The organism is Scytonema hofmannii PCC 7110, from assembly GCF_000346485.2.
Lineage (GTDB): Bacteria > Cyanobacteriota > Cyanobacteriia > Cyanobacteriales > Nostocaceae > Scytonema > Scytonema hofmannii.
In genome coordinates, this window is the sequence record NZ_KQ976354.1 from 9,419,517 (window position 1) to 9,477,187 (window position 57,671).

The 57,671-nt window shown below is 41.5% G+C and carries 36 protein-coding genes and 1 pseudogene (2 of these 37 cut by a window edge); 18 read left to right on the forward strand and 19 right to left on the reverse strand.

The annotated features are described in order from the left end of the window. On the reverse strand, window positions 1–9,163 hold the 5' portion of the coding sequence (locus WA1_RS39805; RefSeq protein WP_066613179.1) for a putative Ig domain-containing protein. The gene continues 392 nt to the left of window position 1, outside the view; 9,163 of the gene's 9,555 nt are visible here — the first part of the coding sequence; it begins with the start codon at window positions 9,161–9,163; its stop codon lies beyond the left edge, outside the window. 368 nt (window positions 9,164–9,531) lie between these two features. Between WA1_RS39805 and WA1_RS39810 the strand changes: the two genes are divergently transcribed. Beyond that, window positions 9,532–11,154, forward strand: a complete 1,623-nt coding sequence (locus WA1_RS39810) for an IS1634 family transposase (RefSeq protein ID WP_017750193.1) — start codon at window positions 9,532–9,534, stop codon at window positions 11,152–11,154. Between the two features lie 128 nt (window positions 11,155–11,282). Here the strand turns inward: WA1_RS39810 and WA1_RS39815 are convergent, their stop codons facing one another. The 8 genes from WA1_RS39815 to WA1_RS39850 all read right to left on the reverse strand — a co-directional run bounded on the left by WA1_RS39815 (window position 11,283) and on the right by WA1_RS39850 (window position 27,875). Continuing rightward, window positions 11,283–20,498 (reverse strand): Ig-like domain-containing protein, encoded by a 9,216-nt coding sequence (locus tag WA1_RS39815; protein WP_066613182.1) that lies wholly within the window; start codon window positions 20,496–20,498, stop codon window positions 11,283–11,285. A gap of 211 nt (window positions 20,499–20,709) precedes the next feature. After that, window positions 20,710–21,483 (reverse strand): hypothetical protein, encoded by a 774-nt coding sequence (locus WA1_RS39820; RefSeq protein WP_017748563.1) that lies wholly within the window; start codon window positions 21,481–21,483, stop codon window positions 20,710–20,712. Window positions 21,484–22,161: 678 nt separating this feature from the next. Then, entirely contained in the window at window positions 22,162–23,121 is a 960-nt protein-coding gene (locus WA1_RS39825) for a PhoH family protein (RefSeq protein ID WP_017748564.1), read from the reverse strand. 173 nt (window positions 23,122–23,294) lie between these two features. Beyond that, window positions 23,295–23,471, reverse strand: a complete 177-nt coding sequence (gene rpsU / locus WA1_RS39830; RefSeq protein WP_017748565.1) for a 30S ribosomal protein S21 — start codon at window positions 23,469–23,471, stop codon at window positions 23,295–23,297. A gap of 285 nt (window positions 23,472–23,756) precedes the next feature. Beyond that, the gene (locus WA1_RS39835) at window positions 23,757–24,197 is read right to left on the reverse strand and encodes a KH domain-containing protein (RefSeq protein ID WP_051077134.1); all 441 of its coding nucleotides are present in this window, start codon (window positions 24,195–24,197) and stop codon (window positions 23,757–23,759) included. Continuing rightward, on the reverse strand, window positions 24,160–24,420 hold the full coding sequence (gene rpsP, locus WA1_RS39840; protein WP_017748567.1) for a 30S ribosomal protein S16: 261 nt from the start codon (window positions 24,418–24,420) through the stop codon (window positions 24,160–24,162). The genes WA1_RS39835 and rpsP overlap by 38 nt, the downstream gene beginning before the upstream one ends. A 230-nt stretch (window positions 24,421–24,650) precedes the next feature. Next, a complete protein-coding gene (gene ffh, locus WA1_RS39845; RefSeq protein WP_017748568.1) occupies window positions 24,651–26,123 on the reverse strand; it encodes a signal recognition particle protein in 1,473 nt (490 codons plus the stop codon). Window positions 26,124–26,732: 609 nt separating this feature from the next. Next, window positions 26,733–27,875: an IS4 family transposase gene (locus WA1_RS39850; RefSeq protein WP_026135404.1), complete on the reverse strand. Its 1,143-nt coding sequence runs from the start codon at window positions 27,873–27,875 to the stop codon at window positions 26,733–26,735. Window positions 27,876–28,098: 223 nt separating this feature from the next. On the opposite strand from WA1_RS39850, the gene WA1_RS39855 reads away from it, so the two are divergent. The 3 genes from WA1_RS39855 (at window position 28,099) to WA1_RS39865 (ending at window position 30,159) form a co-directional block, all read left to right on the forward strand. Continuing rightward, complete coding sequence (locus tag WA1_RS39855) at window positions 28,099–29,259, forward strand: pentapeptide repeat-containing protein (RefSeq protein ID WP_017748569.1); 1,161 nt, start codon at window positions 28,099–28,101, stop codon at window positions 29,257–29,259. Window positions 29,260–29,418: 159 nt separating this feature from the next. Beyond that, entirely contained in the window at window positions 29,419–29,628 is a 210-nt protein-coding gene (locus tag WA1_RS39860; protein WP_419183631.1) for a DUF6887 family protein, read from the forward strand. Window positions 29,629–29,715: 87 nt separating this feature from the next. Next, window positions 29,716–30,159: a DUF4332 domain-containing protein gene (locus WA1_RS39865; protein WP_026135222.1), complete on the forward strand. Its 444-nt coding sequence runs from the start codon at window positions 29,716–29,718 to the stop codon at window positions 30,157–30,159. Window positions 30,160–30,191: 32 nt separating this feature from the next. Here WA1_RS39865 and WA1_RS39870 read toward each other — a convergent pair whose 3' ends face one another. After that, a complete protein-coding gene (locus WA1_RS39870; RefSeq protein WP_017748572.1) occupies window positions 30,192–30,809 on the reverse strand; it encodes a TetR/AcrR family transcriptional regulator in 618 nt (205 codons plus the stop codon). 209 nt (window positions 30,810–31,018) lie between these two features. Here WA1_RS39870 and WA1_RS39875 point away from each other — a divergent pair, with 209 nt between their 5' ends. From WA1_RS39875 to WA1_RS39920, 10 genes are all read left to right on the forward strand, one after another. Further along, window positions 31,019–32,533 (forward strand): M16 family metallopeptidase, encoded by a 1,515-nt coding sequence (locus WA1_RS39875; RefSeq protein ID WP_017748573.1) that lies wholly within the window; start codon window positions 31,019–31,021, stop codon window positions 32,531–32,533. 53 nt (window positions 32,534–32,586) lie between these two features. Next, window positions 32,587–34,098: a M16 family metallopeptidase gene (locus tag WA1_RS39880; protein ID WP_026135224.1), complete on the forward strand. Its 1,512-nt coding sequence runs from the start codon at window positions 32,587–32,589 to the stop codon at window positions 34,096–34,098. Between the two features lie 431 nt (window positions 34,099–34,529). Further along, window positions 34,530–34,760 (forward strand): hypothetical protein, encoded by a 231-nt coding sequence (locus WA1_RS39885; protein WP_017748575.1) that lies wholly within the window; start codon window positions 34,530–34,532, stop codon window positions 34,758–34,760. A 77-nt stretch (window positions 34,761–34,837) separates the two neighbouring features. Continuing rightward, the gene (locus tag WA1_RS39890; RefSeq protein ID WP_017748576.1) at window positions 34,838–35,059 is read left to right on the forward strand and encodes a hypothetical protein; all 222 of its coding nucleotides are present in this window, start codon (window positions 34,838–34,840) and stop codon (window positions 35,057–35,059) included. Between the two features lie 301 nt (window positions 35,060–35,360). Beyond that, window positions 35,361–35,603, forward strand: coding sequence for a hypothetical protein (locus tag WA1_RS39895; RefSeq protein WP_017748577.1), 243 nt, complete (start codon window positions 35,361–35,363; stop codon window positions 35,601–35,603). A 320-nt stretch (window positions 35,604–35,923) separates the two neighbouring features. Further along, window positions 35,924–37,102, forward strand: coding sequence for a phosphotransferase family protein (locus WA1_RS39900; protein ID WP_017748578.1), 1,179 nt, complete (start codon window positions 35,924–35,926; stop codon window positions 37,100–37,102). A gap of 67 nt (window positions 37,103–37,169) precedes the next feature. Continuing rightward, window positions 37,170–38,270, forward strand: a complete 1,101-nt coding sequence (locus WA1_RS39905; protein WP_017748579.1) for a T3SS effector HopA1 family protein — start codon at window positions 37,170–37,172, stop codon at window positions 38,268–38,270. Then, the gene (locus WA1_RS39910) at window positions 38,267–39,301 is read left to right on the forward strand and encodes an aldo/keto reductase (protein WP_017748580.1); all 1,035 of its coding nucleotides are present in this window, start codon (window positions 38,267–38,269) and stop codon (window positions 39,299–39,301) included. The genes WA1_RS39905 and WA1_RS39910 overlap by 4 nt, the downstream gene beginning before the upstream one ends. Window positions 39,302–39,351: 50 nt before the next feature. Beyond that, on the forward strand, window positions 39,352–40,152 hold the full coding sequence (locus tag WA1_RS39915; RefSeq protein WP_017748581.1) for a peptidylprolyl isomerase: 801 nt from the start codon (window positions 39,352–39,354) through the stop codon (window positions 40,150–40,152). A 43-nt stretch (window positions 40,153–40,195) separates the two neighbouring features. Beyond that, entirely contained in the window at window positions 40,196–40,861 is a 666-nt protein-coding gene (locus WA1_RS39920; protein WP_017748582.1) for a M10 family metallopeptidase C-terminal domain-containing protein, read from the forward strand. A 111-nt stretch (window positions 40,862–40,972) separates the two neighbouring features. Here WA1_RS39920 and WA1_RS39925 read toward each other — a convergent pair whose 3' ends face one another. The 4 genes from WA1_RS39925 to WA1_RS39940 form a co-directional block, all read right to left on the reverse strand. Beyond that, the gene (locus WA1_RS39925; RefSeq protein ID WP_017748583.1) at window positions 40,973–41,761 is read right to left on the reverse strand and encodes a peptidylprolyl isomerase; all 789 of its coding nucleotides are present in this window, start codon (window positions 41,759–41,761) and stop codon (window positions 40,973–40,975) included. Between the two features lie 137 nt (window positions 41,762–41,898). Beyond that, entirely contained in the window at window positions 41,899–43,422 is a 1,524-nt protein-coding gene (locus WA1_RS39930) for a beta-barrel domain-containing protein (RefSeq protein ID WP_017748585.1), read from the reverse strand. Window positions 43,423–43,438: 16 nt separating this feature from the next. Beyond that, window positions 43,439–46,531 carry a peptidase domain-containing ABC transporter gene (locus tag WA1_RS39935; RefSeq protein ID WP_017748586.1) on the reverse strand — a complete coding sequence of 1,031 codons (3,093 nt, stop codon included), beginning with the start codon at window positions 46,529–46,531 and terminating at the stop codon, window positions 43,439–43,441. Between the two features lie 13 nt (window positions 46,532–46,544). Continuing rightward, a complete protein-coding gene (locus WA1_RS39940) occupies window positions 46,545–47,165 on the reverse strand; it encodes a helix-turn-helix domain-containing protein (protein ID WP_017748587.1) in 621 nt (206 codons plus the stop codon). A 1,818-nt stretch (window positions 47,166–48,983) separates the two neighbouring features. Between WA1_RS39940 and WA1_RS39945 the strand changes: the two genes are divergently transcribed. Both WA1_RS39945 and WA1_RS39950 read left to right on the forward strand, forming a co-directional pair. Further along, entirely contained in the window at window positions 48,984–49,196 is a 213-nt protein-coding gene (locus WA1_RS39945) for a hypothetical protein (protein WP_017748588.1), read from the forward strand. A 403-nt stretch (window positions 49,197–49,599) separates the two neighbouring features. Beyond that, on the forward strand, window positions 49,600–49,803 hold the full coding sequence (locus WA1_RS39950) for a hypothetical protein (RefSeq protein ID WP_017748589.1): 204 nt from the start codon (window positions 49,600–49,602) through the stop codon (window positions 49,801–49,803). A 124-nt stretch (window positions 49,804–49,927) separates the two neighbouring features. On the opposite strand, the gene WA1_RS39955 is transcribed toward WA1_RS39950, so the two are convergent. From WA1_RS39955 to WA1_RS39970, 4 genes are all read right to left on the reverse strand, one after another. Next, complete coding sequence (locus WA1_RS39955) at window positions 49,928–50,710, reverse strand: peptidylprolyl isomerase (RefSeq protein ID WP_017748590.1); 783 nt, start codon at window positions 50,708–50,710, stop codon at window positions 49,928–49,930. Between the two features lie 133 nt (window positions 50,711–50,843). Continuing rightward, window positions 50,844–52,385 carry a beta-barrel domain-containing protein gene (locus WA1_RS39960; protein ID WP_017748591.1) on the reverse strand — a complete coding sequence of 514 codons (1,542 nt, stop codon included), beginning with the start codon at window positions 52,383–52,385 and terminating at the stop codon, window positions 50,844–50,846. A gap of 118 nt (window positions 52,386–52,503) precedes the next feature. Further along, window positions 52,504–55,302 (reverse strand): peptidase domain-containing ABC transporter, encoded by a 2,799-nt coding sequence (locus tag WA1_RS39965; RefSeq protein WP_017748592.1) that lies wholly within the window; start codon window positions 55,300–55,302, stop codon window positions 52,504–52,506. A 12-nt stretch (window positions 55,303–55,314) separates the two neighbouring features. Continuing rightward, window positions 55,315–55,905, reverse strand: coding sequence for a helix-turn-helix domain-containing protein (locus WA1_RS39970; protein WP_017748593.1), 591 nt, complete (start codon window positions 55,903–55,905; stop codon window positions 55,315–55,317). Window positions 55,906–56,809: 904 nt separating this feature from the next. Between WA1_RS39970 and WA1_RS56025 the strand changes: the two genes are divergently transcribed. Further along, window positions 56,810–57,022, forward strand: a complete 213-nt coding sequence (locus tag WA1_RS56025) for a hypothetical protein (RefSeq protein WP_148662868.1) — start codon at window positions 56,810–56,812, stop codon at window positions 57,020–57,022. On the opposite strand, the pseudogene WA1_RS61965 reads toward WA1_RS56025, so the two are convergent. Next, window positions 57,006–57,143: pseudogene (locus WA1_RS61965) on the reverse strand (cysteine peptidase family C39 domain-containing protein); the annotation flags it as partial. The gene WA1_RS56025 and the pseudogene WA1_RS61965 sit on opposite strands and share 17 nt — an antisense overlap. A gap of 462 nt (window positions 57,144–57,605) precedes the next feature. Between WA1_RS61965 and WA1_RS39975 the strand changes: the two are divergent. Beyond that, window positions 57,606–57,671, forward strand: partial view of a calcium-binding protein gene (locus WA1_RS39975; RefSeq protein ID WP_017748595.1) — the 5' end (the start) only. The gene runs 1,164 nt beyond the window's last position; only the first 66 of its 1,230 coding nucleotides appear in the window; the start codon lies at window positions 57,606–57,608; its stop codon lies off the right edge, out of view.

Consider the following 57,671-nt stretch of genomic DNA (forward strand, 5'->3'; position numbering starts at 1 on the left):
GGTCGATCCCTGGATCACTATATATGGAATAAACATAATTTTCCAGATACTCACTGAGACTCAAAGGTATACTTGGGAAAGTTTCAGTATTACTTACCTCTAGTTGAGGATCTCCAGCAAAGCCTCCAAGACGTCCTGTAAGTTTTTGTAATAACTCACTATCCGGTTTACGAGCAGTATTATCAGAAACTTCTAGCCGAGGATCGTCACCAATGCCTTTGAGAGTTTCTGGAATATAAGAGCCAAGCTCAATACCAATTTCTATCATGCGAACTGCTGTGAGGACAGCGATGATTGTTGTTACAATCGCGATGCCCCAACTGGCGTCGGGAGACATTGCTAATATGGCATTGAGACCGGACGGGTCGATTAAATTGGCTGGATTGCCGTTAGCATAAAGATACTTATGCAATGTTAATGGTTCTTCAAGACGACCCTCATAAACATCTCGTCTTGTAAACCGACCAGTATTGGGGTCGTAGTAACGTTGCCTTAGATAGTATTGCTCTAAATCCTCATCGTATTGTTCTCCAGCGAACAGGTAGTTATTGTCTGTACTGCCACTGCTACCAATTAACTTACCAAATGCGTCATAAGTATAGGTATCGGTAATTGAAGCTTGCCCATCAGTCAAAACCCGTGTACTACCTAACCCATCTACTAGATAGAAGGACTGTTGTCCATCTTTAGTTTGGGAAATTAAATCGTGACCGTAGAGGTAAGAAGTTTTTAGATTACCACTTGAGTCGTATTCTGCTACAGCCTGGGCATGGGGTAAATTGGTATCGACGAGATAGTTTGTAGTTATACCATCAGATGTAGAGCTAACTCGAATACCTTTAGCATCGTAAACATAATCAACTGGCTTGCCATCAAGAAGATTGTTAACACCTATTAAACGGTTTTCAAAGTCCCAGGTGTAAATTATTTCGCTATTGCCATCCTTAACACGGGAAATCATATTACCATTATTGTCATAGGTGTAATTGTAGGTATAGACTGTCTCACCATTTTTAAGCTGCGTTTCGTCGAGCAGCAAATCATTATTGTTGTAATAGTAAGTTGTCAGTCCTTCAACTGAGTCATTACTCCTTAGACGGTTACCAACATTGTCATATGTATAGCTAATAATACGACTGTTATTTACAGAGTCAGAAGGGTCAGTTATTTTTTCGCTCAAAAGACGATACAATTCGTCATATTCATACTTAACTTTTCGTCCATTGTGTTCCTCAACTTCGAGACGATACCCTACGGGATTGAGAGTGTAATCATAGCTAGAAATAATCGTTTCTTCACCAGATCCGGGGTTAGTTAGAGCATTTTTCAGGGAAACTAAGCGATTAAGTTGGTCGTATTGGCGAGTTTCAACAATATTATTGGATAGTTTTGTACGCCAAAGATTACCAACTGCATCATAAAAGTAAGTAGTCGTATCTGTATCTTTAGTTACGGTTCTCAGACGATTTAACTCATCGTAAGTGTGTTTTATAGTACCAGCTTTAGTTTTAACTGAGGTGCGATTTCCAGCGATGTCATACTCATACTCAATTGTTGCTCCAGTGTCTAGAGACGGGCTATTTGGATCGGTACGGGAAATTAATCGGTTAAGCAGATCGTACTTGTAGCTCGTGGTTCCTCGACTATCCGTAACCGTTTCTACTTGTCCAGTCTTGGTGTAAGTGTAGTTGACCGATGTGCCATCGAAAAATTCTTTGGCAATGACGCGGTTATTGTCGTCGTATGTGTAATTGATTGTATTTTGATTGAAGTCTTTTTCTTTGACAACATTTCCGACTGCATCGTAAGTAGTCTCCGAACGTTGTAATAAAGGTAGTACTGTAGCGACTCGGCGATTGCGCTCGTCGTATTCGTAAGTTGTAATATGACCATTAGCATCTTTTGTACTGACTAAATTGCCAGTTAAATCATAGCCATATTCCGTTCTTTGTTGTCTGGCATCGATGACAGCAGTTAATCTTCCTCGTGAATCATACTCATACTGCGTTGTTTGATTATCTTGGTCAGTTTTGGCAATAACTTGGTTACTATTGTCGTAAACGGTAGTCGTAGAGGTTCGGTCAGCAAAATGAGTTTTTACAAGCCGTTCTTGCTCGTCATACACGTAGCTTGTTGTGTGGTTGAGAGCATCGGTTTTTGTTAATTGATTTCCTACCTCATCATAGGTGTATTTGGTTTCATTATGAAGAGCATCGCGAATGAGAGTTTGACGACCTGCTTGATCGTATTCGTATTTGGTGCGATTTCCTCGCTCGTCAATAAAGGCTATTTTTCGCCCTATTTCGTCATACTCATTGTGAGTTTTAGGATTATCCTCATCGCTACCAATTGTATCGTCTGGATAAATTGTTTCTATTAACTTGCCAACACTATTGTATTTGTATTTGGTGGTTTGTCCAGCTTTATCAGTACGAGCTATTACACGACCATTAGCATCAAAAGTTGTAGTTGTAGAAGTACCATTGCTGTAATTTGTCTGTTTTAGGCGTCCTAATTGGTCGTAGACAAAAGTAGTGGTGCGTCCCAAAGCATCAGTTGTACTGATTAGCCTTCTTGAAGAGTCATACTCATGACGAGTTCTGGGATTATCAGATAAGTTTTGTGGTGTTTTGTCAGGGGAAATAGTTTCTATTAATTGACCGAGAGCATTGTAACGATATTCTGTACGATTACCCCGCTCGTCAATTTCTGCCTTGACTAAACCATCTTGATAATATTCAGTGCTTGAATAGGGGTTATTTACTAGATAAGCTGGCGAATCTTTAGGATATACAACTAAAGTCCAATCTATCGAATCTAATGTTTCACCTGGTGCAATTGCTGCAATTAATTGTGCCAGAGTATTTTCTGTTGCCGATGGATAAATAATCTTAGTTACCCTTCCTAATGCATCGTATTCATAATGGGTAACTTCTCCATTTTGGTCAATGGTTGCTCGACTGCGACCCCCTTCATCATAAATAGTAATTGTTCGCGGATTATCAAGAGAGTTGTTCTCTGTATTGTCAGGGGAAATTGTTTCTACTATCTGACCTTTGGAGTTATAACGATATTCGGTTTGATTGTGTCGAGCATTAATAACAGCAGTTTGATTACCATTGTTATCGAATTCATATTTGGTGACATTTTGAAGAGGGTCTTTAACCGATGTCACCCGACCTTCTCGGTCGTAAGTTAGCTCAGACACCAGCTTTTGTAAACCTTGGGATGTCGTAACAGTCTGAGTTTCGCTCAAACGCTTGCCATTGGCATTATAAGTGTAGATAATTTCGTTGCCTTGAGCATCTATTGCACTTTCTATATTGCCAACGGTATCGTACCTGAACTGAGTTGTATTACCATTAACATCGACTATCTCAGTTAGATTTCCTTTCAGGTCATAACCGTACTTAGTAATATTTCCAGCCGCATCGGTCATAGACCGCAGTCTGCCTTTGGAGGAGTAAGTATATGTAGTAGCATTTCCCAAGGGGTCAACCTCGGTTAAAAGCCGACTGTACTGACCGTAAGTATAATAAGTAACGTTACCTATCGGGTCTGACTCCGTTAGCATATTACCAAAGTTGTCGTAGGTATATTTTTTTGTGAAACCATCAGATCCAGAGCGGTCTGATATAACAGTTCGTTCTAGAACATCATTATCATCGTTATACTTGCGCTTAGTGATTTTACCAAGGGCATCAATTTCAGTGACAACGTTACCGCGAGTATCGTAAACATAGGTTGTGACATTACCTAACTGGTCGGTAACTTTTTGTTCCGAAGCGTCAAGGTCATAAGTCATCTCCACAGGCAAGCCGTTCACATCTACTATCTTCTTCAATCGCCCATCTTCACCGTACTCATTCCTTACCCCAGTTCTACCTAACGGGTCAATAATTTTATCGAGATAATGCTGACGCTGTTGATTGTACTCTAGACGTGTTGTATTATCTTCCCGGTCAGTCACACTCATTAAATCACCCTGAGCATCGTACTCATAGCGAATCAGTTCACCCATCGGGTCTTTCACCGCAGCAATCCGACCAAGTGCATCCCGCTCAAAGGTAATCTGCTGACCGGTTGAACTGACAATTCCCGCATCGCTATAAGTCAGCTTATTCGAGTTAGTGTCAGTTATGTTGAGCAAATCGCCAGTTTGTGCATCGATTTCATAAACAATCCCTTCCTTAGTTGTCAGGACGTAAATGCTACCAAAATTAACATCAGCAGGATTGTACGGCACACCACCATTTAAGCCAACATACTCTTTGCTACCAGCCTTATGAAGAATCCGGGCATCTTTGACTGTCAGAGTGCTAGTAACACCCATTACGCCAACGAATGCTGGTTTATACACGTAGGGGTCACTATCAATATCGGCAGATGCAGTTGCCAGGTACTTAAATACTGGGTCGATTGTTGGTTTGAATGTAAACGCTTCCCGCTTACCTCCAGGTAAGGTAATGTATACACGAGTTCCATCTTTGAAGGCGCTTTGATACCCAATCAGTTGGTCTTCCTCACTTGGAGGTCGCAACGAAGTCCTCAGGTCGGTATCCCTGAACTCCATCCTCCAGCCATAGCCAAAGTCATCAGTCATACCACTCGTGAGGGTGTCATAAGTCCGGGTGAGCGTGATGGGGATGCCAGTGACTGGAATTGATAAATCAGTAAACGACAACCGGAAGTTACCCAACTTCAAATCGCCTGCAACATCAACCACTTCCTCAGAGTAAGAAATATTGCCGCCATTGTCTGCCACTTCTAAGCGCAAGATGTAAGAGTCGTTTTGCAGCAAAGAGGGATCAAATTTACCCAGAACACTATCAGCGATCGCATTTGGATTATCAACAAACAGGATTTCCTTGAACTCCCCACCAACAACAGGCGCAACCAGTAGTTTGTAGTAATCCAGCTGACCGTCATCGGAGAGACTGCCTTTGATATCTATCGGTGCAGTCACCAAACTACCTGCATAAGTTCCCAAGTTGAGGCTGACAACAGGAGCATTGACATCACTCGTATCGATCGCCGCAACATCAAAAGTTGCCTGTCCAAAATTGCCTGCTGTATCAGTCGCAACAGCCACTGCTCTAATTGTCAGAGCAGTAGTAGGTGTAAACCGTGCCATGCCGTTGCCGTCGAGCACCACAGATGTATCATTAATCAGCAGTTTTAGCCCGGCCACTTTCATATTGTCTGTTGCTCGTGCTTGAAAAATGACAGTTTCCCCAAGGTTTACCAAGTCGTAATTAGCAATCAGCCTCACAACTGGTGCTATGGTATCAGCTGTTACTGACAGGTCATACTCCTGCTGTTGAACACCGCCATTACCATCGCCTACTGTCAGAACAACGTGGTGAGAACCAACATTACTGGTGTTGGGCGTCCACCGCAAGCGTCCCAAATTATCCAGGGTGATGCCTTTATCGAGAGATGCAGTGTCGAGGGCATAACTCAACTTATCGCCATCAGCGTCAGTTGCTTTCACATCGTAAGCATAAGTGCTAAGAGGAGTTGCACTCAGGACTGGGTGAGACTGGATAAGTGGAATATTATTTGCCCGTGCCGTCAGCGTAAATCCTTGTGCAGCACCCTCTCCATGAGTATCCGCTGCTCCAACTACAATCTGATAGCTGCCAGCAATGGGGTTGTTCCAAGTTAGCAATCCTGTAGTGGGATTGATTTCGATATTGATACCGTCGGGTTTAGACAGCAGTTGGTAGACTAGAGTATCGCCTGCATCGAAGTCCTGTGCTACAACTTGGTAGTTATAAGCACTACCAACCGAAGCCTTGAAGACAGGAGTTGAAGTGATAACGGGAGCATTGTTGATGGCAGTTTCACTCACAACTATTGTGTAGGTTTGGGTAGAGGTTGCCCCAAGAGCATCGGTCACGAACACTTCTACTGAGTGAGAACCGACTTGCGTACCTTGGGGTGTCCATTGAATCACGCCATGATCGTCAATGGTCATGCCAGATGGCGTTTTGCCCAAATTGAAACTGAGTACATCGTTCTCTGGATCGCTAGCAACGACAGTGTAGCTGTAGGGTTGATTGAATGCTGCTCTTGTGACGGGATTTGAGACAATTGTGGGTGGAGCGTTAATGCCAGTCACTTCTAGGGTAAATTCCTGAGTCGTATACCCACCCAACGCATCTGTCAGTTGCACGGCGACAGTGTGTTCGCCAATTTGAGTGCTGGTTGGGTTCCAACGCAACGCACCAGTCTGAGAATCAACCACCATACCATCAGGTGCTGCCGTCAAACTCCACAACAGCAAATCGCCATCCGGGTCAGTACCTCTAAGATTGTACTGGTATTCTTTTTCTAGATTGGTGAGTGTATTGGGAGTAGAGATGATGCTGGGAGCGCGGTTAATTGCCAGATTGCTGACATTGATGGTAAATGATTGCTCAACAATTGCTTGAGAATCTGAAACGCGCAACAGTACCGAATTGTTACCAAACTGGTTGGGAGTCGGAGTCCAAACAATCGCACCATCAGAAATCGTCATCCCTTCTGGCTTTGAGAGCAAGCTGTAGCTGATGGCATCACCATCCGGGTCAGTTGCTTCAATTTTGTAGAGGTATGAATTGCCCAACCGAGTACTTGTTCGCGGTGTGGAAGTCATCACAGGAGCGCGATTAATGGTAGTCGTTGGGTCTGTTGGGTCTGTCATCAGGGGATCGACAATCACATTGAGTGACTGGAATGCTTCTCCACCTTGACCATCAGTTGCCCGAATCAGGATTTGCCAGGGTTCAACACCTTCTGTGTAGCCCGGATTTAAAGAACCACCCATTTGTGCTGCATTTGGCGTCCATTCTACTTGACCTGTAGTTGGGTTAATGGAAAGTCCAACAGGAGTATTGGGTGCATCAACCACAAGAGAGTAAGTTATGCTGTCGCCATCCAAATCCAATGCTTTGGCTTGATAAGAAAACAGTTTGGTTTCGCGAACATGGGCAATGTCGGGCGCAATAGAAGTAAACACTGGAGTGCGATTCCCCTGTAAAACTTCTACTTCAAACGCTTGTAAGTTAATACCACCCTTACCATCATTCACCCGTACTATGACTTGGTGTTTGCCAACTTGGTCATGACTGGGTCGCCAAGAAATTGTCCCGTTGGGGGCGACTGCCATGCCCTCTGGTTTGAGCACCAATTCAAAAGTCAGCTCGTCTGCATTCAAGTCAACAGCAGTTGCTCGGTAAAGTAATTTCTCGCCAACTCTCACAGATGTGACAGGCGTACTCGTAAACTCTGGAGCGACGTTTTCACCACTCAACACAGAGTTGGTGTTGCCAAAATCAACGCTAAATTTCTGCTCGGATGCGGCAATGGTGACAGACCAATAGTTGGGCTGAATTGGAGCCGTTTGCGTCCAACCGGGCTGCACCTCTTGGGCAATGCGATAAGTTCCTGGTGCAAGAGTCAACGAGTAATTACCTTGTGCGTCGGTGTAAGTAAAGAGTTCATCTGTATCCCGCATGCCGTCAGCATCAGCATCAACGTAAACCAACCAGTTTGCTAAACCAGATTCATTCGCACCCGGTTTCCCCAAGCTCCGAACCACCATGACATTGTTCTCACCACCCATGGCGTTAAAGAGCAAATCTCCGGTTACGGGGTCAACGACTGCTCCAGAAGCGCCATCGTAGTTGCCGATGAACAATTGCTTCGTGCTGGCAATGGGGTTACCCTCACTATCAACTTCATAGGCGTTTATTGAGTCATTGTTCCATTCTGCCAGCAGTAAAGAAGCACCATTTTCAAACTTGGGTGCGGTCACGGGCATATACACAAAACCACCAGGTCTGTCCCCTATTGTTGTCTCAATCTCAATTGAGGTAATACTGCCATCAGGAGAATAGTTGACAGTGGAGAAAGTGTTGTTTGCACCAGTGGATTTGAGTTGTAGAGCACCAGGTAGACCAAAAGGAACTTCTTGCAAACCGCGCAAGCTACCTTTCACACTGCTAACTAGCAATTTATGACTAGAAGTATAGTAAACCAGACCTGCATCAATGTATGGGGCGTAAGCGTAGTAGTTAGCAACATAGGGAGTTGTTGGGTCGTCATCATCGTCAAAGCCAATGATGTGACCGCCATCTCCACGCTGGACTTTCAGTTCCATGATGACGCCACCACAGCTATCTGCTGCACCGCCAATTAATATCGTGTTGAAGTCAACCGTACCATCGGCGTTGCGTTTGAAGGTCATTCCTCCCAACATATGAGGTACGCCATTTGGCGTTCCCAAGTTATAAGCGGTGTATATATCCTTGAAGGTTTCACCGATAACAACCTGGTTATCTGGTGTCATATTGTTCGGATTAGTCAAATCCCGCTTGCCGTCACTATCAATATCTGCGTATACAGTCCCTTTGACAGTACCGGGAACAGTATCGCCGATCGCTAAGTCGATTGTTTGCGTATCAACACCACCGCGACCATCTTCCACGCGCACTGTCACTTGATGAGTGCCAACTTCTGGGCTTGACCAAATAATTTTGCCTGTGACATCATCAATGAACATTGCTCTGGGCGCATCCATTAACCAGTCGCCAGTCACAACTTGCCCGCCAGGTCCGTAGAGAGTCCAGTAGTCGTCATAGCTACCACCAATATTGTCGATGTAAATGGACTGACCCTGAGTGCCACTGAAGCGGTAAATGTCTGTCTCCTTCCTGTCGCTACCAAAGCTACCAGTCGTGAGTTGGGTGGCATTATTCTCAAAAGTCAGTTCAAAAGCATCTGAATAGTTTAACACGCGGAAGTTGTAGTCTCCGGTCGCTTCCCGATTGCCATCGACTACCAACCGATAAGTTCCTGTCTCTGTCAGAGTGAATCCGGGGAAAATACCGAAGTAATTGATTACAGTATCAGGACCCCGGTCATTTTGAATAGAACCGTTGTATAACTCCAAGCCACTTGGAGTGTACAACCGGACAGTAAAGTTGGGGTCATTGGTGTTGAGAGCATCAAAGTATAGCTGTTGACTCACTGTACCACTGAAGGTGTAGGTGTCGTTTTCCCCTAGTTTGCTAATATTGCCATTAACTTTTTGGTTCAAAGTCAGGGGGGTGGTGACAAACTCTGGCGTGACTATGCGTAATTTGTAATCTGTACCGACAGCACCATTGCCCTGCATGACCAACAAATACTCACCCGTTGCGGACAGTGCAAATTCGTCGTTGTCATAGATGTATTTAGAAGTGACATAATCCCCCCCAGGGCCATAAAGAATCCAGGCATTTGGGTATTCGCCTGCTTGGGCGTCGAAGTATAACCCACATTCCGCACTTCAAAATGTAGTACAGAGAGTCACATAATTCTTCTCAGATGCAGGTAAATAAAAATACACGAATTTTTTCAGTAGTTCGGCATTGAGTTGGCATGAAGAAATAAAGCAAAAGCAAAGTAGAAAATTGATTTCCAGCTTTTGATAAAACTAAATATACATTGATTAATTTCAAATGGGACAATCAGAAAAACTCAAAAATCTTTGATAGGTAAAAAATGTTCCCAATCTCAGATGCGAAAATTAAGAATATCGACCACTTAGGAATAGTAGCTGGGCTGATTGACGAAATAGGAATAGTTGAAATAATAAATTCTAAATTAGGAATAGACACCCGAGAGAAGATTTCAGCGGGAATATTGGTGAAAGCAATTTTAATCAATGGATTAGGATTTGTATCAAGACCTTTATATTTATTTAGCCAGTTTTTTGAAGATAAAGGAATCGAAATATTATTGGGTTCAGAGGTAAAAAAAGATTATATGAATGACGATAAACTGGGAAGAGTCATGGATAAATTATATAAATATGGATTGAATAATCTGTTTATAGAAATTGGATTATCAGTGATTAAAAAATTTCAGATAAATACAAAATATTCACATCTGGATGCGACATCATTTCATCTACATGGAGAATATAAAAGTGGAGAAAATCAGGAAAAAGAAGAAGTAAGCAGAGAAAGACCAATAATTGTAACCAAAGGATATTCTCGTGACCATAGACCAGATTTGAAACAATGTATTTTAGATTTAATTACGAGTAGTGATGGAGATATACCATTATTAATGAGAGCGGGAGATGGTAATGAAGCGGATAAAGCCGTATTTGGAAAAATTTTAGTAGAGTTTAAAAAGCAAATAGATTTTGAAAGTATTATGGTCTGCGATAGCGCATTATATAGTCAAGAAAATCTCCAATTAATTGAACATCTAAAATGGATAAGTAGAGTACCGATGACAATTAAAAAAGCACAGGGATTAGTGAAGTTTGTAGAAATAGAAGAGATAAGTCCAGAAGAAAGAGATAAAAGAGCAGCCCTAAACTTAGAAGGATATAAATGGAAAGAAGAAATAGTAAATTATGGTGGAATTAAACAAATATGGCTAATAGTAGAAAGTCAAAACAGAAAAATTAGTGATTTAGAAAAGCTAGAGAAAAAGCTAAAAAAAGAAAAAGAAAAAGTTGAAAAGCAGTTGAAAGCATTCAAAAAAGAAGATTTTGAAACACCGGAGCAAGCCAGATACAGACTAAAAGCCATTAATAAGAAATTGAAACTATTTGAAATTAAAGATGTTCAAATTTTTGAAAGTCAATCAAAAGAGAATCAGACTATTTATAAAATATCAGGAGTCATTCATGAAAAAATAGAAGAGATAGAAATCCAAAGAAAAGAAGCAGGAAGGTTTATTTTAGCAACTAATTTAGTAGACGAGAATAAGTTAGAGCCAGAAGAAATTCTGAGAAATTATAAAAATCAACAATCATGTGAACGAGGATTTAGATTTCTGAAAGACCCATTATTTTTTGTTGATAGTTTTTTTGTAGAAAATCCTGAAAGAATAGAGACGATGTTATTTTTAATGTCTCTGTGTTTATTAGTTTATAATCTCGGTCAAAGGCAACTAAGAAACAGCTTAAAAAGAGTCAAGATGGGAATCAAAAATCAATTAGGAAAATTAACTTTTAGTCCTACATTAAGGTGGGTATTTCAATGTTTTCAAGGAATTCATATTTTAATTTTAAACGGTGTTAGTCAAATAGTTAATTTAACAGAAGAGCGTCATTTTATTTTGAATAATCTGCCATCATCTTGTCAAAAATATTATTTGCTTTCTTAATTTAAGCAGTATATGGAGAGTGAATAAAAATTTCTCAGTTTCCGAGGAAATCATAATTATTCCTCCAATTTTTAGTGCTTAAATAACCTGTTTTATCAGTTAAATATTTGATAATTGATAATTTTTCTTTATGCCACGGATTGGTTCAATATTCTTTTCTTAATTATCCTAATTGTTTGACTTTTACGTTGATTGTAGTTTTTTTGTACTTCAATTTGAAGTGCGGAATGTGGGTTATAATCAACAGGGAGATCGTTAAAGCCATAAATTGCCAGAGTATAAGTACCCGTGCTATGGAGCGTAGCTTCAAAGTCACTGCCTATATAAGTGTTCCAAACAATTCGATTGTCGGGTCCTACCAAATCCCAATACGTGTTTGGTGCATCCATTAGCGAGTCTAGATACAAACGTTCACCAGCCGTCCCTGCGAACTGATAAAAGTGAGTTCTTTGACCGGGGTCAAGCTGACCGCTGATGTCAGTATCAAGTGCTATTTGGTTATCCAAACCCACATCCAGCATACTGAAGCTGTATGCGTCCGTTTGTTCTCCATTGCCATCAACGATCAAGCGATAAGTACCGTTTTCTGTGAGGGTAAATGGACTAACATTATGTTCGCTCAGGTCGCGGTTAAAAATCGTAATGCCACTGGGACTGTAGAGGTATGCCCTAGTTGTGTAGTAACCGTTGGTGATGGTATCAAAAGACAAACGTTGCCCAATACTTCCAGTGAAAGTGTAAACATCTTGCTCTCCCTTCTCAGAGATAGCATCGCTGATAATGTGAGGAGTATCATTACTGCCCAAGGTCAACGATGCGGTGTTGGTATCTGGGGTAATAATTTGGAACTGATAGTCAACAAGGTTGCCGTCAAAGCCATAAATCGCCAGAGTGTAAGTGCCTGTGCTTGCAAGCGCTACCTCAAAGTCATAACTCATTTGGGTGCTGTGAAGCACTTGATTGCCCGATCCGACCAATTCCCAGTTTGTATTTGGCACACCCTTAAGCGAATCAAAAAACAGTTGCTGACCTGTAGTTCCCTCAAACTGATAAAAGTGAGTTCTCTGACCGGGATCGAGCTGACCGCTGATGTCAGTATCAAGTGGTATTTGGTTATCCAAACCCACATCCAGCATACTGAAACTGTAAGCATCTGTGCTTTCTCCATAGCCATCTATCACCAAGCGATAAGTGCCGTTTTCTGTGAGGGTAAATGGACTAACATTATGTTCGCTCAGGTCGCGGTTAAAAATCGTAATGCCACTGGGACTGTAGAGGTATGCCCTAGTTGTGTAGTAACCGTTGGTGATGGTATCAAAAGACAAACGTTGCCCAATACTTCCAGTGAAGGTATAAACATCTTGCTCTCCCTTCTCAGAGATAGCATTGCTAATAATATGAGAATTCTCGTTGCTACCCAAGGTCAATGATGCAGTATTAGTATCTGGGGTAATAATACGGAAGGTGTAAGGGACATTGCGATTAATGTTGTCCCTACCTCTTAAAGCCAGAATGTATTCACCATTAACAGGCAGATCTATCTCCATGTCATTCCAATTGTTGAAGAGAATCACTTTATTGCCTGCATCGTAAAGCACCCAGTCTAGATTAGTATTATTACTTGATCTGTCAAAATACAACCGTTGACCCGCAATGCCTGTGAAGCGGTACACGTCATCCTCTGACCCTGGATTGAGTACGCCAGTCTCGTTGCTATCCATTGGCGCAATGGGTACAACATCCAAGTCAAGCAAGCTAAAGCCGTAGTCACCAGTCGTACTACCATTTCCATCAATCACCAGGCGGTAGTTACCAGTTTCTGTCAGGTTAAGAGGTCCTTCATATCTAGCATCAGAATTAACTACTAACTGACCACTAGGGCTGTAAATCTGCACTGCCCACTCCCAATAGTTACCACTAAACTTGAGTGAATCAAAGTAGATACGCTGTCCCGAAACCATACTGAAAGTGAACGCATCTTGTTCACCAGGATTGTTAATCTGACCTAGTACGGTATCGCCAAATACCATTACAGATGGTGGCGTCCATTTGACTTCACCTGTGGTGGGATCGACTGTCATGCCCTCTGGTCCCAGCGCTAACTTATAGGTCAGGTTGTCAGCGTCTAAGTCGATGGCATCCGCATCATACTGATAGGCAGTATTAATTGCTGCATCTACGACTGGTGTAGAAGTGAAGATGGGCGGTCGATTTGGCGGTGCATCAATGACTGATAAAGTCCACTGCTGAGCTGTAACGCCACCGCGACTGTCGCTGACTTCCACGAAAACCGCATGATTTCCTTTGTTGGTAGCTACCGTATCCCAGGTAATGACACCAGTCTTGGCGTCAATGGTCATCCCCTCTGGATATACCAGCAATTTATATGTCAGCACATCAGAGTTGGGGTCAGTCGCGTTGACATCGTAGCGGTAGGACTGACCACCAATGATTTCGGTGTTTGGCTTAGTTTCAATAACAGGTGCTGAGTTTAACTGTGCTAGCACCACCAGGTCGTAGGTAAACTGCACCCCAAGAGGATTGTAGAATACCAAGGAACGTTGAGCGCTCAGTTCGTTCGGGTCAAGCTTGCTGTCAGCTACCAAACTGCTGAAATCGTAGTAAGGAATACCCTCAGGTGTCAACCCATCCCAGTTTCGTACTATGACACTGGGGTCGCTAATATTTGTAATGCCTACAAGCACCGGAGCATCAATGCTATAGGAGCCTGCATTGCGGACGGCGATATCTGCATACAGGAGCTTGGTGTCGGCGTTAAAGGTGGTGCGGTGGTACTCGGCACCAACACTTTGAGAGACATCGCTTAATAAGTTAAAGTTAGGCGTTGACCCTTGTATTGGTTGCTTTTCAAAGTCTTTTTGAACGGGGAGTTGCGTACCTTCTGGTGCGGGAGTTATAACAAAATCTGAAATCCTAACGCTGGTTGTTGTGTCGCCATCATTATTTACCAGACGGAACACCAGTTTGGCATCAGTATTTGGAGTGATACCAGTCAAGTTCAAACTGACAATGCGGTCTGTGGAATTATAACTCGTGCCTGCTCCCAGAGCAATTTCTTCGCCTTCCGTCCAGTTGAAGAAGGTGTCTCGACCGCTAGCAACAGTATGAACCAAGGAGTTCCCATTCACATCAACCAATGCTACTTCAAAGGCATCGTTGATTGAATTGAGATCTTGATTGTCAAACTTGGGGTCAATCTTAAAGCTTATAAGAGAAGGAGTTGCTCCCGTTGTGAAGTGAACTTCTCGAGTGGCTGTAAAGTTGGTTTCTTCAACTAAGGGTGAGTCTGAATTAACGGGGTTAACTGAGATGATAAAGGATTGAGTTCCTTTGAGTCCTGCTGCATCAGTTGCTGCTAAATCAATGTTGAAGATCCCCTGAGTGGGAGTTCCACTTAAAGTTGCAGTTCCATCACCGTTATCTACTAAATTGAGCCAAGTAGGGAGGTTAGAGGCTGTAATGTTGCGAGTATCTCCCGCATCTGGGTCAATGGTGACAATATTGTAGGTGTAAGTGCTACTTTCATTAGCCGTGTAAAAAGGAGTGCTAGTAAAGATAGGAGATTCGTTAACGTTGGTGACACCAATAGTAAAAATCTCCGTCTTACTTAAGCCGCTAGCATCAGTACTACGGACTGTAATGGAATGCTCGGAGTTACTTTCAAAATTTAAGAGTTGACCATTGGCGACAAGCAACTCATTTCCCACTATGCGGAAACGCCCGCCCCCATCATCCACCAAAGTATAAGTATAGCTGTCTCCCGAATCCGGATCGGTGCTGCTCAACTGACCAATGACTATTCCAGGAGCGCTGTTTTCTGCTACAGTGTTACCGACTAGAGTTATGGCAGTAGGCGGACTAAAACGGTAGATGGTTGTGGAGAAAGTCTTTTCATTGCCAGCAATATCAGTCGCCTTGACAGTAAAGGGATTGTCTCCTATTGCCAGAGAGACATTGGCAAACGCAAATTTACCAGTGCTATCAGATGTTGTGACGGCATGAGTTTGTTCTAACACCACTGTCACATTTGCCTCAGTTTGACCCACTAACGTTACAGTTTCAAACTTAGTTTTCTTGTCGCCAAGTGTACCGGAGTCAGATGTGGTTTCTAGGTTAAAGATTGGCGTTTGGGGTGGAGTGGTGTCAAAGTTGAAAGCAAAGTCAAAAATACTAGAATTATTCCCATATCCGTCCCGAGCAAACAGATGCAATGTATGAATGCCATCTGGCAATGTGCCGCCATTAATTTGTTCTAAACGAGTGCGGTTAAAGGTGAAGCTCCCATCTGGTTTCAAGTCAGTCAAGACACTGATAAAGCTGTCTGATGAGGTGCTGTCAAAACCCGCACGAAACTCAATTACACTATTAGCATCAGTGACAGTGCCACTGATAGTTGGGTCATAAGTAATCCAATCTTTGTTAGTGGTATTACCGGGAGCGGTATCGTTAACTAGGGTAGCTGAGATCGCAGGTCCAATAGTATCGGTAATTACCGTGACATTATATTGAGTTGCAGTCACGTTGCCCGCGCGATCGGTAGCAGCGATTGTCAGAATGTGCGATCCATTGTTAAGACCAGCCAAATCTAATTCTTGGTCAAAGTGACCTGTATCATCAAATGTAATAGCGACTTCACTATTGTTGTTGAAGCGATAAATCAGTGAAGTGACCCCACTCAGAGTTCCATTGACGCTACCTGAGACTTTAGCTCCCTGTTGCAGTGAAGCTTGATGGACTGGCGTGGTTAAATTTAATTGTGGGATAGCAGTATCAATAGTTACTTGTAAAGTGTCAGATCCGGTACTGGTATTTCCAGCAATATCTGTGACGGTAGCGCTTAATTGATGTACACCATGAGTTAATTCTGATGTGGTCAGAAGCCATGTACCATCAGCCGCAACGGTTGTTTGTCCTAAGAACTGACTATCGCTATATAGTTTAACTGTTGCACCAGCCTCAGCAGTACCGATAATTGTGGGGGTAAGTACTTTAGTTATGCGATCGCTGTTGCTAATACCACTATCACTTGTAGCAGACAGGTTGAGAGTAGGTGCATCTGTAGTCGTGTCGAGGGTAAAGGCAACATCAAAAATGCTGTTTGTATTACCGTACTGGTCTTGTGCCTGCAAACGCAAGGTATGAAAACCATCAGGCAAAAGCCCGCCATAAATTTGTTCTAACTGGTTGCGATTAAAAGTAAAGCTACCATCCGCTTGAAGTTGGGGCAGGACATTGACAAAATTGGCAACAGGAGCATTATCAAAACCCGCACGGAACTGGACAATTTGATTGGTATCTGTGACAGTACCGCTAATGGAGGGGTCAAAAGTAATGTTATCCGCATTTGTGGTATCACCAGGTGCGGTATCGCGTACCAAGGAAGCAGCAATCGCGGGTGCATCTTTATCGATGGCAACTGTTACGTTGTATTGAGTTATCTTAATATTACCAGCAACATCGGTAGTAGCGATTGTCAGAATGTGCTCCCCATTGCTGAGTCCAGTCAAGTCCAATTCTTTATCAAAGGTTCCTGTTGTGCTTAAGGGGACTGCAACGGGAGGTAAATTATTGAAGCGGTACTCAACTGATGCGATCGCTGACCCCGTACCATCGACACTACCAACGAGCCGCACTCCTGGTGTTAACGGTGTAGTTTCCACCGGAGTCTGGAGGGTGAGTTGTGGTAAAGCACTATCAATGGTAAGTTGCAATGATGCACTTGAATTGCTAACATTTCCGGCAATGTCAGTGGCTGTGGCAGTGAGATTGTGAGTTCCATCAGCGAGGTTAGAAGTTGCTAGGAGCCAATTGCCAGTACTATCTGCTGTTGTTTGACCGATAGATTGTCCATTCTTAAACAACTCTACAACTGCAAAAGCTTCGGCATTACCAGTAATAACGGGTGCAGTGTTCTTTGTGATGTTGTCGGCGTTGTTAATTCCGGTGTCATCACTTGCTGGCAAGTCTGGCACTGAGACAAATGGTGGAGTCGTATCCAGGGTAAAAGTCAGGTCAAAGATGCCCGAAACATTATTGTATTCATCGACTGCTTGTAAGTGCAGAATATGCTCGCCATCCAGCAGCGTACTTCCATAAATAGTATTGAGTTGGGCGCGAGTGAAGATAAAGCTACCATCTGCTTGACGCAGTGCCGTAACATTGACAAAGTTAGCAACTGGGGTGTTATCAAATCTCGCCCGGAATTCAATAACCTGATTTGCATCTATGACAGTACCCCTCACAGTTGGATCGAAAGTAATACCATCGGCGTTAGTAGTTCCACCAATAGCCGTATCGCGTACTAAAGAGGCAGCGATCGCAGGTGCATCTTTATCCAGGGCGACTGTCACGTTATACTGAGTGCTTTTAACGTTGCCAGCAGTATCTGTGGTAGTGATGGTTAAGGTATGTTGTCCATTTTGTACCCCAGTAAAGTCTAGCTGCTGGTCGAAGGCTCCTTGAGTGTTAAAAGATACTGGAATTTCTGTGAAGTTATCGAAGCGGTAGGAAAAGGAAGTCACTGCACTCCCAGTTCCATCCACGCTACCAACAAGTCGGGATTTTTGTGTGAGCGGTGCAGTATCAACCCCAGTTGTTAGAGTCAAGACTGGTAAAACGGTGTCGATAGTGACTTGCAGTGGCACAGAGCCAGCGCTGACATTGCCTGCAATGTCACTAGCAATAGCACTTAAAGTATGCACTCCTTGAGTTTGGGGGAAGGGAGTGATTGACCACGTTCCGTTGGCAGTAGCAGTCGTCTGTCCGACAACTTGTCCGTCACTCAATAGCTGAACTGTTGTCCCTGCATCGGCAATACCTGTAATGGTTGGTGTACTGTTGTTGGTAATGTTGTCAGTATTGTTAAAACCGCTGTCGCTATTAGCTACCAAATCCAAATCCTTGGGTGCAGCTATAGTTGTATCAATAGTGACTGATAGTTGGTCAGAGGGCAAACTGACATTACCAGCTTTGTCAACAGCAGTAGCCGTAAAATTATAGACACCATCAGCCAAAGGTCCAACTTGTAGCTGCCACTCACCCATGTTTGATGCGATCTCAGTTCCTAATATCTGTCCGTCTTTGAACAACTGTACTGTTGACCCCGCCTCAGCATTTCCAGTGATGGTTGGCGTCGGATTGAGTGTAATATTATCGCTGTTGCTAGCTCCAGTGTCGGTCTTTGGAGTCAGTCGCAAGCGATTGGGGGCATCGGGAGCCACTGTGTCAATGGCTACTAATAGCGGTTGAGAGAGTTGGCTAACATTTCCAGCAATATCAGTGGCGCGTGCTGTCAGGTTGCGATCGCCATCACTTAAGCTGCTTGTAGTCACTCGCCAAGCCCCTGTATTCGTGGCTGTGGTTTGACCCACCAATCGCTCGCCATCAAACAGTTGCACTGCAGCCAAAGCTTCAGCATTCCCTGTAATAGTAGGTGTATTTTTATTCGTGATGTTGTCCGTATTACTAGAACCACTGTCGTCAATCGCAGGCAGATCGAGCTGGTTGGGCGTTAGTACACTCGTGTCAAGGGTAAACGTCAGGTCAAAAACGTTCGAGGAGTTGTCGTATAAATCTGACGCCACAAGATGCAACGTATGGACGCCATCCGGCAGTGTACCACCATACATAGCTTCTAGCTGAGCGCGATTAAATGCAAAACTGCCATCAACCTTAAGCTGGGCAGTCACGTTTGTATAGTTAGCAATAGGGGTGTTATTTAAGCCTGCACTCAATTCTACTATAGAGCTTGAGTCAGTGACAGTTCCAATGATGGTGGGGTCATAAGTCATTCTGTCCGTGTTGGTTGTTCCGCCCGGTGCTGTGTCATTAGCCAGAGTCGCGGTAATAGTAGGTGGAATCGAGTCAGGATTAATGACTGTAGTTTTGCCGTTGAAGATAATATCACCCTTAGCACCAATCTTACCGTGTAAAGTCGAAGTGCCGTTGAAGGTGAAATCTCCAACACTCATGAAGTACCCGCGAGTGTCAGATGAACCATTGTAAATAATGCTTCCACTGGAGATAACTCGAACATTGTTAGTGGCATCTGTGTTTTTGGTTGCAGCATTAAACGTAATGCTGCCCGAAGTGCTACCCGTAGCTAATAACGTTGCCCCGGCAAAGCGAGCGTTGCCGTTCATGTTGATAGAACCATTCGCGAAGGCAGACAATTCTCGTGCTTGTAAACTGGATAGATTAATATTGCCCGATTGAGCAACTAAGACAACATTATTAAAATTATGACCGCTGCCGTTAAAGTTAATATCTCCCTGTTCAACCGTAATGACGTAGTAGTTTAAATTGACGTTGGCAGGAATATTCAATCCTCCACCTGTCACTCGGACAACAGTAGGATTGTTCGCCGTGCCGGGAGGTGGAAATTTCTTCGACCAATCTGAAGAACTGTTAATGGGGTTTTGGCGAATGTCAAAGGTAACTGTTGGTGTTCCTGATGGAATTTTGCGGCTAAGTTCTTGCTGCTTGAGGTCACTATACGCAGGTACAGCGATCGAAACTGGCTCGACAACTTCAGGGGGAATCAAAGGAGCATACTGTTTGGCAGAACCGTTAGCAATACTAGTTGTGTAACCTGGTGCTACGGCAACAGCATTATCTACTAACAGTAGTTTGCCCGAACTATCGGTTTTTGGATTAAGGGCGTTGTCCCTTTGTACGGGCAAGACAAGGTTACCGTTAAATATGAAACCTTTGCCTGCATAAAGGAGTGCATCATCGCTCAGATCCAAAGGATCTCCGTCTAAATCTCCTCCACCATTGATTTTGATAGTTTTTTCCGTCCGTATCGTAAAGTTCGGTTTCGGACTCTGGGGTGTTAAAGTTTTTTGACCTTGGCTACTTTGGGTTGAACCCGTCAATGCCTGTGTCTGAGTTTGGGATGTTTCTTTACTTTCACCCGTGAGAAAGTCGCCAGAAAGACTGCTCACGAGTGAGCTATTATTGTCACCACCTGTAAGGAGATCTTTGTCCTTTTGATTCAAAGGAGTGAGTGGTTGAAATTTAACGGGAGTATACGACTGTTGCTTGAATAATAGCGATTGGTCAAAGGGATTGATGGCGAGTGTGTTGGAGTTAGCGGCATTGTCTGTATTGTCAAGAGTGGTCAGGGCTGGGTTTTGGCGCGACAATTCATTTGAAACCAGGTCTCCTCCGCTTGGCGTCTGAAGCGTTTTTTGTAAACCCAATAAAGATGAATCATCACCCAACGGTGCAACTAAAGATGCACTTTCTAATAGAGAAGGTGGCAACAAACCATCATTATTATCAGATGCACCGTTATTTCCAAAGCTGACAGTCCGAACCATGACTAACCCGCCTGCTAGTATGCTAGTAGTAAATGATTAATTATTTAAATATTCTCACCCTACTTATGGGCTTGAGTCAGTGGTAAGATAACCAATAACTTCAGCCCATGAGTAACAATAATGCTGGCTAATTATTTAATTAGAAAAATATCCAGCACTGCTTATTTACAGTTTCCATATTCTTGCAGTTGCTGGGATAATATTTATATTCTTAGGCTATTGTGGCAGCACTCATAGTAAATAAATCCGGAACTGTAGCCGGAACGGAAACTGTAGATTCATCAGAAGCTGCAAGTAAGCTAGAAGGGATTTTCTGCAAAAATTTCTGATTAATGAGATCGGAGTAAGTATTTAAATCAGTCTGCCAATTCTCAAGGCAGTTATGCAAATGGCTGATTTTTTCGGCTCCATTCTCACCACTCAATTCGTAGCTAAAACTGCCAGAAAACATCACAATTGGGGTGCTTGTTTCGTCTTCATTACGCAACGCGGCTTCAGTGATGCTGAGATAGAAAGGAGCGCGTTGGAACTTGTAAACCAAGTTGAGTGAAGCTCGCATGGGGGAATCTCCAGCAGATTGCCAAGCACCGGGAGACAGTAGATTTTCTGCCATGTATTTGCGAGCCGCATCTGGAGAACCGGCAAAAGAAACGTAGCCTCTGGGATTGATACCTACAGCTTCGTATTCTATATTGGGTAGGGTTTGTACGTATTTGCGAGCAATTTCCGCAATGTTCAATTCCGACATTGTTTTGTCGTCAATGGGTTCCATGAAAATCACTCGATTTGGTTCTGCAATAATACTAATTCCATTGGTGAATACCACCTGAACTGCACTGTTGGTATAAATTGGCTGTCTTGCCAAATTCCAATCTTGGGGAACAATACCACTGTACTTGAGGAAGTCTGGGTTCAGAATCGAAAGGGAATGGTTTTTGACAGCAAAGACGAGCCCCAAATTTTTACCGACTAGTTGTTGACTCATGAAATTCCTTTAATTAATTTTAGGATTGATAGAATTCAGATTTCGAGCGGCACACAAATCTACACCGGATAGTTTTAGGTTTCATCCGGTTTCTCAGTTCCACACTGTCTAGCAGTTGAATCCAGATTATGAGTATTTCTGCGTGGGAACGGTGAATCGGTAAAAGCAATTTCTTTAAGCCGATTCAGTTCTTATTCTTAATTATTAAATTACCCACTGATAAAAAACACGAGCAATTTTACTGAAAATCGTCCGGATGAGGAAAATTTAGTAGAAAAACTGAAATTGTTAAGAGCTTTTTAAATTCTTCTTACAAATCGTAGGGAATTTTGTGAAAAACGTGTAAAGATAGAGATAACTTTTAACTACTCCTGTAAAGAACAATTTAACACTTGCAATTCCTGACGTGTTAATACAGGGGCTAAAATTTGAATGAGAAGCGATGAGTTATATTAGGACTGACGCAACCTCAATTTTCAGATTAAGGGACTTCCAAATAAAAAAATCATCAACTTTCTCTTGTGGTACGGGCTTCTAGCCCGTCATTAATAAAGTACGGGCGAGGACGCCCATACCACAAGATTGGGTAATTTATTTCTTGGACATCCCTAATAGACCACAAGAATATGTAGGACAGGCGTTCTCGCCCGTCCTACACTACTAACCACTAACCACTATCTAATGATTGTTTTCATGACGCTCGTAGGCGGCGACAATTTCCTGAACAAGAGGATGACGCACCACATCTTTTTGAGAGAATTCGCAAAAAGCAATGCCTTTTACGTGTTTTAGAATATGCGTTGCCAGTGTTAAGCCAGATTGTTGGTTGTTCGGGAGATCCGTTTGTGTCATATCGCCTGTCACGACCATACGAGAATTAAAACCCAAACGAGTCAAAACCATTTTCATTTGAGATGGTGTTGTGTTTTGGGCTTCATCCACTATGACAAAAGCGTTGTTGAGTGTACGTCCCCGCATATAAGCTAGGGGAGCAACTTCAATCACCCCTTTTTCCATTAAGGATGGGACTTTCTCAGGGTCAATAAATTCATTGATGGCATCGTAAAGCGGGCGCAAATAGGGATTGACTTTTTGCTGCAAATCCCCTGGTAAAAAACCAAGTCTTTCACCTGCTTCTACAGCAGGACGCGTTAAGATTAGTTTTTCAAATTGATTGGCAAGGAGTGCTTGTACGGCAATAACAACTGCCAGGAATGTTTTACCAGTCCCGGCGGGACCCGTGCAAAAGATCAGATCGCGCTTACTGAGTGCTTCAACATACTGCCTCTGCCGCAAGGTTTTGGCTCGTACTTCTTCGCCTTTGCGCGTCTTAGCAATAACATTTCGCTGCAAGTCTAGCAATTCATGCTCTCGATGGGTATCGAGAGCATGACGGGCTGTTGATATATCTGTACTAGTAATGTTATTGCCTTGACTCCAAAGGTCTTCAAGCGATCGCACTAATCGACTCGCCAAGTCAATTTGCTTTTCTGTTCCAGAAATATAAAGTTCTTGCCCCCGCAGTACCAGAGTTGCGCCTGTTTGTCGGGAAAGTATTTTGAGATTGTTTTCTCCTTCTCCTGCAAGTGCGATCGCACTTGGTATATTCGGTAGTTGAATTGTTACGTTATTAGTCATTAGTCATCACTAGAGAGAAAGTAGAGACGCGAACAACCGCTTCTCTACTTCGTTTAGGTTTGAATAACAACAGCTTTCAAACCTTAGCTGTGACATTCATCAGTTATCGATCACTCATGTAATAGCCAATAACTAGTTTTTGGGTCACTGGTCACTGGTCACTGGTCACTGACTTAGTAGCGACCACCTTTACGTGCAACTTCTGCTTTGCGCTTCCGGCGCAAGCTGGGTTTTTCGTATCTTTCACGACGCTTGACTTCGGATAAGATCCCGGCTTTTTGAATTTTCTTTTTAAAACGCCTTAATGCTGAGTCAATGGACTCATTTTCACCCAAACGGACTTCAGCCACTCCCTAGTTTCACCTCCTTAGAGAGATTGTCAGACCCTTGTAGAAACCCCACCTACTGCAAGCAGTATAGCGCTTGCTTCCGTGATGGAAGATAATTGCTTTCTCTGTACAAGAGAAGAGTTTTTACAGCAATACGTGTTTTGCATTTACAGCGCAAACACGGAAAAGACATCATGCCATGAAGGATAAAAGTTGAAGGATAAAGGATGAATTTTGTAACTTTTACTTCATACTTCATACTTCATACTTTACACTTCATACTTTTCTTGACTTTCTCGCTTTACCTCAATAAGAACGGAAGCGGGTTTTTACAATAGGTCTGGGTCCGTTTCCGCGTCTCTCTCTGGGTTTTGGCGGTGGCAATCGCTCTTCACCTTCATCTTCAAAAGATAAACCCTCTCGTCCACCAGCAGTACTGCCGTAGATATCAAGGTAGACTGATTGTCCAACTGCTTGAGCAGCTGCGGCAATCACCGTGCGAATTGCTTGAATATTTCGTCCACCCCGACCAAACACTTTTCCTTTATCTGTGCCATCAAAGGCAATGCGAATCCAAGCACGTTTGTGCGTTTGAGTCAGTTCACAATCGACGCTTAAAGATTCGGGAGAATCCAAAAATGGTTGCATGAGAAACCGTACCAGTCCAACATAGTCTGGACCGATCGCTAGGGATTTCTGTGCAATCTCGTTATGATGTAGCTTTTGCACTGACCTGTTCAAAGACATTGGCTTTTTGCAGGATGCGACGCACCGTATCTGTTGGTTGAGCGCCTTGTTGTAGCCGCTTGACGATGCCGGGAACGTCCAATCTTACTTCATCTGTTCTAGGGTTATAGAATCCCAGTTCTTCTAAAGGACGACCATCGCGGCGAGCGAGGCTTTGAATTGCGATTATGCGGTAACTCGCTTCCCGCTTTTTACCGTATCGCTTCAAGCGCAGTTTAATCATGTTTAGAAATCGTTCTCCTGTTTCTAGCAATCATTTTGTAGTTTATTCGTAGGCAAGCGGTGTTGTACAGACCTCACTATAGGCGCAAGCGTCTCCCAAAGATAGGGTGCTGAACGTTTCTTGCTAAAAAGCTAATCTTAGCACAAAATGGGTATCTTTGGTTAGTAGTTAGTGGTTAGTGGTTAGTGGGAAAACAACCAACAACCAACAACTAACAACTAACAACTAAACTATAGTGTTCCAAACCCTTTCTTCTTTTTGTCTTTTTTGGGTTTCTTTTTGGGGCTTGCACCACCACTAGCACCGCCAGTGTAACCGCGCCAACCAGGTGCCGATGGGCGGTTACCTGCTGCATAGGGATCGCCCATACCACCACCAAGCATTCCTGGCATTCCACCAGGAAATCGTCCTTGTCCCATCTGCTGCATGAGATTACGCATTTTTTGAAAGTCACCAACTAACTTACTCACGTCGGTCTCTTTATAACCGGAACCTCTGGCAATACGCTTGCGACGGCTGGGGGAACTGGCTAACAAATCGGGATCGCGACGTTCGTCGGTTGTCATGGAATTGATCATCGCTTCGCAACGCTTGAGTTGGGTTTCTCCCTGGCGAAGTTGGTCGTCGGAAACCTTGTTCATTCCTGGGATCAGCTTGAGAAGACCTCCCAGAGAACCCATGTTCTTAAGCAGGCGCATTTGCTTGAGAAAGTCGGTAAAGTCAAACTTTGCTGACAGGATTTTCTCCTGCATCTTCTCAGCATCGGCAAGGTCAATTTCTTCTTGCGCTTTTTCTACTAAGGTGAGGACATCACCCATGCCTAAGATGCGCGAAGCCATGCGTTCGGGATAGAACGGTTGCAGGGCTTCCACTTTTTCCCCAACACCCACAAACTTAATTGGGGAACCGGAAATTTGCCGCACCGAGAGTGCAGCCCCACCACGGCTATCACCATCCATCTTAGTTAGAATGGCACCAGTAATACCTATTTTTTGGTGGAATGTACGTGTAAGATTTGCTGCTTCTTGACCGGTCATGGCATCCACAACCAACAGCGTTTCATGGGGCTGCACAACCTCTTTAATTCGGGCTAACTCAGCCATCATTTCTTCATCAATTTGCAAACGCCCCGCAGTATCAATAATTACTGTATCCACGCCTTCAGCCCTGCCGCGTTCCACGCCCTGTCGCGCAATTTCTACCGGATCGGCATCGGTTCCAAGCTCAAAGACCGGTACTTCAATTTGTTTGCCCAACGTTATCAACTGGTCGATAGCCGCCGGACGGTAGATATCTGTTGCTACCATCAAGCAACTGCGCTCTAACTTACGTAAGTGTAACGCTAGCTTAGCAGTCGCGGTTGTTTTACCAGTACCCTGCAAACCTGCCATCAGAACAATTGTCGGAGCGCGATCGCATTGTGCGAGAGGTACGTTTTCTTCTCCCATCACTTGTACCAGTTCATCATGAACAATTTTGATGAACTGTTGGTCGGGTCGAACCCCAGCAATTACCTCAGCCCCCTGCGCCTTGGTTTCAACTTCAGTAATAAAATCTTTAACTACCTGGAGATTGACATCTGCTTCTAACAGGGCGCGACGTACTTCCTTCAAAGCCTCTTGGATGTTAGATTGGGAAATTTTGTCCTGACCCCGGAGTTTCTTCCAGGCAACTTCTAAACGGTCAGCTAGTGCTTCAAACATAATCAGTGAGTTTCCAGGTAGTTATCCAGCAAAGTTTTAACGCAATATATATTTAGCTTAGTTGTTTTTTACTTGGGCTGTAGCAATTAAAAAAGGGAGTAGGGAGTGGAGAGTAGGGAGTGGAAAAGAAGGATTTTCATGGTTGGTGATGAAATTTTTTCATTGGGACTGCCTTTTTCAAACTAGATCCCCACGAGCAATAGAATAGCTCACAACGAGGAAATAAAAATTTCTTGCCCTACTCTCTACTCCCTACTCCCCACTCCCTATTTTTTGTCACATAAAAGTAATATTTTATACATTAGCTTTAAAGTTATGATAACCTTTGACAATCAGAATGAATTTTTGGCAAATAAATAAAAACATATGACAAAATCCCATGAATCAAGTTGCACCCTACTCATTTTAAGTCTTAAAATAATTGAAGTTAGGTAAGGTTAATGACCAGTGACCAGTGACCAGTGACCAGTGACCAGTGACCAGTAAACCACCATACTTACAAACGTTGGAATCTGAATAATGAATTAATTTCTTTTTTCTATAAATCAATTTAGGGGCTTCTACAGTATACGTAATTGGTCACTTAACTCTGACGGGGCGACAAAAGAGCTAGGATGCAGATAGGATAAGCTCCATAGCTCTTAGACCTCGTTGATAATACTTCAATTTATTGCGATTTAATCTCATTAATTCCGTGACTAAATCTTCACATGATTCCATGAAATTAACCCATGTTTGACCATATAATCCAATATAAAAACTGCTGTGTCGCCTTTCAATCCGCCCGTATTCTTTCACGCGACCCACATATTTTTGAACACCTTTTTGTTTAATTTGTTGTCCATGTATTGTGGCAGATGTGTATGCGATGGCTATTAATAAAATTAGAGAAATTAAGCGTTTATTTGAGACCTTAGTATCTTCTAAATTATAACCCCCGCTCTTAAAGTCTCGAAACATTTCTTCTATATCAAATCTTCTTTTATAGGCAGCGATCGCCAATTCTAGCGTGACTAAATTTGTGGCAATAAACCATCCTTCTTTTGGAGCTATTCCTTGAATTTTCCGTCTCCATTTACAAGCTACATTAAAATTGGTAAATCCTTTTTGTTTAGTGACCTTAACTCCTTGTAAAAAGAAAGATATTCCTGGTGATAAGCCTAAATCATTTAACTCTTGCCAAATCTCATGTTCCATTTCAATGAATTCGTTTTTTTTCAAACGAAGACAAAAAGATATGCCTTGCTCTCTGAGCCAACTTGCTAGTTTGACAGAACAAAATTCCCTGTCTCCCAAGAGACAAATTTTGTAATCCTTAAAAATTGGTAAAACTTGAGAGATTAACAATTTTTGTTCGTTAAGATTACTGCTTCCCAACTTAGATAGGAGTTCAAAATATACAGGAAAGGCTCTTTTATCCCAAACTACACTAATTACAAATAAATTAATGCAACCCCATGCAGTGCGATCGATGACTACATAAATCATTTTGTCAGATTGAAAATATGTTGACAACCATGTGGTAACAATCGGAAACCAAATTTTTTCAATTGTTAAGAATGGTAATGATAAAAATCTTTGTAATTTTTTTCGTCTGCTTTCAAATAAAATAGGGATTGGGAGATTTGTTGCTAACGCTTCTAAACTAACTTTTTTAATTGACTGTATAACATTAATTAAAATTGTTAGCAGTAAGTATTCGGTTGGGCTAAATTGACTTTTTAAGTGTATTTGGTAAAATGAAGGTATCATTGTCATTAGATAGGTCTTGTTGACAAAGGTAGACCTATCTTTTTTTACCACAAATTGCTGCACACTTGAACTCATAAGCTTTTCAGGCTATTTTGTCGCCCCTTCAGCACTTAACTTAAGAAAATAGTATTAAAGACTGTAAAGAGAAACCCAGATTTATTATTTTAGGAGATTTAGCTAATTTTTTCTATAATTTTTAAAAAAGTAGAGGAAGGAACTGAGAATGGCTAATACCAATCGAGAACAGGCTAGTTTGGATAAAGAAGCTAAGGCTGGATCGAGCGTGTTAATCAAGCAATTGATTTTATTTGGTTTTGGCTCTACACTCATGCTGATACTTACACAAGGAAATATATCAATATTTGTTGCTAGTTTGTATTTATGCTTGTGTGCTTTATTTTTTATTAAGAGCAAAAAAAAGAAAGTCGCCCAAGCTTTTCAAGAAGTATTGACATTATCCCCAGAGCGAGATTCGTGTAATGAAGAGAGTACAGAACAAGAACTTGGCAGTCAATTTAATTCTCTTCAAGAAATTATAGATTTAACATCTCAAAGTCAAGATGCTACTCCTGTTAATTTAATTCTTGCTAACTTAAGTAACACTCAGCTACCAGGTATCGATCTTGGTAGTGCTTACCTAAGTGGCTCTAGCCTAAATTATGCCAATCTCAGTCAAGCCAACTTGTGTAATAGCAATCTCAGTGATGCTCAATTAATCGGTGCAAATCTCAGTGGTGCTAACCTTCAGAAAGCTAACCTCAGCAGTGTTCGGCTAGTAGATGCTAACCTCAGTCATGCCAATTTGAAGGAAGCCAATCTCAGTAACGCCAACCTCAGCAATGCTAACTTGAAGGAAGCTAATCTCAGCAATGCCAACCTTAGCAATGCTGACTTGAAGGAAGCCAATCTTAACAATGCTAACCTTACTGGTGTCTACTTTTGGAGTGTAAATCTTAGCAATGCCCAACTGTTGGGTGCGAACCTTAGTCAGGCTTATATGAGCAGTACCAAGCTTAGGAATGCAAACCTTAAAAGCGCAATTCTTCGGGAGACCAATCTTAGTGAAGCTAAACTTAAGGAAGCTATCCTTATTGGTTCGGATTTAAGGAATGCTAACCTCAGTAGTGCGAATTTGAAGAATGCCGACTTGAGGGATGCGAATTTAGAAGGGGCGAATTTAGAAGGGGCGAATTTAGAAGGGGCTAACCTTAGAGGAGCAAATTTACATGGTGCTAAACTAACTTGTGTCAAAATTAATCGAGCAACACAGTTGGAAACAGAATGGCGTCTTCTCTGGGGACTTGAGGTGCAAGAAAGCGATCGCGAGATGGACTTAAACAGGAACGGTTCTCAAGGGACTAACCTGCCAATCTTTAATCAGTGACCAGTGACCAGTGACCAGCGATCAACGATCGTTAACTTCTGTTACGCTACATTTGGCGAAAATTGAGGAGTGATCAGTTGCCAGATTCAGGCTGGAACGACTGATGAGCTTGCAATCATAATAAAAGAAGATGGTAATTGGGATTTCGTGTTATGACACATAAACTTACAACAAATGACAAATACTGAACTTAAACAGTATATTTCACAACATAGGAATAATGATGAAGCTTTTCGGGCAGTATTGGAAGTGCTGATGAGCCGCCACGATCCCAATGCACCTTATCAAGCCTACCCCTTTGAACTTACCGATCCCAAGAGTAAGGTAGAAGCACTCTTGATTGAGAAGATAAAACAAGCAGAGCAGTAAGAACAAGTGGTCACTGGTCACTGGTCACTGGTCACTGGCACTGTATTATTTGCCAGAATATTTAAAGAACAGAGTTTTGAATTTAAAATGTCTCTAAAGCAAAAAACAAGAGTAGGTAGTATCTTAGCCTGCGATTGGCCGATCGCACAACTACCCGGATTGAGCCAAGAAGAACAATCTCAACTAGAGAATTGCGGTATTACGACTACAGTCGCATTGGTGAAACATGGAAAGACCTCCGCGACCAAGTTAGCACTAGCAAACGAATTACAAATTCACGTTCAGTATATTCATAAATGGGTCGCTTTAGCCGATTTGGCTCGCATCCCCAGTGTTGGAACACAGTATTGCGGTTTATTACTCCATGCTGGTGTGATTTCTGTAACACAGTTAGCTGCTATTCCCGTTCACAAATTGCACAAACAAATCTTACGCCTTGTCGTTGCAACAATGCAAAGTCGCGATTTGTGTCCTTCTGTCGAGCAAGTTCAACAATGGAGTTATCAAGCAAAAGTGATTGGCGATTGGTAATTGGTGATTGGTCACTGGTCACTGGTCACTGGTCACTGATCCCTAACTAACACTCCATTGAGAAAAATCTCTGCTAGCCCTTCTGCCATTGCCTGCATTTCTGTTGGAGAAGCGTTAGGTTCCATAAGGGTATTGTTGGAAAAGCCCGCAACGGCAAACATACCTAAGAAAACTTTAGCAACGAGGTTGGCATCCATCTTCCGATAAACTCCTTTGTCCATCGCCGTTTGAAAGAATGCCTCTGCAACGTCTGTCATCTTTGTAATGACTTCTAACTGAATGCGATCGCGCAAATCTGGATGAAATTGTGCTTCCATGAAACAAACGCGCATGAGATCGGCATTCTTCTGCATATTCCACATCCTCCGGCGCATGACTTGAGCAACCGCTTTATAGCTACCCATTTCACTCAGTTCTGTCAGCAAGTCTGTCAGAATCTCCACCCATCCTTGAGTCGCTACCTCAACTAAAATCGCCTTTTTATTGGGAAAATGACGGAACAGAGTCCCTTCTGCAACACTAGCGGCTTGTGCTAAGTCGCGGGTGGTCGTACCATCAAATCCTTGAGCGGCAAACAAACGCCTAGCCGCATTGAGAATGCGATCGCGTGTTTGTGCTTCTGAGGGTGGGGGAGAATTAAAAACTCGCATAATAGTTATAGTGATATATCCGGAACAGGATTTGTAGCATTATTGTCTAACGTTAAGTAGAACAACTGGGGAAAGCTTAATACAAGATTAAGAAGACTGTTGGCAAAGCCACTTATTTTTGTTGTAATAGATCTTTAATTTTATTGTTGCTTATGAACAGGCTGAGTTGCTTATACCAAAGGAAAGTAAAAAGATATTTTGCTACATTGATGGCGGTAGTGCTTCTTTGGTGGGGTTTGCTACCTGGAGTTGCTGTCGCAAGAACACAAGCCCCAAAAACTGCTCAAACTTCGATTCAACCATATTTAAATCGTGTTATTAAGCAGTTAACAGAGTTCCGCCTTGACAATGGCATGAAGTTCATTGTTTTAGAACGGCATCAAGCTCCTGTTGTTTCTTTTTTAACTTATGCTGATGTAGGTGGCATAGACGAACCTAACGGAAAAACAGGTGTAGCGCACTTTCTAGAACATTTAGCATTTAAAGGCACAACTCTTATTGGTACTAAAAATTACAATTTAGAAAAACCATTACTAGATAGCCTGGATCAAATAGCAGCACAAATCAAAACAGCACAGGCTGCTGGCAAACAGGATGAAGTTGCTAGATTACAAGCTGAATTTGAGAAGGTAGAGGCACAAGCGGTCAAAGTTGTCAAGCAAAACGAACTGGGGCGAATTGTAGAACAAGCAGGAGGTGTAGGCTTAAACGCCAATACATCTACAGAAGCAACCCGTTATTTTTACAGCTTTCCTGCTAATAAATTAGAACTGTGGATGTCGCTGGAATCAGAAAGATTTCTCGACCCCGTTCTTCGTCGCGAGTTTTTTAAAGAAAAAGATGTGATTTTAGAAGAACGACGGATGCGGGTGGAAAATTCACCCATTGGAATGATGATTGAAAAGTTTATCGATGCTGCTTTCAAAGTTCATCCCTACAGGCGTCCAGTCATTGGTTATGACGAAGATATCCGCAATTTATCAACAGATGACGTGCAGAAGTTTTTTGAGACATATTATGTTCCGAGTAATTTGACAATTGCGGTTGTTGGTGATGTCAATCCGATTGAAGTCAAAAGGCTAGCACAAATTTACTTTGGACGCTTCAAAGCAAAACCAAAATTTATTAGCAAAATCCCAACAGAACCAAAGCAAACAGAAACACGAGAGGTAAGTTTAAACCTACCTTCACAACCTTGGTATTTGGAAGGTTACCACCGTCCGGCAATTACACATCCCGACCAAGCAGTCTATGACATTATCAACAGTTTGCTAAGTGATGGGCGTACCTCACGGCTGTACAAGTCTTTGGTAGAAAAACAACGATTGGCACTAGCAGCACAGGGGTTTAGCGGATTTCCGGGAGATAAATATCCTAATTTGATGTTATTCTATGCTCTCACGGCTCCCGGTCACAGCGTTGATGAAGTGGCTGTGGCTTTGCGAAAGGAAATTGATAGGTTGAAAACTGAACTTGTTTCAGCAACTGAGTTGGATCGCGTGAAAACACAAGCTAGGGCAGGTTTGTTGCGTACATTGGACTCTAATATGGGAATGGCGCAGCAGTTGTTGGAGTATGAAGTGAAAACTGGTTCTTGGCGAAATTTGTTTAAGCAATTAGATGCAATTGAAGCTGTAACAACTGCTGATGTTCAGCGAGTGGCAAAAGCAACATTTTCACCAGACAATCGTACTATCGGCAAGCTGTTGTCGAAACAAAGGTAAGAGGAATGGAACACACCAGATGCTGGGGACGCTGAAGAAGGAGTAGATAAATAATGAAGAGGTACGTGCATACAAGATATAAGGTGAAAAGGTTGTTAAACTCGCTGGTGGTTTGTTTTGCCCTTGTTCCGTTGCTGTGTTTGGGAATGCTGAATCTTACAGAAGCGGCGACGCCAGCAAAGCACTATACGGAATTACGATTTTCGCGAATCCCTGAGGTAAAATTACCGAAATACGAACGGTATGTGTTGAATAACGGCATGGTCGTGTATTTGATGGAAAATCACGAATTGCCGTTGGTGAGTGGATCGGCATTGGTACGTACAGGCGATCGCTTTGAACCAGGAGATAAAGTTGGTTTGGCTCAGTTGACAGGTACGGTTATGAGGTCTGGTGGAACTCTGAAGCATTCTCCAGATGAGCTTAACCAATTGTTAGAACAACGGGCGGCTTCAGTAGAAACTGGTATTGGCGAATCGTCTGGGAGTGCTGGTTTTGAAGCGCTGACTGAGGATGTAGAAACGGTTTTTGGGCTGTTTGCAGAAGTGCTGCGGGAACCAGCCTTTATTCAGGACAAATTGGAATTGGCAAAAACTCAAGTACGGGGTGCTATTTCCCGTCGCAACGACGATCCGGATGACATTGCCAATCGGGAATTTCAGAAATTGATCTACGGTTCGGAAAGTCCTTATGCTCGCACGGTGGAGTATGCGACTTTAAACAATATCTCTCGTGAGGATTTGGTTAAGTTTTACCAGAAGTCTTTTTACCCTAATAATATTATTTTGGGAATTGTGGGGGATTTTAACTCTCAAAAAATGCGATCACTCATTCAAGCAAAGTTGGGTGATTGGAAATCTAACCCCAAAATGACTAAACCTCAGTTACCTCTGGTATCGCAAGCGAAAAAAAGTGGCGTCTTTTTTGTCAACCAGCGCCAATTGACTCAGAGTAATATTTTGATTGGGCATTTGGGAGGAGTCTTTAACAATCCCGATTATCCAGCATTGGATGTATTGAACGGGGTATTAACTGGATTTGGCGGACGCTTGTTTAATGAAGTGCGTTCCCGTCAAGGTTTGGCTTATTCCGTGTATGGTTCCTGGAGTCCTCGCTATGATTACCCTGGTTTGTTCCTTGCAGGCGGACAAACCCGTTCTAATGCTACGGTACAGTTTGTGAAAGCCGTTCAAGCAGAAATCAAGCGTTTGCAAGCAGAACCTGTGACGCCGCAAGAATTAGCTTTTGCAAAAGAATCGACTCTTAATTCTTTTGTCTTTAATTTTGAAGACCCCAGTCAAACGCTGTCGCGTCTTATGCGGTATGAATATTACGGCTATCCATCTGATTTCCTGTTCCGCTATCAAAAAGCGGTAGCTGCAACCACAGCTGCTGACGTACTGCGGGTTGCTAAGAAATACCTCAAACCTGAGAATTTGGTTACTTTAGTCGTTGGAAATCAAACGGCTATCAAGCCACCTTTGACTCAGTTATCAGCAGAGGTGACACCGATAGATGTCACTATTCCCGGTTCGCCACGACCTCAAGCAGCTGTGAAACAATAGTCATATCAAAAATGTTTACAACAGATCCATGAGTAGGGGCGCAAGGCCTTGCGCCCCTACAAATTTATAGATAAGACTACTCCCATACTTTTAAAGACAAAACTCCTGAGTTTATGTCAATACTGCTCTCCTAAGCCAGAACAGAAACCCGGTTTCTCAAAGAAACCGGGTTTCTCATAGCGCGAACAACTCTTAACTGAGTAGTATTGAGAATACTATCCTGTTTGTACTTAATTTTTTATTTCTCATAGGTAAGAAAAGTAGGAAAAATCATAAAATTTTTCATCAAAATGAAGACATAAAACCTTGATTTTCGTCTATTCAAGCTAGTAAAAAGGCTTGATTTTATAATTTGATACTTACAGAATAAAAGCATGATTAAACAGTAAGTTTAATCAAAGAAACACTTAGTTAATTACCTCAAGGGAAAAATGGCTAATATCAAAATATCTGAATTGCGTCCTGCTGGTTCTGAGTTGTTTCAAGATTCTGAAAGTTTTTTGAACGAGCTCAACGAGCGCGAAATGGCTGGTTTAGAAGGTGGTGGATACTGGTTCGTAAGTAATGGCTCTGTCGGTGTCTCCATCACTGCTCAAACAGTAGTTGGCAACACTGTTAATGCCAATACTGGAGGCAACGTTAATACAGTCATTCTTTTGTAATATCTAATAACTGAGTTCTCTAAAACTGAGTTATTTTTAACAGTCTACTCAATCATGAACTACAAGGAGAAAACAAAATGGCTAGCATCAAAATTGTTGAATTGCGTCCTGCTGGTTCTGAATTATTCCAAGATTCTGAGAGCTTCTTAAACGAGCTTAACGAGCGCGATATGCTTGGTTTAGAAGGTGGATTTGCATTTAATGGTACTCTTGGTATCTCTATTACCGCACAAACTGTTGTGGGCAACACAGCTAATGCCAATACTTTCGGCAATGTAAACACAGTAATTGCCTACTAGAACTACATAACCCTCTCGTTATCAGTTGAAAAGCGAGATCCCCGACTTCTTAAAGAAGTCGGGGATCTGTAATGGAGATAGTGAATTTTCACAAGTCAAATAGAATTCTTATAGAATTTGAAAAAATCTCTATATTTAGATTTTCACAAATCTGACTACCAAGACCTAAATAAAGAAGTTGTGTCCCAAACAAAATCCAAAATATATTGTGTTAATTAACTGATTTTGATACTAATGATATTGATATTGGAATGAAATGACACGTTCCATTTAATAAAGTTAGTAAATTTGGAGTAAATTAATGTCTGCTATCAAAATTTCTGATTTGCGTCCTGCTGGTCATAAACTATTTGAAGATTCCGAGAACTATCTTCATGAACTGACAGAAAGTGAAATGATGGTTGTTGGAGGAAATAGATTGCGATCTATAGTCGTTGTTGAGCTTGATAATATCTCGGTTTTTGCTGCTACTGTTGTTACTGCTAACGCCAACACAATCAATGCAAATACAATAGGAAATACTAACTCATTTGTTGGAGGATAAGTAGCAATACCTTTGCCAAAATGCCCTCACTCTAGAAGAGTGGGGCTACACAAACAAATTCCGCCTACGGGGACTTTATTGTAGTCCATGTAGGTGGGTTTTGTTTGTATAGCTCCAGAATTCAATTCTGAGGGTAAGTATCCCAATTAAGATACTTCCAAAGTAAAGACATAAATCTAGAAATTATGTCTCAAAAATTAGACGATAAAAATTGACTGAAGGAAATTCAATCAACAATTATCTTTATAATAAGAAGTTAAGTAGCAAGTTGGCTCACATAATAAGGTTAGTAGCTCATCGTTTCTACGAAAAACTAAGTTATGACATTTTTATTAAGCCGTCAAAACGTTTTTAAATACTTAGCAGATCGCGGACTCTGCGATTCGGAAGATGAAGCCAAGAGTAAGGTTGAACTCAAATACGCCAAAAATTTCAACTTATTACTGAGTTTGTCAGAAAGTCGTAAAATTTTGGTGAAGCAAGAGCGTCGTGACCGAAAGGGAAAGACTGCTGGTGAATTTTTACGGGAATGGAGAATTCACTCATTCTTACAAGAATTTCCGGAATTGAGCCAAATAAGTGGCTGGGTTTCGGAGGTACTTCATTACGATGCAAGGGAGTCAATCATTGTTTTTAACTACTTGGTTGACTATCGTGATTTGATGGAGTTTTACACGAAAGAAAATATTTTTTCTACGGTCATTGCTGAAGAAATAGGCAAAATTCTAGGGAAAATTCATTGTCGCACGTTCAATCGACAAGAGTATCGAGACTTCTTAGCAACCTATGAAGACCTAAAAAACGACTCTATACCTAATGTGGTTAGTCATTTGGAGCGGATTACTCCAGAAATTTTTGGTTTAGTTCCTGCTGATGGGCTAAAGTTCTTTACTCTGTATCAACGTTACGATAGCTTGGGAACTGCGATCGCAGAACTGACTGCTGCTAGTTGTGTCAGTTGCTTGACCCACAATGACTTAAAGCTGAACAACATTTTATTGTCTAGCAGTTGGGAGCAAGCCCTTTTGAAAGCTGATTCACCAAACACAAGTATCTTGCGCCTGATTGATTGGGAACGTTCATGCTGGGGAGATCCAGCGTTTGACGTGGGTACGTTAATTGCTAGCTACCTGCAATTATGGCTAAACAGCTTGATTACTAGGAAAGAAATGAGCATAGACGAATCATTAAAGATGGCAACAACTCCATTAGAACAACTCCAGCCTTCTCTTGTTGCTTTGGTCAGTGCTTATTTCACTGAGTTTCCAGAAATATTGCAGCATCGTCCAGATTTCTTAAACAGAATTATACAATTTTCTGGTTTGGTCTTGATTCAGCAAATATTAGCAACAATTCAGTATCAAAAATCCTTTGGCAATACGGGTATTTGTATGCTTCAGGTTGCTAAAAGTTTATTATGCCGTCCACAAGCTTCCATTCCTACGATTTTTGGCATAGATGCATCACAACTTGTTGCTAAAACTTTAGTACCTATATAGATGGGAACAAAAAGTAAAGCGAATTCCACTGTCTTCTATTTCTTGAAAAATCGCACAGAGAAATCTCATGCAACTGTTGGATTCACATTTAAATCAATCAGAAGCTGCATCAGAACGATTACATCAGGAGCTGCAAGAGATCGTTCACAAGCTTAAAATCGAGTCAACTTTTCATATTAGCCACCCTGATTATAAACCTTTGGAATTGCCCAAAGAAGCCGTTGCCCGTTTTCAGCACTTACCAGAAGTTTTGCAAAACAAGTATTTGAGCTTACAAATAAGTTCTTTTCTTTACGGGATTTATTACAACGGTTCTCTAAAAGAGACTCTTGCGCTTGACAGTGAAGAGTCAAACGAGACATTGCATAAAAATCTAGAGAACAACACGTATCTGGGCATAGATTTGGAATTCTACGACCAATTACACTCTTTTAATCATGGTCAAGGCTTCTTGAGTTCTGGTTGGCGAGTGGTAAAACATGACAGTGATAGCAGCTTAGCAGTCAATAAGAATGGTTTAACAGTCTATGCTACTCGCGATCGCCATCTCACACCAGAACAGCAAACAGCTACTGTTGGGGATTTAATTGCCATTCGGATGCCCAAGAATATGGTGCAAAACGGATTTTACATGGCGGTTGGTAACGCAGGTCCTCAAAATCATCAGGATTGTGTGCGTGTTTACTTCAACTTAACACCTTCAGGTGCAACTGCTGTTATGAACAGCTTAACTGCCGAAATAAACGCTATATCAATACCCTTTAGTTTTAAAGCCTTATACAATCCGGACGATTACAAACGTCACGACTCAGCGGTTCTCTATTTTGACAAGAAGCACTATCAAGTCATCCAGTCAGTGCTGCAAAAGGTTTATGTCGAAAATCAGTTTTACTTTAATACACTTGGACCTTTGTTTACCAAGGTGCTAGCCCCAGGACTGACACTTGCTGAAGAACCAAGGTATAAGTTTGCCGAACAGGAAAGTTTTGGTATGAATCGCTGTCAAATGGTTGCTAATGGTTTGTTAGCGGCTTGGCAACAGGGAGATGACTCACCCGAAAACCGCATGACAGCTATTCGTCAAGAGTTTGCTCTGTACTCAATTGAAATGCAACGCCCATACCTCAATGCTAATTCTGAAGACATTTATACGCCATTACAATTATGAAAATTACTGACTTAAAAGGACAAACTGCGGCAGAACCGACACTAGTTGTACCGCAACATCCCTCGGTTAAAGGTCGATTTCCTGAAACCAATTTACCTTTTTACCGCAAACTAGGAAGAACAGACCTGACAGTCAGTTGTCTGGGATTGGGTGGTGGTGGACACATCTCTAGTGAGGATACAATGTACGCTTTTGAGCAAGGAATTAATTATTTCTTCTACTCTAGCGATTTACACCACTTTCTTTACAGTTCGATGGCTGATACGCTAAGGAAGCTGTGCGGACGGCGGTCTTCAGTAAGAGAAAAGGTGGTTTTAGCAACTGTAACTTACGTACTCAAAAGTCCAGATTCAGTATTATCTGCTTTACTGGATCAAATGGCAGATTTGCGAATGGATTATATTGATGTGTTCTTTTGGGGATGGATTGGTAGTAAAGATAATCAAGCGATGCAGGATTGCTTGGGTGTCTCTAACGACTTGCGAGGTCCAAACAGCGTATTTCAACGACAAATTGAGAGATGGTTCGGCACTTGCGAGCGGATGAAAAAAATGGGTATCGTTCGCTATATTGGTGCGTCTTTCCACGATCTAGACTTAGCACAACAGTGGATGCATAGTCCTTTATTGGATGTTGTCATGGTGCGACACAATGTTGCTCACCGTACAGCGCAAAAGAAGGTTTTTACTCATTTGGATGCTAACGATCCGCAGCGTCCCGGTATAGTCACCTTTAAGTCAGCAGGGATGATGGGTTCTCTCTGGGAACCACCTGCTGGGTTGCCAAGAGAATGCTGGGTACCTTCAGTTCCAGATTTATATCGCTATTCCTTGAGCCAAAATAGTGTTGATGTTGCTTTAGCAGGTTGGCGAAATCGTCAAGAAGTTGATGCAGCGCTTGCAAGCATCCAGAAAGGTAAGTTCACCCAGCAAGAATTAGACTACCTTAACCTGTATGGGGATTTGCATCGCAATCATATAAAACCCAACGAAATTCCTACGGAACGCTTACTGGTTGGCAGTTCTCGATAATTTGATAACTGTTTGTAGTGTACTTTCAATAATCGCAATATTATAAAATTATGCCCGAACAATTAGAGCAAGCAAAACCATCCACACTAACCGCTAACAAAGAGCGATCGCAGGATGGAATCTCTACTCCTGTGATAGTTCCTCCTGCAACAGACATTGACATTGTAACTTATTTACGACATTCAGCAAAATTTGCCGAAATCGCCACTTTTGCTGAGCGGGATGCATTGATTTTAACTAACTGTGAGAAGTTAGGAATTACAGTATCCGACGAGGAATGGCAAGCAGCTGGAGATGCTTTCCGTCAAGAACACAAATTGTGGGGAACTACAGAAACTATGGCTTGGCTTGACCAACAGCGCATCAGTTTAGAAGACTGGTCGGAAGGAATTAGAGTCTCTTTGTTAGAGCGAAAGCTCAAGGAACACCTGTTTGGCGCACTTGTAGATGGTGGTTATATTAACAACCGCAACAGGTACAGACGCGTAGCGCTCTCACAGATACTGGCTGCGGATTTAGCAACTGCTTGGAAAATCATCCATATATTGCGAGAGGGTCACGCTTCTTTCAGTGCTTTAGCTTTGGAATACTCAAAAGGTAAACAGTCCCAAGAAAATGGAGGCTTTGTTGGAGTTCGTTTTTTGGTAGAACTCATGACAGAAATTGAGCAAGCTATTACCAATGTTAAAGAAGGCGACATTGTTGGTCCGGTTCAAACAAAATTAGGATATCATGTTCTGCGTGTAGAAAAATGGTTTCCAACAGAACTTAATGAATCGGTGAGAGAGCAAATCATGAACTCAATGTTTCAAGTTTGGATTCAGAATTTGAAGAATTTCAACCAGCAGTAGGTTGACTGAACTACTTAAATCAGTCTGAGAAGGAGGAAGTAGTATGCTAACTGTGGTAGATTTTTCCAGTGGTTACAACATTTCTGGATTGACAGAATCTAGTAGCAACAACAGTTACTCAGGCTCTGTTGTCATTGCTGGCGGAGATGGCAATGACGCTCTTGTTGGTGATTATGGTGACGACGTAATCTATGGTGGGAATGGCGACGATACCATTGATGGTGGGTACGGTAACGATGTCCTTAGTGGTGGTCGTGGAGCAGACACTCTCACTGGCGGAGAGGGTAAAGACACCTTCTTGTTCTCTGATTACCCATTTTATGATGGTACACCAACACAAACAGATGTGCTGACGGATTTCCGATTTGCAGAAGATAAGGTGTCCTTTAATAAACAGCAGTTTGGCGTTGACAAACTCACTTTTCAAGCCGGAAATAGCTCCCAGCTTTACGGAGATAGCAATCTACTCGTTTTGTTAGACCCATTTCCCAATGCTGCTGCTGCTGCAAAAGCGATCGCAGATAACAATGCCATTACAGCAACAAAAGGTTTTTTTGTCTACTTCAACCTTAACCTCGGCTTTTCCCGAGTCGTTTACTCCCAAGACCTCAATCAAGGTGGTTCGATAAGTGTTCTTGGTAACTTAGTAAATCAAACAGATATAACTAACCAAGCTCTATTCACTGCTCAAAACTTTGACCTTGGTTGAATCCTAAATGTGTAAGTCAAAAGTTAGATCCCCGACTTCTTTGAGAAGTCCGGGATCGGAATACCGCAAATTTTTACAAATCAAATAGGATTGCCATAACAGAAAAACAGGCTATGACGCTTTCATTGATTTCACCAAATCATCCTTGGCATCACAATTCTTTTCCTCAAGTTGAATTACAATTTCCAATTTTTCTATTTCTTGCTTTAACCAAGCTGCAAATAAATCTCCTAGAATTGTAACCCGCAATTGCTCGTCTAACTCAGGCTGAATAATTTCTTCGACCCAAATGAGATGCACTCCTTTTTGAGTCACAATTGGCTTGAGAATCTGTGGTGGTGTAGTGGCAAAAACAGCGGCTGCTATTTCTGGTCTAAAATCCGTTCGCCGTCGAATACCCTGATATCCTCCTGCACGGCGAACTTCTGGTTCTTTGACGTACTGACGGACGATTTCTTGAAAAGAAATTTCGCCTTCTTGCACGGCATAAAACAGTTCTAATGCCACGTCTTCATCATCTACAATCACTTCATACGTTACGGCTCCAGTATAATCAAGCTGGTGTTGGTAAAAGAACTTTTCAACGTTTTCTTCAAATAAATAAATTGCCAACTTATTAGAAAGTATGTTGGTGTGTGCCATGTCTTCAAAATCATCTAAAGTAAGATGGTACTTGTTCAACCATGCCCAAGTATCTTCTGCTTTCGTGAGTTGATTGGCTAGGCGTATTTGGTCTGCTGCTTGTTGAAGTTCTTCTGGCTCAACTTTAATGCCGTTTTTAAGGGCTGTATCGATAATGATTTTCCGAGTTGCGATCGCTTCGGCTAAGGTAGGAATTTGGCATGAAATTCTAATTTGGTAGAGGATATCTAAAACAGAAACAGTCAAGACGTTTGACATAGTATGACTCCAATTTCATGTGGGGAGTGGGGAGTGGGGAACTCGGTACCCCCTCTGGGGATAAGGGGCAATGGGGAGTAGGGAAGGGAGATTTTTATAAAGAGTGTTGTGGGTGCAAAGTTCACAAGACTGAGTGACTAAAGCTCTAAACCTCCTGCTTGTAACTTCTTAAAGGGATCTAAGATGAAATCGATGACACGACGCTGACGGACAATCACCTCAGCAGTTGCTGTCTGACCAGCAGTTATAGCAATCCGTTTGTCGCCATTTTGGATGTAAGGTTGTTCCAAAGCAATGTCTAATTCAAAAGTTTCTACTTTGCCTTGATTTGTTTCTACAACTTTTGAGTCAGGTGCAATTTGGCTAACTTTACCGTGTACTACTCCATAGTCCTGAAAAGGATAAGCGTCAAACTTAATTTTGACTGGCATTCCCACTTTCAAAAAACCACTTTGCTCGCTAGGCATTTGGGCTTTCAACACGAAAGTAGTATGTTTAGGGGCAATTTGGGCAACTTTTTGACCGGGTTGAACAACAGAACCCGGTTTGGATAAAGGTAACTCAAAAATCACACCGTCTATGGGAGCACGCACTACCCGTTGCTGCAATTGAATCTTGATGGATGTGACTTGACTTTTCGTCTGAACACTTTCCCATAACAAAGAATTCACTTGTGTTTGCAGTTCTTTAATTTGTTCCTCTGTTTTTAGCTCTGTCAGTTTACCTGTATGAATCTGACTTTGATAACTGCGTTGTACTTCCTGTAAATGGAGTGCTGCTTGTTCAATCTCTGACTTAGCTTGGTGAAGAGTTCGTTTATAACTGCTTTGTTGTTCTTGAAAACTGGATATAGCCTGAGATACCTCGGTCTGAGCTTGCTTAACTCGCTCATCATTTTCTTTCACCAACTGTTTTATTTCCAGAAAGCGATCTTGTGAAATTGCACCATCATTAAATGCTTGTTGATAGCGTGGAACTTTTTCTTGAGCAGCTTGAAGGCGAACTTCTGCTAACTTATGGGCTGCTTGGCTAGATTTAACAGCTTGCTGCATTTGATTGACTTTAGCTAATTTTTCCTCTTTCTGTAAGTTATACATACTTTTGAGAGTCTTAAAATTCTGTTGCGCCTGTTCTACTTGAGCAAGCTTTGCTAGTTGTTGAGCCTGATTTTGTTGCTTCTGAGTCTGTAGAGACAGCAGCACTTGATTTTTGACGAGATCTAAGTTGTTTCGCCGATTTTGCAATCCCTCCAGTTTATCTAACACTTGTTTGAGTTCTGATTTCAGGACATCTGAGTCCAACTCCAACAGAATCTGTCCGGCTTTGACACTATCACCTTCTTTAACTTTTACAGCAATCACGCTACTCAGTACTGGACTGTCTAATTTTTGAGTGGCTCCTTTTGGTTCAATACGTCCTCTCGCGCTACCTGTTTCATCCACCTTTGATAGGGTTGCCCAAGGTAAGGCAATTGCTGTAAAGAGTATTAAAAAATAGAGTAGCGATCGCGTCCAGATTCGTGGTAAAGCGTCTAGTAGTTCTTCGGTGCCATAGAACCAATCCTTGGCATCTTCTACGGTATCTGGCTCGGAGACGGTGTAGTTATTAAGCTCGTCTTGTTCCGTTTCCGCAAGCAATGAATTTTGATATTGATTTGGCATCAGAATCACCCTCTTTTCAATTTGTTTGAGCCAACTGCTGTTGGTTAAGGTAGAAGTAATGTCCTTTTCTAGCAATCAATTCATTGTGAGTCCCGCTTTCAACTAATACACCTCGGTCTAAAACTAGAATTAAATCAGCACTGCGTACAGTAGAAAGGCGATGAGCAATAATCAAGCTAGTACGCCCTTTAAGAATATCTTTCAAGTTGTTTTGAATTATCTGTTCTGATTGCGTATCTAGATGACTTGTAGCCTCATCAAAAATGATAAAACGAGGATTTCCTAACAAAGCACGGGCAATAGCTAGGCGTTGGCGTTGTCCTCCGGAAAGCATACCACCACCTTCACCAATTTGAGTTTCATAACCCATTGCCAGATGCTGAATAAATTCATCGGCTCCAGCCAGACGTGCTGCTTCGATAATCTCGTCCATCGTGGCTTCTGGATGAGCAATACTAATGTTTTCCTGAATTGTACCTCCAAACAAAAATGTATCTTGATCCACTACACCAATCTGTTGGCGTAGTGATTTGAGGGAAATGTTCATAACATCATGACCATCAATTAACACCCTGCCATTCGTTGGTGGATACAAACCCAAAATCAATTTAGATAGGGTTGTTTTTCCAGAACCACTACGCCCTACGACTGCCACAGTTTGCTCTGGCTGAATTTCAAAGCTGAGATTTTCCAGCACGTTAATATCGCTTTCTGGGTGATAGCGGAAAGTCACATTCTCAAACTGAACTTGACCGCGAAGTCTACGTAGTACACGTCGAGATGATGAGTGTAAATCTTCTTCTGGTTCCGCTTCTAAAACATCATTAATGCGTTCAGTAGAAATAATGACTTCTTGTAGTTGATTCCACAGAACCGTTAACCTCTTGAAAGGTAAGATAATGTTTCCTAACAACATATTAAAGGCAATTAATTGCCCAATAGTCAGTTGATTTTGAATCACCAGCCATGCCCCAAACCACAGTAGTCCTGTTGTTACCAAAGATTCAATAGTAGAACTGAAAATTTGTAGCTGGTTGGTAACAACTTGCCCGCCAAACATTTTTTTGAACAAATGATTCAATTGCTCCTCCCAATGCCAACGTACCGTTTGTTCAATTGCCATTGAGCGGATGGAACGAATACCTGTAAGAGCTTGAATCAAATAGCTGCTTTCACTCGCTATGGCACTAAAAATATCGCGGTTGATGCGACGAAACCAAGGTGTAGCCAGTATTGCTAGTAGAAAAAATGGCGGTACGATCGCAAGCGCTATCAATGCCATTTGCCAGCTATACCAAAACATCAATCCCACATAGATAAACACTGTCAATAAATCTAGGCAAATTGACAATGCCTCTCCTGTAAGAAAGCGCTGAATCTTTTGATTTTCTTGAACGCGAGAAATAATATCGCCGACATAACGCGACTCGAAGAACGACAAGGGTAAGCGGAAGGTATGTTTGATAAAACCCACTAACAGTGCCAGACTAATGCGGTTAGCAGTGTGATCCAGCAGATATTGCCGCAGTCCAGTCATAGCAATCCGGAACAACCCAAAAATCAGCAATCCTAAACCGACAGCGTTTAATGTGAGGGTGCTACCTTGCACAATGACTCGATCTAGCAGTAACTGAGTAAACAATGGCGTGATTAGCCCAAATATTTGAATTAACAATGAAGCAGCAAACACTTCAAGTAAAACCCAGGAGTGGGGTTTGACTAACTCGAAAAATCTCCAAAAACCTTCAGTTTCTTCAAAGGCTTCTTTTAGTATGGCTGTAGGTTGTAATAACAAAGCGTACCCAGTCCAACCTTCTTTAAATTGGGCACTTGTTAAAGTGCGCTGACCAATAGCAGGGTCGCTGACAATCACTTTTCTTTTTGTAATTTCATAAATGACAATATAGTGTTTACTTTCCCAGTGGGCGATCGCTGGTAGGGGTTGTTGTGCTAACTTATCCAGACTGGCTTTGACAGGTCGGGTCGTAAAGCCAATAGTTTCTGCGGCTGCTGCCATAGCACGTAAAGTTGAGCCATTACGACTAACGTTAGCTAAATCCCGCAACCGATTGACACTAAAGCGCTTACCCCAAAAACGACCAATCATGACTAAGCAAGCTGCACCACAGTCTGAAGCACTTTGTTGTGCATAGAAGGGGTAGCGCTGAGTGAGACGCCCCCACATCTGTCCCGCTCTTACCTTGGGGCTGGGAAAATATGGACGTTGTTTCTTTTGCTTCTGTTCTTGCTGCGACTCTCTGTGTGCAAGTGGAAATGGAATGATGTTTTTTGAGGAGGGTAAGGATTCTTGTTTGGGCTGACTTGGATGATTAATTCTGCTTTCATCAACAAGAACTAAGTTTTCCTTTTGCTTGCAATTTGCAAAGTCTGCTAATTGTTGCCAATATTCTAGTGCTATTTGCCAGTTAAAATCCTTCAGAATGTAAACAACTGTTGGTTGAGTTACCTCCCGTTTTCCTATTTGATGAGTTCCATAAATATTACCTGGGATCAAGGAATAACCTTGAGAATTTTGCAGTTCCCCTTTCTGAATTAACCACAACTTGCTATGTTGAGTGAATTCTCGTGGCAAAAGACCAGTTTCCAGGCTGTATCTCGTAAACAGGGATAAGACTTTGAGTATCTCTTCTACTGATGTATCGCGAGTCAACTCCAAGTTTTGGCGACACAACAATAATAAATCCCAAAGCTCCGCACGTCTATGCAAATGCTCGCGAACTTTGGGATATTTACTCATCAAGCCTTGCAATATCTCTTGCTTAAGATAGCAAAGCTTTAAGTTTGTGGAGGCTCTAGCAGCATAAGGCTGAAAGCCTTCTTCCGCAAATAGAGTTAACTCACCAAATGACGCACCTGCTGATTGAGTGGTGATTAAATCATTGGCGCTATCTAGGAGCCTGACTTTTCCTGAAAGAATGATGTAAATGCCTTTTTTGGCTTCTGTTGCTTGCCAAAACTGCTTGGCCACCTGTGGCTCAACAATTTCCACTGCCTCTACGCAACTCTGTAATTCCTCTTCTGAAAGGGTTTCACCTAAGCTGACAGTAAGTTGTTGACTTAGCTGTTGTTGGGAAAACTCTGATAGCATTCTCCCTCCTTAATTAAATTATTGACTTACTCTGAATACCTGTTTGAAAAAGATTAATTGACCAATGGAAACTAGATTCAGAGTTGGATTGCAGGTCACAAATCTTAATACCAGTATCCTTGGGAGAATCTGTCGTTTTTTTGTCGCTCGAGCAGTTCCGTTTCGTCGATAGCCCCATTTGTTTTAGCAGGCGATTGATATGGCGATCGGTGATTTCAATGCCAAATTCTTGAGCTAAATGTTTACTTAACCATTGGGCAGTCCATGTCGTAAATGGGTAGCCATAATCACGAGGGCTACGGCTTACCAATTCTTTCAAGCGTTCCATAAATTGATCGTTGACAGTCTTAGGTCTGCCTATTGGTCGCTCTTGCCATTTATGTGCCAAACCGGCTTCTGCTACAGAACTCCAATACCTTGCCATCTCTTGAGAACAGCCTAAAATCTGACAAATTTGAGTTTGAGATTTCCCCATATCTGCCAGTAACATAATTTCCAACCTACGTCGGTACTCTGGTTGCAAATTAGTTTGCAAATTCTTCAGCAATGTCTGCCTTTGAAAAGGCGTTAAGAACTTGCTGTCAGTAAAGTCATAGCTTTCAAAACCCTGTGTTGGACTTAATTGATGTGACATAGTTCGGGAGCAACTTACAGTCAACTCTAGAATGTGGATAAGTAAATTATCTGTGTCTGTTCAATTCTTTGTGGCAAAGATGTGACATCTACATCCGTAAGTGATTTGTAACTGATTTTAGGGAATTCCCTTATTGCTTTGGGATGTTGAGTCATTCAGGAGCCTGACCCCTCACCTCGTTCCCAAGCTCCGCCTGGGAATGGCTTTTTAGGAGGCTCCCCCTTCTGCATTCTGTATGATTACGTCCTTCACACCAAAACTTTTGTAACAATTGGCCAATCTTTTGTGCGAAATAGCACAACTTAAGGTTGCTAGACACTCTAGGGGAATCTATCTGAAGTTCCTCCACAAAAATAGCAAGCCCTTATTTTAAGAGGACATCGCTCAATGATGATGGTAATTTATTCCGCTAGTAGTTGTTAGGAAAAACTGATTGCGTAACTTTACAGTCACCAAAAGCACCTAGTCTTTGGTCTGAATTAAAATTCTAACGATCTTATCTCAAAAAACTTGTCTATCAACAGTTCAATACTTGAACTGACTAGATAAGAAACACAAAGTTATTTAATAAAATGGTAGTAGACCCCCCTGTTTAAGATACGTAAAAATCGTGATGAACGATGTCCAAACAAATCAAAGCTTCTCCTACCTTGGTTAAAACACAATATCTAATTGCTGGCTAGACTAGAAGCCTACTGTTTTCACCTTCTTGCTACAAACAAAATACTGTAACCAACTCAGTAACCTTCATGAAAAAATGAAGATTCAAGAGCTAGCATTAACCTTCTGAATAACTTTAGCTAGACTACCATAGGAAACCTTCTAGACATTACCCAAGGAGCTGCTTCAACTTTAAAAATGTCTACTTTGCAAAGCTTGGTAAATTCAAGCTTTACTGCTCTTATTCGATCGGACTACCCAACATTAAGATGGACAACCCAGGCACGGTGACATTAATTATGATAATCTCAGCTAATATATCACCGTTTACCTACATTTTGTCAAGCCTTTTTAAAAAATAAATTATTTGTTCATATAACATTCATGAGAACTTTATAAAAAAATCAACATATTATGTACAAAGTATGAATTTTCACAATTTGATCGCTAAACATAGACTTTTATAAATCTATATTGATTTATCAATTATTATATGTTTATATAACTATTTAATTATTCACTTTGAAAGTTTATGTGCATTTTTTTAGAAAATTGAAAAATATTATTGACTGAACTGGGCTGGACTTTGATAAGATATATTGACTTGTATTTAAATTACATGAAATAGTGTATAATCAAAAATTCTGTCTCGCAATCCACAGGTGCGATCGCAGTCATCGATGCAAAAACTCAACGCAGAGATAGAGTGTGTGTTCTAGTAAAGTGTCAATGTTTTTTTGAGGAACTTGAGAAACCCGGTTTTTTTAAGAAACCGGGTTTCGTGGCAAAGGCGTTATCCATCAAATCAAAGTTGACAGACTACTAGAAAGACAAAAGAAGTTTTACGACCAAAAAAGCCTGGATTTTTGTCTTATTGATAATGCAGTTTAACCTAAAAAAAACCAAAAAGCCGAGGAATAACTGAGTGAAGTTATGAATTAGCAGCCTGTTAAGAAAAAATTGCCTTACAGCCACATTTAGTAATTCAAAAAAATGACCATTCTCAGAAGAAATAACAGACTTTTTCGCCTGGATTTGTGTCCAAAAAACTAATTATCCAAGCTTGATTTTACCTTTGAAATCATTAAATATATAAACATGGCTGAAGCAAACAAGTGCTTAAGCCAAACAACAAGACAACTTAAGGAGATAAACATTATGTCTAGAATCACAATTTCTGAATTAACAGTAGACTCAAAATCTTTTATCAATGAAGTCGCTGAAACAGAAACTACTTGTGTTAACGGTGGTGATGCGCTCACTTCTTTTGTACTGGGCTACGGTGCTTTTGCAGTAGAAATAGCTAAAATCCTGCAAGATACCTTCTTGAAAGGAACAGGAATTTTAGCGATTTACCAGTTGGTCAAATAATTGAGAACGCAAACAATCAGGGATGTTATACTACTTTATTTTTTTTGCTAATTAATTTTTTATGCAGCAAGTTTATCCATAAATGGTATAACTTACCTTCTGATTAAATGAAGAAAAAAGGAAGACGTTTGATTTTAGGTTGGGGTAAAAATCCCCAATCTAAAACAAGCAATTCATAAGCGTTGAGATTTTAAACCTCTACAATCAGCTATTTTAAAGAAACTCTCATCACTCTTCTTCCAAAGTTCTTCAAAGATAAGACTACTCCCATATCGCTACAAGATTACTTATTTTCTTCTCTTCTTTCTTTGTGTCCTTTGCGTCTTTGCGGTTCATTCAAATAGGTAATCTTCAGGCAGGACAGAAATAGTACAGATCTTTAATCATTAATTTAAGAACAATCATGGCTAAAATTGCAATTTCTGATTTACGTCGTCCTAATGACCAGATGTTATCTTCTTCTGATACTTTTCTGAGTGAATTGTCTGAAAATGAGTCTGCATCTGTCTTTGGTGGAAATCCTTTTAAAATATTTGCCACCACATTATTAAAAGCATTTGCAGCTTATCTGATTTACCTGATAATCACAGATAAGTCGTCAACATAAAAAAATCTCAAATGTAAAAACCCGGTTTCTTGAATAAGAAACCGGGTTTTTAAACTGAGCTTATCTGAATCTTATAGGATAACGTAGATACGTTCCGCTTCTGCTAACACATTATAAATTGCTTCTAAGCCAGTTTTAGAAGTTCTGGAAAGGTTTGAGAATAAGAGTCTGGTTCAAGCTGCGTGACAATTTCTAGTTCCGCAATTTGTTCCTTTAACCATGTAGAAAACAAATCAGTCATAATCTTCAAACGTAGCTGCTGGTTTAATTCTGGTTGAATAATTTCCTCAACGCTGAGGAGATGGACACCTTTAGAGGTAACAATGGGTTTGAGTAACTGAGGGGGATTTGCAGCAAAGACAAGAGCAGCAATTTCTGCTGGAAAATTGCTGCGGTACCGCACACCACGATACCCGCCAGCGCGACGTAGTTCTGGATTTTGGATATATTGGCGAGCACATTCTTGGAAACTCATTTCGCCCTCTATCAGAGCATAAAAAACTTCCCAAGCTACATCTTCATCGTCTAAGACAACTTCATAGGTAACGGCTGCAAGGTAATCAAGTTGGTGTTCGTAAAAGAAGGGTTCAACTTTGTCAGCGAATAGATGACTCGCTAAGTTTGCAGATAACAGGTTTATTTCTGCTAATTGTTCAAACTCCTCTAAGGTAAGATGATGTTTTTGTAGCCACATCCAAGTATCTTCGGCTTTTAGTAGATTATTAGCTAACCGCAGGCTATCTGCTGCTTGTTGTAGTGAGGTGATATCGACTTTAATACCTGCTTTTTGAGCAGTATCTATAATAATTTTACGAGCAGCGATCGCTTCTACTAATCCTGGAATTTGATAGGAAACTTTTAATTGAAAAATGATGTCTTTTAGGGATATATTCAAGAAATTTAACATGATTTAATTCTCCAAAGATAGTTGATAGTTGTTAGTTTTTGGTTGTTGTTTGTTAGTTGAATATAACCACTAACCACTGTATGGGCGCAAGGCATTGCTAACCACTGTACGGGCGCAAGGCATTGCGCCCCTACTAAAGTTCTAAGCCACCTTTTTGTAGCTTCTTAAATGGGTCTAAGATAAAATCAATCACCCGGCGTTGTCGAGTAATGACTTCTGCTGTCGCTGTCTGACCGGGAGTTAAAGGAATACGTAGATTACCAGCTTGGATATCAGACGAATCTAGAGTAATATCCAATTCAAAAGTTTCCATTTTGCCTTCATTTGTATCCTGAATTTTGGAGTCTGGTGAAATTCTACTGACGCGTCCGGATACTGTTCCGTAATCCTGAAAAGGATAGGCATCAAACTTAATTTTTACTTTATTTCCTACTTTTAAGAAACCACTATTTTGGCTGGGTATAGAGGCTCTAAGTACAAAAGGAGTGTCTTTGGGAGCTATTTGGGCTATCATCTCACCTGGTTGTACTACGGCTCCTGGCTTCTCAATAGGTAACTCAAAAATCACTCCATCCACAGGAGATTTAACAACTCGCTGCTCTAACTGAAGCTTTAAGGATGTTATCTGGCTGTTTGTTTGAGCAATCTCAGATTGCAAGCTAGTTATTTGTGTTTGCAGATCTTTGAGTTGTTCCTGATTTTTCAACAGAGCCAGCCTACCAGTATGAAGCACACTTTTATAACTGCTTTGTTGCTCAGCAAGTCTCAGTTTTGCTTGTTCAATATCTGCTTGTGCTTGGCGTATAATCGCCTGATAGCGGTTGTGCTCTTCAGCTAGACGCAACTGAGCTTGTTTAATATCCGATTGAGTTTGCTCGTGCAATCGTTGGCTTTCTTCTGCTGCTTTTTTCAGTTCCACAATTTTGATTTCGGGAATTGCGCCCTTTTGTAAAAGTTTGTGATAGCGTTGGACTTCTTTTAAATCCCGACTCCAACGAGTTTTAGCTAATTGATAGACAGTCTGGCTAGAAATCAGGTTTTGCTTTGCTTGGTCAACTAAAGCGAGTTTCTCCAATTTTTGTAAGTTATAGGTACTCTGTTTTGCATCCAAGTTTTGCTTTGCTTGATTAACTTGGGCAATCTTTTCTAATTCCTGAGATTGGTTTTGTTGTTGTTGGACACTAATTGCCAGTAGCAGTTGGTTTTTGAGTAAATGCAGCTGCGCCAGCCGATTTTGTTGTCCTTCGAGCTTTGCGCGTGTCTGTTGCAAATCGGTTTTTAGGACATCCGATTCCAGTTCGACTAAAACCTGTCCTGCTTTTACTGACTCTCCTTCTTTGACTTTAACCGCAATGATACTTCCACTGACTTGAGTATCTAATCTTTGCGCTGCGCCTAATGGTTCAATACGTCCTCTAGCACTTCCCGTCTCATCCACTTTTGAGAACATCGCCCAAGGTAAAGCGATCGCACTAAAGACCACAAGCATATACAGCAAAGAGCGAGTCCAACGTTTTGGTAAAGCATCTAAAAGTTCCTCAGTACCGTAAGACCAATCATTGGCGCGATCTTCTACAGGATGATGTTCCTTAACTGAATTAGAGACAGTATCGGTTCTTTGTCGATCGTCAGATGGAGAGAATATTGATGATGAATTATTAGATGGATTAGCCATATGAAGGGGGTAGGGAGTGGGGAGTAGGGAGTGGGGAGTAGAGAGTAAGGAGGGAGTGAGGGAGTGAGGGAAAGAATAATACCCAATGACAAATGACAAATGACAAATGACAAATGACTCAAACCACTTGAGCAAGTTGTTTTTGGTTGAGGTAGTAATAATGTCCTTTTTTCGCGACTAATTCATCGTGGGTACCGCTTTCGATCAAAATCCCTCGGTCTAACACTAGAATCAAGTCAGCATCGCGTATGGTAGAGAGGCGATGAGCAATAATCAAGCTAGTACGTCCTTTCAGAATGGTCTTCAAGTTGTTCTGAATGATGCGTTCTGATTCTGCATCTAGGTGACTGGTGGCTTCATCAAAAATTAAGAACTGTGGATTACCTAACAATGCACGGGCGATCGCTAGACGTTGGCGTTGACCGCCAGAGAGCATTCCACCGCCTTCACCGATTTGAGTTTCGTATCGGAGTGGTAGTTGTCGAATAAATTCATCTGCCCCTGCTAAATATGCCGCCTCAGTAATTTCTTCTAAAGTAGCTTCTGGGTGAGCAATGCTAATGTTTTCTCGAATTGTACCGCCAAATAAGAAAGTCTCTTGGTCAACAACACCCATTTGAGAACGCATCGATTTGAGAGAAATATGAGCCACATCGTGACCATCAATTAAGACTTTACCTGTAGTGGGAGGATATAGCCCCAAGATTAATTTAGAAAGCGTTGTTTTTCCAGAACCGCTACGTCCTACAACCGCTACAGTTTGTTTGGGCTGGATTTCAAAGTTAATGTTTTCCAGTATATTCGTGTCGCTTTCTGGGTGGTAGCGGAAAGTGACATTCTCGAAGCGGATGTGACCGCGAAGTTTTGGTAAGGACTCGCGGGGTGATAAAAGTAAATCTTCTTCTGGTTCTGCTTTTAGAACATCATTAATCCGCTCAGTGGCTACAACAATTTCTTGCAGTTGATTCCACAGTACTGTTAAACGCTGGAAAGGATGAATGACGTTGCCTAACAGCATATTGAAAGCAACGAGTTGCCCAATGGAGAGTTGGTTTTGAATCACGAGCCATGCTCCAAACCACAGTAATCCTGTGGTTGCCAATGATTCGATGGTAGAACTGAAAATTTGCAGTTGGTTTGCAACGACTTGAGCGCCAAACATTTTTTTAGTCAAATGATTCAGAAGTTCTTCCCACCGCCAGCGCACTGTTTGTTCAATTGCCATTGACCGAATAGAACGAATTCCTGTGAGGGATTGAATCAAATAACTGTTTTCTTCGCTTAAGGCATTAAACACCTCACGGTTGATACGACGGAGTAAAGGTGTGGTTACGAGAGTTAGTAGAAAAAAAGGTGGTATAACCAATAGCACTAGCAATGCCATCTGCCAGCTATACCAGAACATCAATCCTATATAGACAATCACCGTCAGCAAATCGAGAATGATTGACAGTGCTTCTCCTGTAAGAAAGCGCTGAATTTTTTGATTTTCCTGGACGCGAGAAATAATATCGCCGACGTAACGGGACTCGAAAAAGGCTAAGGGTAAGCGGAAGGTATGTTTGATAAAACCCACCAGCAAAGCTATTCCGACTCGATTTGCAGTGTGATCCAGCAGATATTGTCGTAGTCCGTTCATGGCGACGCGGAACAAACCAAAAATGACCAAGCCTAGACCAACAGCAGTTAAGGTTATGGTGCTACCTTGAATAATCACTCGGTCTAATAACAACTGGGTAAATAACGGTGTTACTAGCCCAAACACCTGAATAAACACAGAAGCCATGAATACTTCTAGTAGCACAGTGGTGTGTGGTTTGACTAACTCGAACAACTGCCAGAATGGTGTACTTGCTTCTTGGCTTTCTTTGAGTACTGCTGTAGGTTGCAATAACAACGCATAACCAGTCCAGCCAGTGTTGAACTCTGCATGGGTTAGGTTGCGTTGAGCGACAGCCGGATCGCCAACAATCACCTGCTTGGGAGTGATTTCATAGACGACAATGTAATGTTTACCTTCCCAATGCGCGATCGCAGGTAGGGGTTGTTCTGCCAATTTATCGAGACTAGCTTTTACAGGTCGGGTAGCAAAACCAATGCTTTCTGCTGCGGCTGCTAATGCACGTAAAGATGCACCACTGCGATTGACATTGACTAAATCTCGCAATCGATTGACGCTCAAGCGTTTTCCCCAATAGCGACCAATCATCACTAAGCAGGCTACACCACAATCTGCAAGGCTTTGTTGTTCAAAGAACGGATAGCGCCGGGTCAGTCGTTCCCACATTTGCCCCACTTTGACTTTGGGACTAGGAAAGTAAGGACGCGGTTTTTTTTGTTTTGGTTGTGGTACTGTCTGCGCGGGAAATGGAATGACTTTCCTCCGATTGACTTTTGGAAAAGAATCGTAGTGATGGCTCTTTTGGTCATCAATCTTTGAGTTAGAGGTCATCAATACATCCTTTGTATAAGATGTATCTGCTTGTTGTTGGTAAGAACGAATGAGCAAATCCCAACTTTCTGCACGAGCCAATAGGTGAGCCTGGATATTAGGATATTTACTTATTAAAATCTGCAAAATTTCTTCGTTAAGATAGCAAAGCTTCAATTTATATGAGGCTCTAGCAGTATATGGACTGAAATTTTCTTTTGTAAAAAGAGTTACTTCGCCAAATGATGCTCCGACTGCAAGGGTAGAGATTAAATTACCAGAACTATCCAGCAGTCTCACTTTACCAGCAAGGACTATATAAATTCCCACATAAGTATCTGTTGATTGCCAGAACTGCTTTGCTGCTGGTGGTTCTATAATTTCTATCATTGCCAAGTATGAAGCCAGTTCCTGTTCTGGAAGTTGCTCACCTATAATACTGATGAGTTGTTGACCTAGTTGTTGTGGAGAAAACTCTGATAGCATACTAGTTAGTGGTTAGTTGTTCTGAATTAAATTGAATGACCAATGGAAAGTTGGCTCAAAGTTGGATTGCAAGTCACCGATCGCGATCACACTATCCTTTGACTGCTCCATTGCTTGTTTGTTAGAAGAGCTTTTCTGTTTCTTGGAAAGTCCCATCTTTTTCAGCAAGCGGTTGATGTGGCGATCGCTAATTTCAATACCCAATTCTTGAGCTAGATGTTTGCTTAACCATTGAGCAGTCCAGGTATCAAATCCATAGCCATACTCACGAGGGCTATCACTTACTAATTCTTTTAATCTTTCAATGTATTGGTCATTCACTGTCTTGGGTCTACCTTTCGGTTGTTCTTGCCATTTATGTGCCAGTCCTGCTTTTGCCACAGTGCTCCAGTAACGTGCCATCTCTTTTGAACAACCCAACATCTCGCAGATTTGGGTTTGCGATTTACCCTGGTCTGCCAATAACATAATTTCCAATCTTCGACGGTATTCTGGCTGTAAATTGGTTTGCCAACTTTTCAGTAGAATCTTGCGCTGAAAAGGTGTTAAAAATTTATTACACGCCTGACCATTTGTTTCAAGAATATTGTCTATACTGTTCATATTTTACTAATGATTATCTTCTGTGTTTAGGAACATTTTCAGGTTAAAATATTCTCAAATACACAAATTGTCGTAAATTATGAGCTATGTAAAAACGTAGCATACCAAGTCTCTATGACTCACAAAGCCGATCTTCAATCTTTAGCGTTGCGGCTCTGCTCGTTATGAGAATTTATATCTATGACTTTGTAAATTGGTATAAACATTTGATTTTAGAAAAGGAGAAGTGAACATATGAAACACTTCTTATTCCTATGTTGCGATGGTGTTTCTTACATTTCAAATTAACTAGACAAGATACTCCTTAAACATTTTCATCTACAAAATTTTAAACAATTTGTTTGCAGAATTAAAGAATTGGTTTGAATACGCAGATTTTTAGGAAATCTGAAATTCTCTGAAAGACAATTTCAATGACCAAGCAACATTTCCTGAGTCTGTGTATCAAACTACTGCTTACTAATAGTAAAACTTCCTAGTACTTAGTCAAGACTTTATTTCTTGAAAAAATGAATCTTCATTTAAAATTTATATTGACTTCATGATATCTTGAAAATTCATTTTATCTTAAAAAATGTGTTTGTATAAATTGTATAAGAAGAGAGATAAAATCAAACAAATTAATTCTATTCACTTTTTAGTAAAATTACGTATATCATAATTTACTTCTTCAAGAATTATTAGATTCTTAAAGATGTGGTTATTACCGTATTTTAAGTAGGAAAAGAGTTACAAATATTATGCTTAACATTTAACAGTTATCAGTTACAATTCATCCCGGTAGCATACAGCTAAAGGATTTTAACAAGGATAATTTTCCTGATTTCCACAAATTCATTCGCAAATTTTATACAGATCGGGTACAGCAATTCTCTCGCTCGTTGGTATTTATCAGACCCCCCCTGTGTCTCCTAATAAAGATGGGTTGGCTAGTCATATGTATCGTACTCAGCAGAATTTTTACCTCAGTAGTATGACTCTGGACATTTTAGAGGATTTTGACTCTCAAAAAATGCGATCGCTCATTCAAGCAAAGTTGGGTGATTGGAAATCTAGCCCCAAAATAACTAAACCTCCGTTTCCCCCGCCTCGATCCGGTGAGTCCAGCCAGTGTTGAACTCTGCATGGGTTAGGTTGCGTTGAGCGACAGCCGGATCGCCAACAATCACCTGTTTGGCAGTGATTTCATAGACGACAATGTAATGTTTGCCGAACCAATGTGCGATCGCAGGTCGGGGTGTAAAGATGCGATCTTTTTTGTTTTGGTTGTGGTAGTGTCTGCGAGGGATTACCGGGGTTCTAATTTCCGCTTATCCGAGTAGTATTGTGTACTGATGCTCTAAACAAGGTTTCAATTATTTTTATCTGGTTGATTAAATTTCCAGGATGAGAAATTCAAGTATAAGAGAATTTACGACAGTCTTTATAATTAAATAAAAAATCCAGAGCTTTACTCAAAGTTTACTCAAAGTTTACTCAAAGTTTATTCAAAATTTACTCAAAACTGTTTCATATAAGACTAGTATATTTACATAAACAACCGATAACGTTTCAGGGTTTGTTACCAGATTTAGTTTGTGATTCTAATATTAGTAGAGAGTGTAAACAATGGCTTATAAAGAAACTTTTATAAGCCATGAAGCACGTTTTTTGATGTAGAGAGAGAGACAAAGAAGGAAGACACTATCAGGAGTTTTGTTATGTCATCATCAATTACACTAGAAACTCTATTTCTACAACCAAGAGTTCCTATCAGCAATTCCACT

Coding starts and splice junctions, on each gene's coding strand:
- WA1_RS39875 (WP_017748573.1), top strand. CDS start 31,019: ATGGCGGTAGTGCTTCTTTGGTGGGGTTTGCTACCTGGAGTTGCTGTC.
- WA1_RS39965 (WP_017748592.1), bottom strand. CDS start 55,302: ATGCTATCAGAGTTTTCTCCACAACAACTAGGTCAACAACTCATCAGT.
- WA1_RS39855 (WP_017748569.1), top strand. CDS start 28,099: ATGGCTAATACCAATCGAGAACAGGCTAGTTTGGATAAAGAAGCTAAG.
- WA1_RS39905 (WP_017748579.1), top strand. CDS start 37,170: ATGCAACTGTTGGATTCACATTTAAATCAATCAGAAGCTGCATCAGAA.
- WA1_RS39885 (WP_017748575.1), top strand. CDS start 34,530: ATGGCTAATATCAAAATATCTGAATTGCGTCCTGCTGGTTCTGAGTTG.
- WA1_RS39940 (WP_017748587.1), bottom strand. CDS start 47,165: ATGTCACATCAATTAAGTCCAACACAGGGTTTTGAAAGCTATGACTTT.
- WA1_RS39945 (WP_017748588.1), top strand. CDS start 48,984: ATGTCTAGAATCACAATTTCTGAATTAACAGTAGACTCAAAATCTTTT.
- WA1_RS39950 (WP_017748589.1), top strand. CDS start 49,600: ATGGCTAAAATTGCAATTTCTGATTTACGTCGTCCTAATGACCAGATG.
- WA1_RS39870 (WP_017748572.1), bottom strand. CDS start 30,809: ATGCGAGTTTTTAATTCTCCCCCACCCTCAGAAGCACAAACACGCGAT.
- WA1_RS39835 (WP_051077134.1), bottom strand. CDS start 24,197: ATGTCTTTGAACAGGTCAGTGCAAAAGCTACATCATAACGAGATTGCA.
- WA1_RS39920 (WP_017748582.1), top strand. CDS start 40,196: ATGCTAACTGTGGTAGATTTTTCCAGTGGTTACAACATTTCTGGATTG.
- WA1_RS39820 (WP_017748563.1), bottom strand. CDS start 21,483: ATGAGTCAACAACTAGTCGGTAAAAATTTGGGGCTCGTCTTTGCTGTC.
- WA1_RS39895 (WP_017748577.1), top strand. CDS start 35,361: ATGTCTGCTATCAAAATTTCTGATTTGCGTCCTGCTGGTCATAAACTA.
- rpsP (WP_017748567.1), bottom strand. CDS start 24,420: ATGATTAAACTGCGCTTGAAGCGATACGGTAAAAAGCGGGAAGCGAGT.
- WA1_RS39825 (WP_017748564.1), bottom strand. CDS start 23,121: ATGACTAATAACGTAACAATTCAACTACCGAATATACCAAGTGCGATC.
- WA1_RS39880 (WP_026135224.1), top strand. CDS start 32,587: ATGAAGAGGTACGTGCATACAAGATATAAGGTGAAAAGGTTGTTAAAC.
- WA1_RS39890 (WP_017748576.1), top strand. CDS start 34,838: ATGGCTAGCATCAAAATTGTTGAATTGCGTCCTGCTGGTTCTGAATTA.
- WA1_RS39815 (WP_066613182.1), bottom strand. CDS start 20,498: ATGGTTCGGACTGTCAGCTTTGGAAATAACGGTGCATCTGATAATAAT.
- WA1_RS39810 (WP_017750193.1), top strand. CDS start 9,532: ATGTTCCCAATCTCAGATGCGAAAATTAAGAATATCGACCACTTAGGA.
- WA1_RS39865 (WP_026135222.1), top strand. CDS start 29,716: ATGTCTCTAAAGCAAAAAACAAGAGTAGGTAGTATCTTAGCCTGCGAT.
- WA1_RS39915 (WP_017748581.1), top strand. CDS start 39,352: ATGCCCGAACAATTAGAGCAAGCAAAACCATCCACACTAACCGCTAAC.
- ffh (WP_017748568.1), bottom strand. CDS start 26,123: ATGTTTGAAGCACTAGCTGACCGTTTAGAAGTTGCCTGGAAGAAACTC.
- WA1_RS39910 (WP_017748580.1), top strand. CDS start 38,267: ATGAAAATTACTGACTTAAAAGGACAAACTGCGGCAGAACCGACACTA.
- WA1_RS39955 (WP_017748590.1), bottom strand. CDS start 50,710: ATGTTAAATTTCTTGAATATATCCCTAAAAGACATCATTTTTCAATTA.
- WA1_RS39930 (WP_017748585.1), bottom strand. CDS start 43,422: ATGCCAAATCAATATCAAAATTCATTGCTTGCGGAAACGGAACAAGAC.
- WA1_RS39925 (WP_017748583.1), bottom strand. CDS start 41,761: ATGTCAAACGTCTTGACTGTTTCTGTTTTAGATATCCTCTACCAAATT.
- WA1_RS39900 (WP_017748578.1), top strand. CDS start 35,924: ATGACATTTTTATTAAGCCGTCAAAACGTTTTTAAATACTTAGCAGAT.
- WA1_RS39850 (WP_026135404.1), bottom strand. CDS start 27,875: ATGATACCTTCATTTTACCAAATACACTTAAAAAGTCAATTTAGCCCA.
- WA1_RS39970 (WP_017748593.1), bottom strand. CDS start 55,905: ATGAACAGTATAGACAATATTCTTGAAACAAATGGTCAGGCGTGTAAT.
- WA1_RS39960 (WP_017748591.1), bottom strand. CDS start 52,385: ATGGCTAATCCATCTAATAATTCATCATCAATATTCTCTCCATCTGAC.
- WA1_RS39935 (WP_017748586.1), bottom strand. CDS start 46,531: ATGCTATCAGAGTTTTCCCAACAACAGCTAAGTCAACAACTTACTGTC.